The 57,671-nt window shown below is 57.3% G+C and carries 50 protein-coding genes (1 of these 50 running past the window's edge); 25 read left to right on the top strand and 25 right to left on the bottom strand.

Annotated features, from left to right (window positions below):
* Positions 1-832, top strand: the 3' portion of a protein-coding gene (locus KI787_14825; GenBank protein ID MBV6631228.1) for a Fic family protein. It extends 350 nt beyond the left edge of the window; the window shows 832 of its 1,182 coding nt (coding positions 351-1,182); the start codon falls outside the window, past its left edge; its stop codon occupies positions 830-832.
* A gap of 44 nt (positions 833-876) precedes the next feature.
* Here the strand turns inward: KI787_14825 and KI787_14820 are convergent, their stop codons facing one another.
* Entirely contained in the window at positions 877-1,281 is a 405-nt protein-coding gene (locus KI787_14820) for a DUF779 domain-containing protein (protein MBV6631227.1), read from the bottom strand.
* Positions 1,282-1,443: 162 nt separating this feature from the next.
* Positions 1,444-2,964 (bottom strand): aldehyde dehydrogenase family protein, encoded by a 1,521-nt coding sequence (locus tag KI787_14815; protein MBV6631226.1) that lies wholly within the window; start codon positions 2,962-2,964, stop codon positions 1,444-1,446.
* A gap of 638 nt (positions 2,965-3,602) precedes the next feature.
* On the opposite strand from KI787_14815, the gene KI787_14810 reads away from it, so the two are divergent.
* Genes KI787_14810 through KI787_14785 form a run of 6 tightly spaced genes read left to right on the top strand, consistent with a single transcriptional unit; the run spans position 3,603 to position 7,473 of the window.
* On the top strand, positions 3,603-3,824 hold the full coding sequence (locus KI787_14810; protein MBV6631225.1) for a hypothetical protein: 222 nt from the start codon (positions 3,603-3,605) through the stop codon (positions 3,822-3,824).
* On the top strand, positions 3,824-5,083 hold the full coding sequence (locus KI787_14805) for an FAD-dependent oxidoreductase (protein ID MBV6631224.1): 1,260 nt from the start codon (positions 3,824-3,826) through the stop codon (positions 5,081-5,083). The genes KI787_14810 and KI787_14805 overlap by 1 nt, the downstream gene beginning before the upstream one ends.
* Positions 5,080-5,655, top strand: a complete 576-nt coding sequence (locus tag KI787_14800; GenBank protein MBV6631223.1) for a MotA/TolQ/ExbB proton channel family protein — start codon at positions 5,080-5,082, stop codon at positions 5,653-5,655. Before KI787_14805 ends, KI787_14800 begins: the two co-directional genes overlap by 4 nt.
* Positions 5,652-6,257, top strand: a complete 606-nt coding sequence (locus KI787_14795) for a hypothetical protein (GenBank protein ID MBV6631222.1) — start codon at positions 5,652-5,654, stop codon at positions 6,255-6,257. Before KI787_14800 ends, KI787_14795 begins: the two co-directional genes overlap by 4 nt.
* Positions 6,254-6,760, top strand: a complete 507-nt coding sequence (locus tag KI787_14790; protein ID MBV6631221.1) for a hypothetical protein — start codon at positions 6,254-6,256, stop codon at positions 6,758-6,760. The genes KI787_14795 and KI787_14790 overlap by 4 nt, the downstream gene beginning before the upstream one ends.
* Positions 6,757-7,473 carry a hypothetical protein gene (locus KI787_14785; GenBank protein MBV6631220.1) on the top strand — a complete coding sequence of 239 codons (717 nt, stop codon included), beginning with the start codon at positions 6,757-6,759 and terminating at the stop codon, positions 7,471-7,473. The genes KI787_14790 and KI787_14785 overlap by 4 nt, the downstream gene beginning before the upstream one ends.
* A gap of 29 nt (positions 7,474-7,502) precedes the next feature.
* Here KI787_14785 and KI787_14780 read toward each other — a convergent pair whose 3' ends face one another.
* From KI787_14780 to KI787_14745, 8 genes are all read right to left on the bottom strand, one after another.
* A complete protein-coding gene (locus tag KI787_14780; GenBank protein ID MBV6631219.1) occupies positions 7,503-8,471 on the bottom strand; it encodes a quinoprotein relay system zinc metallohydrolase 1 in 969 nt (322 codons plus the stop codon).
* Positions 8,471-9,229 carry a quinoprotein dehydrogenase-associated SoxYZ-like carrier gene (locus tag KI787_14775; GenBank protein ID MBV6631218.1) on the bottom strand — a complete coding sequence of 253 codons (759 nt, stop codon included), beginning with the start codon at positions 9,227-9,229 and terminating at the stop codon, positions 8,471-8,473. The genes KI787_14780 and KI787_14775 overlap by 1 nt, the downstream gene beginning before the upstream one ends.
* A 35-nt stretch (positions 9,230-9,264) precedes the next feature.
* Entirely contained in the window at positions 9,265-10,191 is a 927-nt protein-coding gene (locus KI787_14770) for an amino acid ABC transporter substrate-binding protein (GenBank protein ID MBV6631217.1), read from the bottom strand.
* Positions 10,175-10,624: a cytochrome c-550 PedF gene (pedF, locus tag KI787_14765; GenBank protein ID MBV6631216.1), complete on the bottom strand. Its 450-nt coding sequence runs from the start codon at positions 10,622-10,624 to the stop codon at positions 10,175-10,177. The genes KI787_14770 and pedF overlap by 17 nt, the downstream gene beginning before the upstream one ends.
* A gap of 79 nt (positions 10,625-10,703) precedes the next feature.
* On the bottom strand, positions 10,704-12,473 hold the full coding sequence (locus KI787_14760; protein ID MBV6631215.1) for a PQQ-dependent methanol/ethanol family dehydrogenase: 1,770 nt from the start codon (positions 12,471-12,473) through the stop codon (positions 10,704-10,706).
* Positions 12,474-12,861: 388 nt separating this feature from the next.
* Positions 12,862-14,088 carry a porin gene (locus KI787_14755; GenBank protein MBV6631214.1) on the bottom strand — a complete coding sequence of 409 codons (1,227 nt, stop codon included), beginning with the start codon at positions 14,086-14,088 and terminating at the stop codon, positions 12,862-12,864.
* A gap of 459 nt (positions 14,089-14,547) precedes the next feature.
* Positions 14,548-15,849 carry a hypothetical protein gene (locus tag KI787_14750; GenBank protein MBV6631213.1) on the bottom strand — a complete coding sequence of 434 codons (1,302 nt, stop codon included), beginning with the start codon at positions 15,847-15,849 and terminating at the stop codon, positions 14,548-14,550.
* Positions 15,850-15,852: 3 nt separating this feature from the next.
* On the bottom strand, positions 15,853-16,506 hold the full coding sequence (locus tag KI787_14745; protein MBV6631212.1) for a response regulator transcription factor: 654 nt from the start codon (positions 16,504-16,506) through the stop codon (positions 15,853-15,855).
* A 456-nt stretch (positions 16,507-16,962) separates the two neighbouring features.
* On the opposite strand from KI787_14745, the gene KI787_14740 reads away from it, so the two are divergent.
* From KI787_14740 to KI787_14705, 8 genes are all read left to right on the top strand, one after another.
* Positions 16,963-19,014, top strand: coding sequence for a sigma-54-dependent Fis family transcriptional regulator (locus KI787_14740; protein ID MBV6631211.1), 2,052 nt, complete (start codon positions 16,963-16,965; stop codon positions 19,012-19,014).
* A 204-nt stretch (positions 19,015-19,218) separates the two neighbouring features.
* Positions 19,219-19,290, top strand: coding sequence for a pyrroloquinoline quinone precursor peptide PqqA (gene pqqA, locus KI787_14735; protein MBV6631210.1), 72 nt, complete (start codon positions 19,219-19,221; stop codon positions 19,288-19,290).
* Between the two features lie 211 nt (positions 19,291-19,501).
* Positions 19,502-20,422 carry a pyrroloquinoline quinone biosynthesis protein PqqB gene (gene pqqB, locus KI787_14730; GenBank protein ID MBV6631209.1) on the top strand — a complete coding sequence of 307 codons (921 nt, stop codon included), beginning with the start codon at positions 19,502-19,504 and terminating at the stop codon, positions 20,420-20,422.
* Positions 20,416-21,156 (top strand): pyrroloquinoline-quinone synthase PqqC, encoded by a 741-nt coding sequence (gene pqqC, locus KI787_14725; GenBank protein MBV6631208.1) that lies wholly within the window; start codon positions 20,416-20,418, stop codon positions 21,154-21,156. Before pqqB ends, pqqC begins: the two co-directional genes overlap by 7 nt.
* Positions 21,153-21,443 (top strand): pyrroloquinoline quinone biosynthesis peptide chaperone PqqD, encoded by a 291-nt coding sequence (gene pqqD / locus KI787_14720; protein MBV6631207.1) that lies wholly within the window; start codon positions 21,153-21,155, stop codon positions 21,441-21,443. The genes pqqC and pqqD overlap by 4 nt, the downstream gene beginning before the upstream one ends.
* A complete protein-coding gene (pqqE, locus tag KI787_14715) occupies positions 21,388-22,554 on the top strand; it encodes a pyrroloquinoline quinone biosynthesis protein PqqE (GenBank protein MBV6631206.1) in 1,167 nt (388 codons plus the stop codon). Before pqqD ends, pqqE begins: the two co-directional genes overlap by 56 nt.
* Positions 22,555-22,744: 190 nt before the next feature.
* Complete coding sequence (locus tag KI787_14710) at positions 22,745-23,077, top strand: hypothetical protein (GenBank protein ID MBV6631205.1); 333 nt, start codon at positions 22,745-22,747, stop codon at positions 23,075-23,077.
* Positions 23,078-23,268: 191 nt separating this feature from the next.
* Positions 23,269-23,493 (top strand): cupin domain-containing protein, encoded by a 225-nt coding sequence (locus KI787_14705; GenBank protein ID MBV6631204.1) that lies wholly within the window; start codon positions 23,269-23,271, stop codon positions 23,491-23,493.
* Positions 23,494-23,523: 30 nt separating this feature from the next.
* Here the strand turns inward: KI787_14705 and KI787_14700 are convergent, their stop codons facing one another.
* From KI787_14700 to KI787_14655, 10 genes are all read right to left on the bottom strand, one after another.
* Complete coding sequence (locus KI787_14700) at positions 23,524-24,330, bottom strand: ABC transporter permease (GenBank protein ID MBV6631203.1); 807 nt, start codon at positions 24,328-24,330, stop codon at positions 23,524-23,526.
* A complete protein-coding gene (locus tag KI787_14695; protein MBV6631202.1) occupies positions 24,327-25,481 on the bottom strand; it encodes a hypothetical protein in 1,155 nt (384 codons plus the stop codon). The genes KI787_14700 and KI787_14695 overlap by 4 nt, the downstream gene beginning before the upstream one ends.
* Positions 25,482-25,537: 56 nt before the next feature.
* Complete coding sequence (locus KI787_14690) at positions 25,538-26,503, bottom strand: PQQ-dependent catabolism-associated beta-propeller protein (GenBank protein MBV6631201.1); 966 nt, start codon at positions 26,501-26,503, stop codon at positions 25,538-25,540.
* Positions 26,491-27,231 carry an ATP-binding cassette domain-containing protein gene (locus KI787_14685; protein ID MBV6631200.1) on the bottom strand — a complete coding sequence of 247 codons (741 nt, stop codon included), beginning with the start codon at positions 27,229-27,231 and terminating at the stop codon, positions 26,491-26,493. The genes KI787_14690 and KI787_14685 overlap by 13 nt, the downstream gene beginning before the upstream one ends.
* The gene (locus KI787_14680) at positions 27,228-27,965 is read right to left on the bottom strand and encodes an ABC transporter ATP-binding protein (protein MBV6631199.1); all 738 of its coding nucleotides are present in this window, start codon (positions 27,963-27,965) and stop codon (positions 27,228-27,230) included. The genes KI787_14685 and KI787_14680 overlap by 4 nt, the downstream gene beginning before the upstream one ends.
* A complete protein-coding gene (locus KI787_14675; protein MBV6631198.1) occupies positions 27,962-28,645 on the bottom strand; it encodes an ABC transporter permease in 684 nt (227 codons plus the stop codon). Before KI787_14675 ends, KI787_14680 begins: the two co-directional genes overlap by 4 nt.
* A gap of 77 nt (positions 28,646-28,722) precedes the next feature.
* Positions 28,723-29,733: an ABC transporter substrate-binding protein gene (locus KI787_14670; protein ID MBV6631197.1), complete on the bottom strand. Its 1,011-nt coding sequence runs from the start codon at positions 29,731-29,733 to the stop codon at positions 28,723-28,725.
* Positions 29,734-29,856: 123 nt separating this feature from the next.
* Positions 29,857-30,966, bottom strand: a complete 1,110-nt coding sequence (locus tag KI787_14665; GenBank protein ID MBV6631196.1) for a M48 family metalloprotease — start codon at positions 30,964-30,966, stop codon at positions 29,857-29,859.
* 237 nt (positions 30,967-31,203) lie between these two features.
* Positions 31,204-33,471 carry a TonB-dependent receptor gene (locus KI787_14660; GenBank protein ID MBV6631195.1) on the bottom strand — a complete coding sequence of 756 codons (2,268 nt, stop codon included), beginning with the start codon at positions 33,469-33,471 and terminating at the stop codon, positions 31,204-31,206.
* A gap of 190 nt (positions 33,472-33,661) precedes the next feature.
* Positions 33,662-33,967: a PqqD family peptide modification chaperone gene (locus KI787_14655; GenBank protein ID MBV6631194.1), complete on the bottom strand. Its 306-nt coding sequence runs from the start codon at positions 33,965-33,967 to the stop codon at positions 33,662-33,664.
* 346 nt (positions 33,968-34,313) lie between these two features.
* Here KI787_14655 and KI787_14650 point away from each other — a divergent pair, with 346 nt between their 5' ends.
* Complete coding sequence (locus tag KI787_14650; GenBank protein ID MBV6631193.1) at positions 34,314-34,943, top strand: SOS response-associated peptidase; 630 nt, start codon at positions 34,314-34,316, stop codon at positions 34,941-34,943.
* A gap of 23 nt (positions 34,944-34,966) precedes the next feature.
* Here the strand turns inward: KI787_14650 and KI787_14645 are convergent, their stop codons facing one another.
* Positions 34,967-37,288 (bottom strand): response regulator, encoded by a 2,322-nt coding sequence (locus tag KI787_14645; GenBank protein MBV6631192.1) that lies wholly within the window; start codon positions 37,286-37,288, stop codon positions 34,967-34,969.
* Positions 37,285-38,769, bottom strand: a complete 1,485-nt coding sequence (locus KI787_14640) for a sigma-54-dependent Fis family transcriptional regulator (GenBank protein MBV6631191.1) — start codon at positions 38,767-38,769, stop codon at positions 37,285-37,287. The genes KI787_14645 and KI787_14640 overlap by 4 nt, the downstream gene beginning before the upstream one ends.
* A 54-nt stretch (positions 38,770-38,823) precedes the next feature.
* Between KI787_14640 and KI787_14635 the strand changes: the two genes are divergently transcribed.
* From KI787_14635 to KI787_14625, 3 genes are all read left to right on the top strand, one after another.
* The gene (locus tag KI787_14635) at positions 38,824-39,045 is read left to right on the top strand and encodes a hypothetical protein (GenBank protein ID MBV6631190.1); all 222 of its coding nucleotides are present in this window, start codon (positions 38,824-38,826) and stop codon (positions 39,043-39,045) included.
* A gap of 343 nt (positions 39,046-39,388) precedes the next feature.
* A complete protein-coding gene (locus KI787_14630; protein ID MBV6631189.1) occupies positions 39,389-40,363 on the top strand; it encodes a HAMP domain-containing histidine kinase in 975 nt (324 codons plus the stop codon).
* Positions 40,360-41,460 (top strand): HDOD domain-containing protein, encoded by a 1,101-nt coding sequence (locus KI787_14625; protein ID MBV6631188.1) that lies wholly within the window; start codon positions 40,360-40,362, stop codon positions 41,458-41,460. The genes KI787_14630 and KI787_14625 overlap by 4 nt, the downstream gene beginning before the upstream one ends.
* A 364-nt stretch (positions 41,461-41,824) precedes the next feature.
* On the opposite strand, the gene KI787_14620 is transcribed toward KI787_14625, so the two are convergent.
* Positions 41,825-42,919 (bottom strand): hypothetical protein, encoded by a 1,095-nt coding sequence (locus tag KI787_14620; protein MBV6631187.1) that lies wholly within the window; start codon positions 42,917-42,919, stop codon positions 41,825-41,827.
* Positions 42,920-43,597: 678 nt separating this feature from the next.
* Between KI787_14620 and KI787_14615 the strand changes: the two genes are divergently transcribed.
* The 6 genes from KI787_14615 to KI787_14590 all read left to right on the top strand — a co-directional run bounded on the left by KI787_14615 (position 43,598) and on the right by KI787_14590 (position 55,134).
* Positions 43,598-47,224 (top strand): ricin-type beta-trefoil lectin domain protein, encoded by a 3,627-nt coding sequence (locus tag KI787_14615; GenBank protein ID MBV6631186.1) that lies wholly within the window; start codon positions 43,598-43,600, stop codon positions 47,222-47,224.
* 102 nt (positions 47,225-47,326) lie between these two features.
* Complete coding sequence (locus tag KI787_14610; protein MBV6631185.1) at positions 47,327-50,200, top strand: AAA family ATPase; 2,874 nt, start codon at positions 47,327-47,329, stop codon at positions 50,198-50,200.
* Complete coding sequence (locus tag KI787_14605) at positions 50,190-50,897, top strand: Crp/Fnr family transcriptional regulator (GenBank protein ID MBV6631184.1); 708 nt, start codon at positions 50,190-50,192, stop codon at positions 50,895-50,897. Before KI787_14610 ends, KI787_14605 begins: the two co-directional genes overlap by 11 nt.
* A 472-nt stretch (positions 50,898-51,369) precedes the next feature.
* On the top strand, positions 51,370-51,894 hold the full coding sequence (locus KI787_14600) for a purine-binding chemotaxis protein CheW (protein MBV6631183.1): 525 nt from the start codon (positions 51,370-51,372) through the stop codon (positions 51,892-51,894).
* 276 nt (positions 51,895-52,170) lie between these two features.
* Positions 52,171-53,892, top strand: a complete 1,722-nt coding sequence (locus KI787_14595) for a chemotaxis protein (protein ID MBV6631182.1) — start codon at positions 52,171-52,173, stop codon at positions 53,890-53,892.
* Between the two features lie 99 nt (positions 53,893-53,991).
* Positions 53,992-55,134: a PAS domain S-box protein gene (locus KI787_14590; protein MBV6631181.1), complete on the top strand. Its 1,143-nt coding sequence runs from the start codon at positions 53,992-53,994 to the stop codon at positions 55,132-55,134.
* 47 nt (positions 55,135-55,181) lie between these two features.
* Here KI787_14590 and KI787_14585 read toward each other — a convergent pair whose 3' ends face one another.
* Positions 55,182-56,093, bottom strand: coding sequence for an alpha/beta hydrolase (locus tag KI787_14585; GenBank protein MBV6631180.1), 912 nt, complete (start codon positions 56,091-56,093; stop codon positions 55,182-55,184).
* Positions 56,093-57,301 (bottom strand): kynureninase, encoded by a 1,209-nt coding sequence (gene kynU, locus KI787_14580; GenBank protein ID MBV6631179.1) that lies wholly within the window; start codon positions 57,299-57,301, stop codon positions 56,093-56,095. Before kynU ends, KI787_14585 begins: the two co-directional genes overlap by 1 nt.
* Positions 57,302-57,671: the final 370 nt, after the last annotated feature.

Genomic DNA, 57,671 nt, shown 5'->3' with positions numbered 1-57,671 from the left:
TTCTGCGATGAATTACGGGCTGGAACGTCTTGCAAGCTTGCCTGTGTCGACCAGGCTCATACGCGAAATTCACGAACGCCTGTTGTCCGGTGTCCGAGGTCATCACCTTACGCCCGGCGAAACACGCACGACTCAGAATTGGATTGGGCCGGGCGGTTGTACCCTGAGTGAAGCGGGGTTTGTCCCTCCACCGCCGCACGAAGTCCCCGCGTTGCTGAGCGATTTGGAAAAATTTATCCATACCGATACTTCATTACCGTTACTCATTCGGGTTGGACTGGTGCACGCTCAGTTTGAGACCATCCACCCTTTCCTTGATGGCAATGGGCGTGTGGGACGCCTACTCATAACATTCTTGCTCTGCGAAAAGAAGGTATTGCTTAAGCCGGTGCTTTACCTATCGCATTTCTTCAAACGAAATCGCAGTTCGTATTACGAGCACTTGCAGGCAGTCAGGGACCATGGTGCATGGGAGGCATGGCTCCGCTTCTTCTTGCGCGGCGTGCTGGAAGTGAGCAAGGAAGCAACGGATACCGCACGGGTCATCTTGGCGCTGCGTGAACAGCATCGTCAGCTCATTACTGACCATTTCGGGAGAGCGGCCGCCAATGGACATCGTGTACTTGAATATCTGTACCAGCGTCCGATCGTGTCAGTTGCCGAGATTCAGACGCTCATTGGCACCAGCTACCCTGCTGCGAACAACCTCGTCAATCTGTTCGATCAGCACAGTATCCTGCGTGAGGTGACCGGTCAGAAGCGGAATCGAAAGTTTCTTTACCAAAGCTATTTCCGGTTATTTCAGGATGGACCAACGCAGGAACAAACCTAATAAGCGGGTTGTATTCGGTGATGTGCTCTAAGCGTCCCGATTCGCTACAGAGCCTTTTCGCCTGCTATGTCAGAGCACTTGGTGCTCGGGATATGCGGCACGGGCGTTTCGTCTTCCGCATAGAGCCTGGAGCGTGTCAGGAACCGCTTGCCGCTTCCGTTCTCCAAGGAGAACATGCCGCCTTGGCCTGGCACCACGTCGATGATGAGTTGGGTGTGTTGCCAATATTCGAACTGGGGGCCGGAAATGTAGAAGGGCACATCATTCAGTGAGCCCAGGTACACATCGCCTTGGCTCACTTTGAACTCGGATGCGGGAAAGCACATGGGGGCGGAACCGTCACAACAGCCGCCAGATTGGTGAAACAGAATGTCACCATGTTTTTGGCGTAGCTCCTGGATGAGCTGCAAAGCCACGGTAGTAGCCTTTACGCGGGGAACTTCGTTCATGGGTCAGGATCCTGGCTGAGAAAAAAATGGCCAGCCATCCGCTGTGGATGGCCGGCCAACCGTCTTCTTGAGGACAACGGTATGAGACTCGGTCGGCGGTTAGCGCCCGCCCTACTGCACGGGCGCTAACCAAGCTGCCACATCAATGCGTCAGCGTCGGCCTTAGAAAAAGCCCAGGGCGTTGGGGCTGTAGCTCACCAGCATGTTTTTGGTTTGCTGGTAGTGGTCCAGCATCATGCGGTGGGTTTCGCGGCCAATGCCTGACTGTTTGTATCCACCGAAGGCCGCATGTGCGGGGTACAGGTGGTAACAGTTGGTCCAGACCCGACCGGCTTGGATGCCGCGGCCGAACTTGAAGCAGCGGTTGGCGTCGCGGCTCCATACCCCGGCACCGAGGCCATAGAGCGTGTCATTGGCAATAGACAGTGCTTCGTCTTCGTCTTTGAATGTGGTCACCGAGACCACCGGGCCAAAGATTTCCTCTTGGAAGACGCGCATTTTGTTGTGGCCTTCGAAGACGGTGGGCTGCACGTAGTAGCCGCCCTCCATATCGCCACCAAAGCTGGCCCGATCACCGCCTGTGAGCACCTTGGCACCTTCTTGGCGACCAATGTCCATATAGGAGAGGATTTTCTCCAGTTGTTCGCTGGAGGCTTGAGCACCGATCATGGTGTTCATATCCCGCGGGTCGCCCTGCTTGATCTTGTTCACCCGGTCGATGGCCCGCTCCATGAACTGGTCATAAATGGATTCGGCGATCAATGCCCGGCTGGGGCAGGTGCACACTTCACCCTGGTTCAGGGCGAACATGGCGAAACCTTCCAGACATTTGTCGAAATAGGCATCGTCTTCGTTCATGACATCGGCGAAGAAGATATTGGGTGACTTGCCGCCCAGTTCCAGCGTGACCGGGATAATGTTTTCCGCGGCGTATTGCATGATCAGACGCCCGGTCGAGGTCTCGCCGGTGAAGGCGACTTTGGCAATGCGCTTGCTTTGGGCCAAGGGCTTGCCGGCTTCCAAACCAAAGCCGTTGACAATGTTCAGCACGCCTTCGGGCAGTAGATCACCAATGAGTTCAGCCCAGAGTAGGATGGTAGCCGGGGTTTGCTCGGCTGGCTTGAGCACTACGCAGTTGCCGGCAGCCAGGGCGGGGGCCAGCTTCCAGGCGGCCATCAACAGTGGGAAGTTCCAAGGAATGATCTGCCCGACCACGCCCAAAGGCTCGTGGAAGTGGTAGGCCATGGTGTCGGCATCGACTTCGCCAATAGTGCCTTCTTGGGCGCGGATGCAGCCAGCGAAATAGCGGAAATGATCAATGGCCAGCGGCACGTCGGCGGCCGTGGTTTCGCGCAGCGGTTTGCCGTTGTCCCAGGTTTCCGCCAGCGCGATCAAATCCAGATTGGCCTCCATGCGGTCGGCAATCTTGTTCAGAATATTGGCACGTTCGGTGGTGCTGGTCCGGGCCCACTGTTCCCGCACCGCATGGGCGGCGTCCAGGGCACGCTCTACATCATCGGCATTCGAGCGAGCGACTTTGCAGATGGGCTTGCCGGTAATAGGGGAAATGTTGTCGAAGTACTGGCCGCTGGCGGGCTCTTGGAAGCGGCCGCCAATAAAGTTGCCGTACTGAGACTTAAAAGGGGACTGGGCAGCAGCCCCGACGGTAGCAGGTTGGTTCAAGGGATATCTCCTCGGATTGAGTGGCTAGTCCCCTAAAGCAGTGGCCATGCCAACCCGTGCCATCCACTGGTAGGGCTTATAAGCTCATGAATAAAATAAGAAAAATATTATTCCTGCGCTGAAGTATAGATGGTGCTTAAGGCGCAGTCGGTCCCATCTCCGAGGCAGTGTTGTCACCTTGTTTCAGCTCTGACACAACTACGGCTGATAGCCAAAGAGGAGCGCCGCACGATTCTGAATGAACTAGCGAAAACCACCACTACCGCCAGCTGTTATGCGACCAAAGTGGCAATGATGAAAGGCAGGGAAGCGGGCACTGGGTTGCGCTTGAACCATCTGCTCTGGGTCATGCCTGATGTCGCTGAGGGAGGTGTGCCGGCTGCGGGCCGATGTGTGTCAGCCTCGGTACAGAGGCCGCCGAGGTTGAGCCTTCACAATGGCGTGTGGCCGGCTCATCTAACTGGCAACTCCTTGGGCCTAGGGCATTCCTGAACTAAGCGCGATGGGCCGCAGAAGATCGGTGCGGTTTTTGCTGTGCCAGAGCTATGGATAGGAGACATACGCTGTGGAGCCTGCTGCTCGGCAGCTTCATTCCCTGCGCGGTACTGGCGTCGCCATGTGCGCCGGTGGACCGCCACATGACAGCGCTAGCCTTGAGCTGCGAGGGTTGCCATGGTCGTGGAGGGCATAGTATTGGCCCCATCCCCAGTCTTGCCGGACAACCGGTGGAAGAGCTAGAACACGCCCTGCTCGCCTTCCAGGATGCGCCCGCACCGCAGGATTTGATGCCAAGGCTGCTGCAAAACGTGCCGCCGGCCACCTTACGCCTCTGGGCCTGCTACTTCAGTCAGCAACAGTGATGCGGCGGCGCAATCTCCTCGCGGCACTGGGCGTTACTGCCCTGAGTCACCCCTTAGCAGCCGCGCTTCGTCCAGCTGCTGAGCGCGTGGTCATCGTAGGAGCGGGTTTTGGCGGGGCCAATTGCGCGCGAGTCTTACGTCAGCTTGCGCCGACGTTAAATATCACATTGATTGACGCGCGCTCTCAGTTTTATACCGGCCCCTTCACCAATCTCGCCATCGCCGGTCATTGGGCATTGCAGCGTATTCGTTTTTCCACAGCGCAGATTGCGCAGGCTCATGGCGTACGCTGGCGGCCGGGTGAGGTGCTCGACATCGACCCCGTGCGCCGCCGAGTGCGCATGGCGGACGGGGAGACGATAGAGGCGGAACGGATCGTGCTCGCACCCGGTGTGCGTATGCGCTACGCCGATGTTGAAGGTCTGAATACACGCAATAGTGCGCAGGTGCCGCATGCTTGGTTAGGCGATGCTCAGTTGCCAGCCTTGCGGCGACGCTTGGCTGCTTTGAAGGACGGAGCCACAGTCGCGATTAGCGCACCGGCGGGCCGATACCGGTGCCCGCCTGGCCCCTATGAGCGCGCTGGGTTGGTGGCCTGGGCACTTCAGCAACGGGGCCGTCGCTCTAAAGTTCTCATCCTGGATGCCAAGGATGACTTCACCAAACGTGGCCCTATACAGGCGGCTTGGTCCTCGTTGTATCCGGGCATGGTCGAATGGGTGCCGCGTCAAGCTGGCGGCGCTGTGAGTGGTGTGGATACTTCCCAGCAGCAGTTGCATCTGAAGGGCGGCGAGTCTGTACGCGCTGATCTGATTAGCCTCATACCACCCCAAGAGGCTGCAGCAATAGCGCATCAAGCGGACCTTGTGGATGCGAGTGGTTGGTGTCCAGTAGAGCCTGTGGGCTTCGAGTCTCGGCGCTACGCCGGTGTCCATGTCATTGGCGATGCAGCGGATGTGCAGCCCATGCCCAAATCGGCATATGCCGCTGGTGCCCAAGGCAAGCTTTGCGCTCTGGCCATTGTGGCGGATTTGCAGGGTTTGGCCCGCCCCCAAGGGCTGCTGACCAACACCTGCTATAGCCTGCTAGCACCGGATTCTGGTGTGTCGATCAGTGCGAGTTATGCCGTTGTTGAGGGGCGTTTGAATAGTCTGTCCTCCGGCCAGAGCGCCAGCTTTGCAGCGCCTTCGGTGCGCAAACTCGAGGCCGACAATGCCTATGCCTGGTATGCCAACGTGACCAAGGATAGTTTTCAATGATGGGTCAACCACGGCCGTGGAGCCTGAGCTGGTCTCCACCTCCAGGCCTGCTTTGGCAGCAATGGCTGTTGTGGACGGTGATCAGCGGTCTGGGGGTGTATATCGCGCTTCGGCTTGGCGTGCTGAGCAGTGTCTTCGCCGCGGACGGGACAGGTATTTGCATTGGCTTGACCTTGTTGTACGCACTCGCCAGTGCCTATGCCGGGCGGCGCAGTCTGTGGCTGTCCCAGCAGTCGGCTGCAGTCCTGGCGCAATGCTCAGAGGCGCGTTGCCAGGAACGTTTGCGCGGTCCCCATGAGGCTTTATGGTTTGCCAGCGCTATGGCTCTGCGCTTGGGTTTGTTGGGGACTGTCATCGGTTTTATTGCCATGCTGGCGTCGCTGCAAAGTCTGCCGGAGTCCATCGCTGCAATGGCTCCGCAGCTCATCGAGGAGATGGGGCAGGGCATGGCCATTGCCTTAAGCACCACCTTAATCGGCTTGCTGGCGAGTTTGGGCCTGGCTGCGCAGACCTTGCTGCTGGACCGGGCTGCAGAAGAGTTGCTTGCGCGGGCCGCGGAGCTACGCGCATGAGCAGCGGAGGCTTTCGCCGGGACGGGCTGGACCCTTTTACCGATTTGCTCTTTAACGCCTTGCTGGGGATTACGGTGCTGTTTGTCATCGCGCTGCTGGCCATGCAGCCCCCTGCGAAAACGGGTGATGTGCCGGCCAAGGCCGAGCTCATCATTTCCGCCAGCTGGGAGGATGGACGCAGTGAAGACATCGACCTGTGGGTGGCCGGGCCGAATAACACCTTGGTGTGGTTTCGCCAGCCCCAGGCTGGCCTGCTGGCTTTGGACCGCGATGACCGAGGCGAAGAGGGCGATGTTGTCGTTGTTGGCGGCCAGGAGGTGCGCAATCCACTCAATCGTGAGGTGGTGACCCTGCGCGGGCTCGTTCCTGGGGAGTACATCGTGAATGTGCAGTACTACAAGAGTTCCACTGAATTACCCGTGGATGTACGCGTCACCTTAACTAAGGTGAACCCCAGGCTGCAGGTGCTGTTTCATCAAACCCTCGTGTTACAGCAGCCCGGCGATGAGCTCACGGCTGTGCGTTTTGAGCTGGGCGCAAATGGGGATGTGCGCGGCCTTAACCGTATGCAAACGTCTTTAGCGATCGGAGGGCGATCATGACGCTGGCGGTGTTATTACTAAGCCTGAGTTGGATACTGGGGTTGGCCTTGTTGGTGTTACTGGGGGTATTCGGGCCTTGGCCCGCTTGGCTAAAAACTCTCAGTATCGTGACTTTTGCCGGCTTGGGCTTGGCTCAGTTTGAGGGCTGGAGCGCGGTGCGTGGCTGGGCCGTAGATGCTCCTCTGCCACCCCGGTTCATCTTTCATTCGGCGGTGATTCACGAGCCCGGAGCTGGTGCTGAAGGGAGCATATTGCTTTGGCTGAGCGCTTTAGACCTGCGCGGTGAACAGGCTGCGCCAAGGGCCTACAAGCGGCCTTACCGTCGCGCGGACCATCAGGCTCTGGATGCGGCTATTGGACGTATGCGTAATGGGCGCACTCAGTATGGTGAGGCTCTGGCGGAGGCGCAGCTGCTGCAGTTGCCGGACGGGCGCCAACGTGCGCCCACCGCGGCCAGCATACGATTATCCGATCTGCCTCAGCCGGCTCTGCCAGAAAAATGAGCAGGGTTCATCACCTGGGTTTGCTGGGGCTGAGCTTGCTGCTGAGCTGTGCTCAATCGGTGCCGGATGGAGGATCCTATTTCCCTTTGGATGCCGGGCGTCACTGGGAATATCGCAGCACGCTGATAAACCCTTTGCAAACGCAGCAAGGCCTGCTGCGCATAGAGAACATGGGTCTGGTGCCCGATCCGTTTCAGGACGACGCAAAGGCCTACCTGCGACAAACCAGTCAGGGCATGCGCTACTGGCATGTCCGTGATGGGGCCGGCGTGCGCCGCGTGGCCAGCCAAGGCGTAGCCCAGCCTGCGCCGGTGGCCGACAGTGGTCCACGGTGGGTCTTGCCGGCAGAGGCCACAGCACAAGAATGGATGGTGCCCACACGACCATATGCTCTCGAACGTGCTGAGCCTTTTCGGGAGCGCTTCTACGCCGACCCCAGCGCGCAGTTCCCTCTGCATTTTGAAGTGGTCAACCGCAACACCAGCGTGGAGGTCCCTGCGGGCCGCTTTGATCACTGTTGGAAAATCCGCGCTCAGGGAGAACTTGCTGTGCATGCCGACCCCCGTATTGGCGTATCCACGGTGCCGGTCACACAGGAAGAGTGGTACGCACCCGGCGTGGGCCTGGTGAAGCTGGTGCGCCGTGAAGATTTGGACACCACGAATGTGGTGGGCGGGGAGTTTCGCTTAGAGCTTGTGCGTTGGCGGGACTAGCGCAGGCCTAGGCTTGAGTCGCCGTTGGTCTAATGGGGCTGGGCCGGTAATACCGGCAGTACACGCTCCTCCTGCGCCGGGTACAGGTGAGACAGGCTACGGCCAAATTCCTCCTGGAACACCGCCAGGGGACCCAACTGGGTGGGGGCGGGCGTATTGAGGAGTTCGGCCATATCTGCTCCTTGCTCGGCGGATCGTCCCAGTGAGCTTCGCAGCCAGCGAAGATAGTGCGCGGTTTGCCTCTGGGCGCGCTGGTCTGTCACCACCGGTCCATGACCGGGCACCAAGGTTTGGATGGGGAGTTGCTCCAGCTGGGCAAGGCTGCTCAGCCACCGCCGAATATCGGCATTGGGCGTCGTGGGCGTGCGCTCAAAAAACACTAAGTCACCGGCGAACAGTGTCCCGCTGGGTACATCGAAAACGGCCAAGTCACCGTCGGTATGGCCATCCAAGGCGATGAGTTGTATCTCGCGTTCGCCCACCCTGAGACTTTGATTGCCGGCTTCGGTTTGCGGCACCACCGGGTAGGTGCCACGCATCCAGTCTCCCACCATGCGAAAGAGGTTCTCGGTGAGGGTTTCACCCATGGTCGCGATGGTGGTGCGGGTGCTGGCCAGCGCCAGGATAGGCAGGCCGCGGTCTGCCTCACTGAAAGCGGCCGTGCCCAAAAAGTGGTCGGGATGGGCATGGGTGATGATCAGCTGGGCAATGCCGGCCGGGCAGTGCCTCAGAATGTGTGCCCGCATTTGCTGGCCATACAGCTTAGACGGGCCACTATCGATGACCACCGCTCCCTGCGCTGTACAAATGAAGCCGGTGTTTACGATGTTGCCACCGTTGCCGCGGTGGAAGTGTTCTTGTGCCCCGGTGAATACGAAGACTTGATCGGCCACTTCTTGAGCATCAAGCTCGTAGTCCAGCTCTTGCGCGACGGCGACCGCGGTGATTCCCACCAGAGCCGTGAGCAGCAGCATGCGTTGCCAGACGCCGGGCGGCATTAGGGCACCTCCGCGTGGAAACGGTTGCCTTGGGTGTCACGGCCGCTGATATTGATGGCCTGCGCGGTATTGAGATCCAGGGTGAAAATCGGGTCTTCGGAGATAGGCTCGAAGGTTTCCAAGCGGGCCAAAAGCATGCCCTCCTGGGCACTACGGAACTCTGTACGTTCAATAAAAAATGCGGGGATGCCGTCGGCGAGGCCGGTATCCATGGGGTGAATCACCCGGTAGCGCAGCCGCTTTTGGGTTGCTCCGCGCTCCCAGGTCCTCGCAGCCACTTCGGCAAAGCGGTCTTGCCAGCGGCCGCCACCCGTTCCAAAGCTGGGGGCTGTGCAGCCTCCCCCACTCGCCTCCAACCAGGCCCCGCCCACATGCCAGACCCCATCGGCCGTGCGCACGGCAGCGCGTACCGGCGTACCCTGCTGCACCTTGAAGCGAAAACCGATCCTTGGTTCAGCGACCACGGGGTAGTAACGCAGAATGGTGGTAATCGGGTTGAGATCGGCAAACACCAAAATTTCAGTGGGCTCAAGCTCTTGGACCTGAACCATGACTGGTACCTGTAGCGCATCTTCCGCGCTGGCAGGTAGTAGGACCTGAACCCGATTATCGAAACGGACGGTTTGGTCGGCGAAGTAGCGGGCTTGCATCCAACGCCAGCCAGGAGAGTCCAAGGGGTCTACGAGTTCGTTGGCGGCTACCAATCCACTCAGACCCATAGCCACCACCAAGCTCAGCCCCAGTAGCCACATCGGCATGCGGAGCTGCGGCTGGTGACCTGCGCCAGGCGATGTCATTTAGCAGCCTGTAAGGCGTGTTGTGGGCTGCCCCGCTGCAGACCATGATGCGCAAAGATCTGATCTAAGCTGCCGTCGGCGGCCATGTCACTCAAGGCGTCTTGGAGCGCTGAGCGCAGCTCGGGGTTACCGGACTTTATGGCCATGCCTACGTCCCAGGCCGTCCGAAACATACCCACAAACTCTTGTACCGAAAACTCCGCAGCGGCCATGTCATGCATCGCCATGGCGCCTTCGAGTTCGCCCCGCGGGGCCATGACAGCATCTAGCTCTCCGGCCATAAAGGCCTTCACTGCTGCTGCTGTGCTTTCCATACGTTTTGCGCTGGAACGCAGGCGTCCGTTGAAGGCGCCGCTCATGTAGTAGTCACTGATGGAGTCCACCTCCACACCAACTTGGCTCCCCGCCAGGGTCAGGGGTGACTCAGGGACACTGGGATAGCGCTCCGCGTGATAGATCACACCTAGAGTTTCGCGGTGGTAAGCGTTGAATAAATCCACCTTGTCTTGGCGGCGTACATACTCTGGGTCCATGCCGGCATGGAGCATGACATCGGCCACGCCCCCGCCCAAGTAATGCCCCTTCCACACTTGGTTACGCAGGTCGTCGTCCATGTTTTCATCGGCGGTAAAGGGCCGAATGTCCAAGGACAGTTCCATACGCTTGGCCAGCTCTTTGGCAAGGTCCACATCGACGCCGACCAAACGGCGTTTTTGGTTGTGGTAGGAATAGGGTGGGAAGTCGCGGTATACCGCTGCGCGTAGGGTGCCGGTCTCGCGCATCAGCTGCAGCCGATCAGGGCGAGGCTCGTCCTCCTCAGCCGCTGCTACAGGCCAAGTTGTAGCGACCAAGACCATGCCTAGCAGTAGCAGGGCCCAAGCGGACGATAGCCAGAACTCTTGGCGCTTAAAGGTCTTCAACATGGACCGTATCCAGGAAGCTCTTAATGGCCCAGATGGCTTCTTCGCTGAAGGTCTCAGCAAATGGCGGCATATAGGTGACCCCATTGCGCACCACGCCGTTGTTAACCCGCATGTGGAAGTATTCATCGGTTTCTCCGTCCGGTGGTAACAGGCGAAGGTCCGGGGCAATCCCGCCTGAGACGGCTCCAAGGCCGTGGCAGCGAGCGCAGTTTTGGTTATAAGCCGAGGCGCCCACTTCCGCCGCTTTGGCGTGTACGTCCGGGTCACCGCGGTAGGGGTTCTCGTACAGAACTTCGCCGTTTAAGGCGGGGAGGTCCTTGGTATTCACCGATTGCGGCGTGACGTCGCCATGCGCGGATAGAACCCCACTGACTGCGAGCAGGCCGCCCGCCGTGAGGCCTAGCAACCAAGGTGTGAGTGAAGAATGAGACATGTTGTGTGCTCCTACTGCGGTTTTAGCGAAGGAAAGCAGTGACGGCTCGCGCAGTACGAGCCGCCACTGCGGCACCGGGTTAGCGGTGAAGTTTGAACACCCAGAGCATTCCGCCCTGGCTGATGTCTTTGACGGCCTTGGCAACCTCACCGCCCCACAGCGGCACAGCGCCACCCCAACCGGAAACCACGGAGACGTACTGTTCCCCGTCCATTTCCCAGGTGGTGGGTTGACCAACGACGCCGGAGCCGGTTTGGAAGGCCCATAGCTCGTCGCCGGTTTTGGCATCAAAGGCCTTGAGGAAACCCTCCGGAGTTCCGGTGAAGACCAAGTTCCCCGCCGTGCTCATGACGCCACCCCAGAGCGGCGCTGGGTTTTTGTATTCCCAGACGATCTTCCCGGTTTTGGGATCGATGGCCCGTAGCGCGCCGATGTAGTCCTCGTAGAGGGGCTGGATGTTGAAGCCGGCCCCTAAGTAAGCCGCACCTTTCTTATAGGTGATGGGCTCATTCCAAATGTCCATGCCCCACTCGTTGGCCGGTACATAGAAGTAGCCGGTGTCTTGGTTATAGGCCATGGGCATCCAATTCTTTCCACCCAGGAAGCTGGGCGCCGAAAACACCGATTTACCTTTGTCGCCTTCGGTTTCGGCAGGGTTACCAGGGCGGTTGTTCTCGGTTTCGATGGGCCGCCCGGTTTTCAGGTCGACGCCACTGGCCCAGGTTTGGCGAGTGACGAAGGGCGTTGCACTAATCAGTTCGCCATTCGTCCGGTCCAGCACATAGAAGAAGCCATTGCGATCGGCTTTGGCGCCGGCTTTGACTTTGCGCCAGCCTTTGCGCATATCAAACGGAATAAATTCGTTTACGCCGTCGAAGTCCCAATGGTCGTTAGGCGTGGATTGGTAGTGCCAAGCGATTTTCCCGGTTTCAGGATTGATGGCCACCGTGGAGGTGGAATACAAGTTGTCACCAGGACGTAGGTGAGCGTTCCACGGTGCCGGATTACCGGTGCCGCAGTACACCAAATTGACGTCATCGGAGTAGGTACAACCCAACCACGTTGCGGCGCCGCCAAACTTCCACATATCGCCAGGCCAGGTGGCGTTGGTCTCGCCTGTTATTCCGTTTTCTTTGCCATTCAGGTAACCCATATGGCCTTCGACGGTGGGTCGAGTCCAGACCAACTCCCCTGTTTTGGCGTCGCGGGCGTCAACGCGGCCCACGATTCCGAATTCACCACCGGAGACCCCCGTGATGACCATGCCGTTGACGATCAGCGGAGCAGCGGTATAGCTGTAGCCGGCTTTGTAATCACCCAGCCGCTCTTTCCAAACCACCTTGCCGGTATCTTGATGCAGAGCGACGAGTTTGGCGTCTAAAGTGCCGAAGATCACCAGATCGTCGTAGAGGGCAGCGCCCCGGTTAATCACGTCACAGCAAGGCATGATGCCGTCGGGTAGGCGGGCCTCGTAGGCCCAAAGGCGCTCGCCGGTGCGTGCGTCTAGCGCCCACATCCGCGAGTAGGACCCCGTCACAAAGATCTTGCCGTTGTACATCAAGGGCTGCGCTTCTTGGCCGCGCTGTTTCTCGCCACCAAAGGAGAAGCTCCAGACCGGGACTAGGTCACCGACGGTGCTGCTGTTCACCTGCTTGAGCGGGCTGTAACGTTGGCCGTGCTGACCCATACCCACTGTGACGATGGCATCGGTTTGCTGTTGATCGTTGACGATCATGGCGTCGGTCACGCCGGCAACAGCCTGTGTGCTGCAGACTGCCATCGCCCCCAAAGCTGCGGCAGAGATAAGCCCGTACCGCCATTGGCGTGTCGGGTGCGAGTTGTGATTCATTTGGCTGCTCCTCGTGACAATGTCAAGCCAGTTATATGTGGTGCCCGCAAAACCGGGTCACAGCAGCAAGGTCGCAACCGGCATGCCAACTAATTTCCTGGCTATGAAAAACCTGAGACGCGATAAAAAAGTGCGCGATAACAATTGCTTAGGCTCGTTTTTGCGATGGGGCGGGTCGGCGATTAGCTCGGCTTGTCGGCACTGTTTTCCGGTCGTGTTCCAGGCACGTGACACTGCTGCTTCTGGGCTGACACAAAAAAAGCCGGCCATGTAGGCCGGCTTTTGAGTTGCTGGTGTATCGTCCTAGAGAACAGACGACGCAGAGGAGAACACCCGGGAGGTCCCGGTGTGTCCAACCAGCAGCTATGCAGCTACTGGTGAGACCTGGTTAGAAGCCAACAAAGATGCCGGCATTGATGGTGCTGCTATTGTTTTCGGTGCCGTCATGGCCCTCGGCTGTGACATCCGTGAATTCACCCACCAGCATGACGGCTGGCGTGAGTGAGTGGTAAACGCCGAGGGTGAATTTGGAGTTGCTTTCCACCAAGTTCGACACGGCCTCACCATTGGCCAAATCTAAGTTGGATTGGCCATAGTTCAGGCCCAGTTTGGTGTCACCCAGTTTGTAGGTCACCTGAGCCAAGAAGCCATCCGAGTCGCGTTCGTTGCCAGCGCCATCATCACTGTTGAGCAGCAAGGCTGTGGTGCCCACACCTGAGCCCATGTAATAAAAGGCCATCAACTCCAGATCGCCCATGGTGTATTTGCCGCCTAAATCAAATGCTGTGGTGTCGAAGTCCTCAGCATCCGTTGGCCCTTCATTGGTCTGGCTTAAAAAACTGGCCGAGAGGTAGAGATCGCCTTGGGTGTAGGCCAGTTTGCCGTGAAATCCGGGCGTGGCCTCTGGCACTGGCGTGTTGCCATTCAAAGGCTCCAGTGGGTCGAAGATACCCAGAGTCACTTTCAGGCCAGCGAAGTCTGGCGTGGTGTAGTTAATTTGCGAGAGTGTGTCGGTATAGATGTAACCCAAACCGATTGAGCCCAGGGTGGTGTTTGCCGGTGTGCCGCCCGCCGCTGCGCCCGGAGCGCCTACGCCGGGAATGCTCATGTCATTGATAATGGCGTCGAAGCCAAACAGGCCGAAGTTCCGCCCGGCGGAGATGCTGCCCACATATTCATTGCCGACCGTCACAAAGACTTGGCGCACATCCAGCCCGGTGGTGCCCAGCCCAGTATTTGCCAAGCCCGGACCATCTTGTTGCAGGTTGGGACTGCCCCCATCGTTGGTAGAAATACCAGGCCAAAAGCCGAAGGTGGCAGAAATGTCATAGCCGTTTTGGAAGGTGCTGACGCCAAAAATCAGGGCGGCTGGCAGTAGGCCATTGCTCACGGTGGAGGTCGTGTCCTCCCCGGCACTCCCAATACAGGCCAGACCTCCGGCCACAGCCGCTGTGCCTTCATCATCACAGCTGGACATAATCAGGTTGGCATTGATGTGCCCATTTGCGGTGAGTTTCCAATCCCCTGCACTGAGCTCCACGCCCTGAGCCAGTGGGCTCAATAGGCTGAGACCCAGGCCGCCAACGCAAGCCAAGTTGCTGATCGTTTTCTTCATGATTTATTTGCTCCTCGTAAATCGGTAGTCCGGTGACGCAGGTCTGCGTAGGCCGGGCGACGCCCCCAAAAGCTGGATTGATGGGTGTTCGCAACCCAAGCAACCGACGGTCGTCAGCGATCTACAGCGCAAGCTATATGCCAGCTGGGCTACAGGGATAAATGCCCATTAAATCAGTGGGTTGAGGGTGGTATGCAGACCTGGTGGCTGGCTCCTGCAGATGGGACGTGCAGCATGTGACACAGCTTGCGCAGAGCGTGTACCGAGTGGGTGACAGACCTAGGAGCAGTGAGCAGCGGCGTAGAATGTGCCGCCCCAGTGCGCATTCCAAGCTATGCGCCTGCTGAAGAGTTGTGGACCCGGGCCTGCAGCTCATGCGACCCAGCCATGGGGGTGGACCGGAAGGCCGGCCTAGAGCTCCAGCGGACCTCTGCGACAGAGCGAGTGGCTCAACCCGATCTATCGAGGGATGGCAATGCGCAGGCGAGTGCCGCCCGCAGCGCTTCGCGCCCAGCGCAGGTCGGCGTCAATATCTTGGGCGCGTTGACGCATGCTGGCGGTGCCCAGGCCCTGTTGCGCGTCATTCCCCTGGTAGCCAACTCCATCATCTTCAATGGTGAGGCACCAGCCGGCGGACTCCGGTGCCAGTTGCACCTGGACGCAGGTGGCCTGAGCATGCTTGGCCGCATTGCTCAGAGCTTCCTGGGCAATACCATAAAGTTGAACGGCAACCGCTGCGGGTAGGTTGTCGCAGCGATGATCAATGCGCTGCTCCAAAGTCCACCCCGCAGCGCTGGCTTGCCACTGCTGGCATAGCTGTTCCAGGGCCTGGTGTAGAGGAGCGCCAAGGCAGGGCCGATGCAATTGTCGGGATAACTGCCGGGTGTGTTCATGGAGCTGCCGAGTGTGGCTGCGAATTCTCTGCAGACCCTCTCGCCACTGTGGGTTTTGGGCTTGCGGTTGTAGGGCTGCCGTTTCTACTTCAATGGCGGCGATCCATTGGCCGGCTTGGTCATGTAAGTCACGCGCCCAGCGTTCGCGATCGGCTTGATGGTCGTCCAGGCAACGCTGCAGTAAGGCATGGTGGTCTTCGCGGGCAGCATTGAGGCGCTGCTGTAGGGCGTTGATCCCGGCGGCGATAGGCTGTAACTCCGTGGGATAGTTTGCGGGGTTGCCCGCACTGTTGAGGCCGGCATCTGCATTGCGTAGCTGCTGGCTGAGGTGCGCAATGGGGCGCAGGCTACGCTGCACCAAGGCGCTAACCAGCCACACGGTGACGAGGCCAAAGCCGGTCAGGATGAGCAGTAGACCGCGCACCTCGCGCCAGGCTTCCTCTAATTCCGGACCCACCTGCGGCAACAAACGCATTTCAAATCCATTGACGATCGTGTGGTAATCGCCAAGGCCATCATGCAGGCCACGTTGAAACCAACGCGGCACATGCGCGTTGCGGGTTTGGCAGGTGTCTTCGCGTAAGGCGGCGCCCGTAGGCCGCCATTGCCAGCAAACATGCCGGCTGGCCGCGAATGTACGCGTGAGTTGGTGCAAGGCTTGCGGTAGCTGGTCCGGGTTTGTCTCCGCCAACTGGCCGCGCAGAATCTCCTCACCCACCTGCAGCGCGCTACTCACCTCTGTGTGTACGGCCCGGCGCGCCTGTTCCACCACCAAGACGGCTGCCGTGGCGAGGCTCAACCCAAGCAGCAGGGTCAGGCCTAGGGTCAGTCGGGTGCGCAGGCCCAGCCGGGCCCAGAGTCGCCGCATTGTTTAGTGCCGAGGTAGCAGCCCCTGGCGCAGCGCCAGGTGCGCAAGAGCGGCATCAGTGACCACGCCCAGTTTGGAGCGAATACGGCAGCCGTAATTGGCCACCGTTTTGCCAGACAGATTCAGGCTGGCTGCAATTTGCCCTGGGCTGGTACCGGCGGCGAGTTGGCGAAAAATCTCGAACTCGCGCTCGGACAGCATCTCTGCAGGTGTTGTGTCGCTGGACGCCTCCGTGGCCATGAGCGGGTCCATAAAACGCTCTCCGGCTGCGATCGTTTGAATAGCCTCCAGTAACACCTCTGGTGCACTGCGCTTGCAAACATAGCCCATTACTCCGGCCTCCAAGGCCCGCCGAAGGTACTCGGCCTGGTCGTGCATGGAAAAGGCCAAAGTCGAAATTCTGGGGTTGCGCTGCTGCATCCGGCGCAGCACCTCAAGCCCGCTCATATCCGGTAATTGCAGGTCCATCACGACCACATCAAAGCGGTCCTCTAAAAACAGCGCATAAGCTTCGCGTCCGGTGCCGGCTTCGGCGCAAACCTGCAGATGTGGCGTGGTCGCCATTAAGCGCTTGTAGCCTTCGCGAACCACCGCGTGGTCGTCGACCAGTAGTACCCGGATGCAGTAGCGCGCAGATCCCCTTATGGACTTTGTCATTGTTGTTCTACTCCTCAGTCGCCGCACTGCGGGTGCAGCCTTGACAGCAGATATGCGCAAGGGCAATGCCAGCTTGGACTAAGGGGTCATAGGTGGCTGTGCATAGGCCTTGGCTAGTGACATCACCAGGCCAGCCGCGGTGAACACCCTAGTGCTGAAGCATGCGCAAGATGCTGATTAGAAACACGAAAATCCTATGGGGCATCGGCCATGAGATTTGGTGCGAATTTCGCCACGCGCAGCAACACGGCCGCTGAGGTGCCCCCTTTGGTCACAGTTTGGGTGTGTAGGCGGTGTGTCAGGCCTAAGACATATCGTCACGGCTTACATCGAAGGTCGAATTGCATCTGTTGCCACACAGGCGTAGCTTGATGCACTGGTGGAGAGTGTCTGCACCGGGATAGGTGCAGGTGACGCCCGAGGAGACATGCGGCACATGGCCGCATTGAGGTGATTATGAGCGAGTTACCTGCTAACTCGCGGCACGCACGTGCTGTAATGGAAGTGCTGGGAGGGAACCCGCACACAACGACAGACCACGATCTTCCGGTTGTGAAGTCTTGGCAGCGCTGTGCGGCTGAATTTGATCTACGGCCTGATCATCATTCCGACCCCGATATTTTAGAAAGCCATCGCCTGCGCGAGCGCGTGGAGCGGCTGGATGATCTGGTTGCCGTGGGCCGCGCCGAAATGGACTCTCTCTACGAGCAAATCGCGTCCTCGGGCTACGCTCTGTTACTCACCGACCATACCGGCGTCATTCTCAGTCATAAGGGTGATCCCACCTTAGACCGTGAGTTTGCCCATGCAGGTTTGCGGTTGGGCGCCAACTGGAGTGAGGAGTACGAGGGCACCAACGGGATCGGAACCTGCATTTCCGAGCAGCAGCCGGTCACGATTCACCTGGCCGACCATTACATCAGTCGGCACATTGGTTTGACGTGTTCGGCTGCGCCTATCCGCGATACGGATGGCGACCTCCTCGGAGTATTGGATGCCTCCTGTCTGGGTTGTCACGACTCTAAAGCCAGTCGTGCCCATACGGTAGCCCTGCTCAACATGTCGGCACGACTGATTGAAAAAAGCTTGTTTCAGCGCCGCTACAGCGACCACAGCATTGTTCGCTTTCACAGTCGGCCAGAGTTTGTGAACCTGCTGCACGACGGGGCTATTGCCGTCGATGACAGCGGCCGGATTGCGGCGGCCGACAAAATGGCGGCTGCGTTACTGGCCCTGGATAACCCTGATGATTTGATTGGCCGAGATCTGTGCGATGTGCTGGATCTTGGTACCCACCGCAGCGGCGAGTTTTTGGAGGATGCGGGGCGCAAAGCCATATTGCCTTTACGCAGCCTTCGTCACGGCCGTCGCTACTTCGCTTTTGTTCATCCGGCTCAAAAAACTATGTCTCAGTTGTCACAGCCGTCATTGGCGGCTCCATCACAGAAAGTCATTACCATCGAGCCGGCGGCGCAGGACACCGGGCGTTACCAGAGCCTGCAAGAGCTGGCTGGGAATGATCCTGCCATGGCGCGCAATTTGCGCTGTGGCCAGCGTATCGCTCGGTCGCGTGTCTTTGTGCTGATCCAGGGGCCAACGGGCTCGGGCAAGGAGGCCTTTGCGCGCGCGCTTCATTTGGCCAGTGACCGGGCCGATAAGCCCTTTGTTGCCGTCAACTGCGCCGCAATTCCCGAGTCGCTGATTGAGAGCGAGCTCTTTGGCTATAAGGCCGGTGCATTCACTGGAGCTCGTCGTGAGGGCATGCGCGGCCGTATCCAGCAAGCCAGTGGCGGCACCTTGTTCCTAGACGAAATTGGCGACATGCCCATGCTGCTGCAAACCCGTTTGTTGCGGGTGTTGGAAGAACAAGAGGTCACCCCATTGGGCGGGGAGCAAACCATTAATGTGGATCTACGCGTGATTAGTGCCTCACACAGAAATCTGCGCGACATGATCGAGCGTGGGGAGTTTCGCGAAGATCTGTACTACCGCCTCAATGGCATCACCATGCAGCTACCCTCCTTGCACGAACGGGCTGACCTAGAGCGTTTGATTCGCCAAGCCCTGGCCTTGGAAACAGCCGAAGGGCGCCCTGCCGGCATCGAGCTGAGCGCCATGGAGCGGCTCAAGCAATATCACTGGCCCGGTAATATTCGTGAACTACGCAATGTCATCCGCACTGCGCTAGCCATTAGCGAAGGGGGGGTGATCCGCTTAGATGATTTGCCCCAAGACGTGCTTTACAGCCGTGCTTCGGCAGCACCCGCGTCGCCCAGCCTACCCAGCGCCAATCTTCCGCACCATGGCAACGGCATGCCGATAGAAGATGAAACGGCTTTGGAGGCTGCGGAGCGCGAGGCTCTGCTGCGTACCATTGAAGCGAACCGTTGGAACATGACCAATGCGGCTAAGCAGCTACAGATGAGTCGCAACACTCTTTATCGCAAGCTCAAGCGCCACGGCATTTCTCCGGAGTCCCTTCGTGAGGACAGCCTGTACCAGCGCTGAGACAGTCCTGAACGCGAGGCGCGGTGACACCGCAGGGCGGCGTAGGCTGTTGATCCCCAGTAGGGCATATAAAACAGAGGCTTAGCTGTCGCTGTGGCCGTTATTTCGGTTGGCACAGGCCTTGCGACTACAAAGGCGATGCTCCGGCATTGGGGCGCGCAGTCGCTACCGATTTCTTGTTTTCGATTATTGAGGAGATAACCAATGTGGACTAAGCCCAGCTACGTAGATATGCGTTTTGGTATGGAAGTCACCATGTACATTCTCAACCGCTGAGTTGAGCATGGTCGGCGATTGGCGAGGACCCGATCGAGCCCTGAAGGGCTGGGAAGTCGCACAAGCGCGTTAATCGCGATGCCGGCATAAGACTGCGGCGGCTTGGCCGCCGCAATTCCCCCACCCGTTTGCGCCAAAGTAGGCAGGGGCCGGTGTGCCGGCCAAAGCTTCGCTTTGGCTGGTGAAACGAGGAGACCTGATGTCTGCTGCCCTGCGCATCTTGGTTCTGGGTTCCGCGGCTGGCGGCGGCTCGCCGCAGTGGAACTGTCATTGCGCTATGTGCGCGCAACATGATGGCGCCGCGCCTCCCCCCTTTCCCGCCCGTACCCAAAGTTCTATTGCCCTGAACAGTGCCGGGGACGATTGGTTGCTGATCAACGCCTCCCCAGATTTACGTCAGCAGCTCTTGGGCAACCCCGCTATGCGTCCGGCACGCGGTGTGCGAGATTCTGGCGTGCACTCTGTACTGCTGATGGATAGCCAAATCGACCATTGCAGCGGCTTACTGCTGCTGCGGGAGTCGCGCCAACCTATCCGTCTTTATTGCACGCCCCGTGTGCGTGAAGACTTGGAAACCGGTTACCCCGTGCTGCAAATGCTCAAGAGCTATTGCGACGTGGAATTGCGAGAGATTCAGCCGGACGGCCAAGCTTTTGAGGTGGAAGGCTTACCTGACGTACGGCTACGTGCCATTGCCTTGACCAGCAAACCGCCCCCTTATTCACCGCATCGGGCTGCACCAGCGCCTGGCGACAACATTGGTTTACTTGTCACGCATATGCCCACTCTGCGCAGTTTGTTTTACGCGCCTGGACTTGGCGAGATGGAGCCTGTGGTGGCCGACGCCATGGCTCAGGCTGACTGCATGTTGGTCGATGGCACCTGCTGGACCGACGACGAGATGCAGCGTCGCGGCGTGGGCCATAAGTTGGCGCGCGACATGGGGCACCTGCCGCAGTCAGGCCCGGGTGGCATGCGCGAGGTATTGGCGGCCTTCCCTCAAGTTCGCCGAATTCTGATCCACATCAACAACACCAACCCGATTCTCGACCCCTGCTCGGAAGAAGCGCAGTTGCTTCAAGACGAGGGCATCGAAGTGGCAGAGGACGGAATGGAGATCCGCTTATGTTGACGTCCCCCAATGTTTCGGACGCCGGTGGCGATTTGGAAGCACGCCTGCGTGCCCTCGCTCCCCGCTACCATATCAATCATCCCTTCCAGCAAATGATGGCGCGCGGCGAGCTGGATCGCGCGGCGATCCAGGGCTGGGTGCAAAACCGCTATTACTACCAGATTTGCATCCCCCTCAAAGATGCAGCACTGATGGCGAAGTGCCCGGATGTCGCGGTGCGCCGCCAGTGGGTCCAGCGCATTCTGGACCATGATGGGCATGCCGATGACGAAGGGGGTATTGAGTGTTGGACGCGGCTGGGCATGGCCTGTGGCCTCAGCCGCGAGCAAGTGGAGTCACAAGAGGGGGTATTGCCAGGAGTGCGCTTCGCGGTGGACGCTTATGTGAATTTCGTGCGGCAGGCGGACTGGCACGAGGGTGTGGCGTCATCCCTGACCGAGCTCTTCGCCCCGACCATTCACCGCGCCCGGCTGGATGAGTGGCCACGGCATTACCCCTGGATTGAAGCCAGCGGTTTGGATTATTTTCGCAAGCGCTTGAAGGAAGCCCATCGCGATGTGGAGCATGGGCTTGCCCTCACCCTGGATTACTTCCGCAGCCCCCAGGCGCAGGACCGAGTCGTGGAGATCGTGCGCTTTAAGCAAGACGTGCTGTGGAGCATGTTGGACGCCATGTACTTGCGCTACGTGCTCAACGCCCCCTCAGCCGACCGGCAGATGGAGCAAGCCGCATGACTGCTCTTGCCCAACCCTGGGCTGAGGGAACCAAACTACGTTTGGCACCCAGCATGCGCTTGCAGTGGGAGCAAGCCCAGGAGTGCCATGTGCTGCTCTACCCTGAGGGCATGGTGCAACTCAATACCAGTGCCGCCGCCATACTGGAACTGTGTGACGGTACCCGCGATGTGGAGGCCATCGTCGCCGATTTGCATGCGAAATACCCACAAGCTGGTGATTTGAGCCAGGATGTGTGCGAGTTCTTCGAGGTGGCTGCCGCGCAGGGTTGGGTTCGTGCCGCCTAAGGCGGGCCAAGTTGGTCCGCCACTCTGGTTGCTGGCCGAGCTCAGCTATGCCTGCCCGCTGCAATGTCCCTACTGCAGTAATCCTGTGGACTACGCAAGTGCCGGCGCGGAGCTGAGCACCGCCGAGTGGTCCGAAGTCTTCACCCAGGCTCGTGCCTTGGGCGCTTTGCAACTGGGTTTGTCTGGCGGCGAACCTTTGGTGCGTGATGACCTAGACGACCTAGCCGCGAAGGCCCGCGAGCTGGGGTACTACTCCAACCTAATTACTTCCGGCTACAACCTGGATGCCGCCCGTGTTCGTGCTTTGAAACAGGCCGGTGTTGACCATATTCAGCTCAGCTTCCAGGCCCCTGAAGGCCAGCTTAACGATCTCATTGCCGGCACCCGCACCTATGCACATAAGCTGGATATGGGCCGCGCCATTAAATCAGCGGGTTTTCCCATGGTGCTGTGTTTCGTGGTGTATAGAGACAACATTGGCCAAATTCCGCAGATGCTGGAGCTGGCCCAAGAGTTAGAGGCCGATTATGTGGAGCTGGCAACCACCCAATACTACGGCTGGGCCCACTTGAACCGGGATCGCTTGCTCCCCAGCTTGGAGCAAGTTCGTACAGCGGAAGCTGAAGTGGGCGCATGGAGGGCCCGCCACCAAAACGGCATGAAAATTTTCTTTGTGGTCCCCGACTACTATGAGTCTCGCCCCAAGCCCTGCATGAACGGCTGGGGCGCCACATTCTTGACAGTCACCGCAGATGGTATTGCCTTACCCTGTCATGCGGCTCGCCAACTACCTGGTATGCAGTTTCCGGATTTGCGCCGCGATCACGTTGCCTGGGCTTGGCAGGAGTCCTCCGCCTTTAACCGCTTTCGCGGCTTTGACTGGATGCAAGAACCTTGTCGTTCCTGCGACGAGAAGCACAAAGATTTCGGTGGCTGCCGCTGCCAGGCATTTATGTTCACCGGTGACCCCGCGGCAGCTGATCCTGTGTGTAGCAAATCTCCGCATCGGCCTTTGGTGGATAAGGCCATTAGCGACGCGGCCCGGCCTACGGAAAAGCCGCTCATCTTTCGGAATCTGAAAAACTCCAAGACTCTATCCAGCCAGTGTTAAACAGCGATGATTCATGAGGCTCGTCGTGATTTGCCACGAGTTCATGAAGCGATTCATGTTTGCTTCCAGCGATAGGGCTCTGCAATTCATGGAGCTGCCACGGATGCAGACATATCGACAGATCTTGATGAAGCCTTGTTGCCCTTAGGTGCCAATCACCGCTATGTTGCGCGTAGCAGGAGGGGATAGCATGACTCGAAAAGTGATCGCTATGATTTGTTGTGCGCTTGTGCCGTTGAATGCCTTTGCAGCTGGCGCTGCCAAGTCCGCCGGGCGTGCAGTTGGTCAATTTGGTGCTGGCGTTGGTGAAGGCCTGAGCGAAGGACTGTCGAAGGCTCTAAGCTCCACCCAACCGCAATGGATCACCATCAAACCTCGTTCTAGGGATGAATGCCTTGCCGAGGCCAACGGCGAGGTGAACGTGATCTACATGCGCTGTAGGCATGGCCGACAAGAGCTGGTACGAACCGACGACCGGGGTAATAGGGTCGTGCTCAGTGAGCGACCCATTCCATACCGATAAATCAATGTGGCTCACCGTCTAGCTAGTCGCCGAACTCTTTGGCACAGTCGTCATAACCTGCAAAGGACCAACATAAGTCGATGACTGCAACTTCAATAAACCTGGCACAGGCAATAGCTTTGGGTCCGCCACCACCTGGAAATCTCGCCATCCCCGTGTTCGAACATGGGTCTATGGAGGCGGAGCTATACATGCCCGTCGAGCGCGATCGGCAAAGCCCCCATGACCGGGATGAGATCTACGTGGTGGCACGCGGGCGAGGCCGGTTCTACAACGGTGAGGCCACAGTGTCGGTGGAGGCCGGGTCTTTTCTATTTGTTCCGGCCGGGGTGGAGCATCGCTTCGAGCAGTTCTCCGAGGATTTCGCGGTATGGGTGTTTTTTTATGGCCCCCAGGGCGGTGAGGCACAGTCTTAACGCGGGCTTGTGTCGAGGTGTTTGCGCGCCTTAGCTGCCGCGGGCGCGCTTTTTGATCACCCCTCTTTGCGGATCAAAACCCCAGCAAGCGGCCAGGAAAAACACCAAAAAGCAGCCGCTTACCACGCTGAGGCTGGTCGTTTGCAGCTGACCATGCACAGCGAAGCGAATCAGCTCCACGGCATGGGTGAGGGGGTTGATGGAGGCCACCCAATACAGCCATTCCGCCCCAGACTCGCGCAGTTTCCACAAGGGGTACAGCGCGGTGGACAAGAAAAACATGGGGAAGATCACGAAGTTCATGGTGCCGGCAAAGTTTTCCAACTGGCGGATGCTGGTTGCCAGCAGCAGCCCCAGGGCCCCCAACATCATGCCGCTAATCATCAACGCCGGGAGCACCTGGAGGTAACCCAGCCAGGGCAGGCCTACACCGAACAGGGCGCAGAGCAACAAGAAGGCGTAGGCCTGGGCCACAGAGAGCACCACGCCACCAAAAAGCTTGCAGGCCAACAACCACCAGCGCGGTAGTGGCGCGGTGAGCAGCAAGCGCATGGTGCCCATTTCGCGATCGTAGACCATGGCCAGGCTGGATTGCATGCCATTAAACAGCAGCACCATGCCGAGTAGGCCAGGGGCGATGTAAACCTGATAGGTCACAAAGCTGGTGTAGGGCTCAATGACAGCCACGCCAAAGACGTTTTGAAAGCCGGCGGCGAAGACCACTAACCATAATGTCGGCCGGACCAGTGATGACAGCAGACGCGAACGCTGCTGGACGAAGCGCAATAATTCGCGGGTGACGACAGCATGCAGAGCCTGCAGGGCGTGGCCGATCATTGGCAGCCTCCTTCATTGTCTGCGGTACCTAAGGTGTCGAGGTTGTTGCGTGGGTGGGCAAAGCCCTCTAGTGGCGCGCTGCTGATGACCCAGTCCGAGGTGGCCAGCAGCAGGGGTTGGCGTAGCTGCCCACTCCAGGGTCGAAAACCCAGTCGGAAGCCCTTAAACCCATCCAGATAAATCTCCTGGCTGCGCAAGAATTGATCGCGTGCCGCAAAGTCGGGGCTAGGGCTACGTTGACTGGCCTCGAGCACGGCTTTGGTCGCCATCCACGCTGCCCAGTCCACGTCGGTGGCCGGCCGATCCAGGGCCTCATGCAGGCGATTATTAAGTTGCTTAGCACCGTAACGCTCCCAGCGCGGATGCCAGGCGCGGGCGGTGAGGCCGGCACTGCCGGCCACCGGTCGTGGGTGTTGGGTGGCATAGGGGGTACGGCGGGCGAACTCACCGCCCGCATCCCAGACCATCACCACATCATGGTCTTTGCCACTGGTGAGCAGTTCTACATTGTTGAGCTCACGGCGGCGCGGGTCATTGCCATACTCAAACACGCGCGTGGCCACCGTTTTGAGCCCGTAACGTTGGGCCGTCGCCTGCCATTGCTGGAGCAAGGAGTGGTCGGTTTGCGCATGGAGCACCAAGATCTTGCGCCAGCGCCGGCTCAGCAGATGTTGAGCCAGGGCATCGCTGCGTTGGCGCGCGGAGGGAATGACGTGCAGCACAGCCGGTTGACACTGGCTTTGGCGCAGAGCCTGATCCTCTGCGCTGATATTGAGCAGGGTCATCCCAGCCGGTATCTCCAGCTTGTGCAGCCACTCTCCAGGAACATCTACCAGTACAAAGCGCCGATTCTGCTGCCGCCACTGCTCCAATAAGGGGGCAAGGTCTGTGGATTGCTGCAGCCGCTGGTGCTCCAGTTGCGCCCTGAGGTTTTGGGCCTGCAGAGCAAAGCGGGCCTCATCCAGGGCCATTTGAGCAGCCGCCAGGGGGCGCCCCCATGGAGCTTGAGGGTAGCGTTGCTCGGTATGGGAGTCGCGGTAGCGGGGGTCGGCCTGCCAGTCCACATAACCCAGAGCCAACTGCGCAGCATGTGCCCAGGGCGGAAAGAACACTAGGCCTAGCAACAGGCCCAAACACAGTGTGCAAGCCATGGCCCCTGTGCTGCCCGGCCAATTCCGAGCCTGCGCGGCGCCTGGCGGGGCGCCGGTCATGGCAGTACCACGATGCTATGCGGGGTGCGTCCGGCGCTGGCTGCAGTAACCAACTTCCAGCGCTCCAAATCCACCCGCGCGACATCGTCCGACAAACCATTACTCACGTAGAGCCAAGGCTGGGTGGGGTGCAAGGCCAACCCCCAGGCCCGCTGCCCGGTGAGCAAATAGTCTTCTACCTGGCGGCTGCGCACATCCACCCGGGCAATATGATTGCTGCGGCCCAATGCCACGTAGGCGGTTTGCTTATCGGCGCTGAGCACCAACCCCACCGGGCCTAAATCTTCGGGGCGAAAGCCTTTGGGTGCAAAGCGAATCCGCTGGACTTCGCGGGCCTGACTCAGGTCGACCACACTGAGATCACCAGAGAGTTCATTGGTCACCCACAGCTCCTTTTCACCAGCACTGAGCGCCATCCGCCGCGGCCGGTTGCCGACGAGGATATTGGCGACGATGGTGTGCGCCGCGGTATCGACCACATGGATCATGTTGGCCACTTCCGATGCCACATAGGCCCGACTGCCATCGGCATTGAGCACAATGCCCTCCGGTTCGGGGCCGGTATCCACCTCGGCTAATACCTCCCCAGATTGGGCATCCAGCAGGCTTATCTGAGCGTCGTCTTCATTACTCACCCACAGCTGGCTCCCATCGGGTGTGAGGGCGAACATTTCGGGGTCGTCCAGGGGATGTAACCGCCGCTGTCTCTGAAGCGTGGCGACGTCAATCACATCGATGCTATCGCCATCGCCGCAGGCGACATACAGCCATCGGCCATCACTGGAAAGCTGCATATCGCGGGGGCGTTCGCTCACCGCGATTTGGCGCAAGGTCTGCAGGTTGTCTGCCTGAAGTACCTGTAAAACATCGTCGCCTTCACTAGAAACAATGATGCGTTCAGCAGCCAGTACCGATGGACTGCAGAGCCAGAGCCCAAGGCTCAGAAGAGTTAAGCGGGACATGGTGTGGCCTGGGTAAGATGTAAAAACACGGATTCCAAATCCTCCTGCTCATGGTCTTGGCAAAGCACTGAGGGAGTGCCGCTGGCGATGATCTGACCGTGATGAAGAATCACTACGCGATCGGCCGCATGGGCCTCCTCCACCAGATGAGTGGCCCACAAAACGCCCAGGCCATCGCGCTGACAGCGTTCGCGGACATCGGCTAATAGGCGCCGTCGTGAGGCTGGGTCTAGGCCGACGGTTGCCTCATCCATCAGCAGTAAGGCTGGGGCATGCAAGAGCGCCCGCACCATTTCCACCCGGCGGCGCATGCCCCCAGACAGGCTGCGCGCCTTGGCATGCGCATGCTCCTCCAATCCGGCCATATGCATAGCCTGGGCAATGGCTGGACCGGCGCGCTTACCCAGCCCATGCAAACGGGCATGAAAGCTCAAGTTGCCCTGAACGCTGAGGTCTAGGTCTAAAGCTGGCTGCTGGAAGACTACACCGATTCGAGCGAGTGCCCGAATGGGCTGGTGGGCCATATCGTGATTGCAGACTATGACCTTGCCTGCGTCGGCTGTGAACAGCCCGCTGAGAATTTGGAACAAGGTGGACTTACCAGCCCCGTTGGGTCCCAATAAGGCAACGAACTCTCCAGGGTGCAGGTTGAGACTCACACCTCTGAGGGCATGCTTGCTGCCATAACTTTTATGCACCTGAGCAATGCTCAGAACGGGGGCATTCATGCGCTTTTCTCCTCACCGGCCAGCAGGCCGGGATGATCGCTGAGTAAATCGCTGTAAACCTGCGCAATGGCGGCTGAATCGGGGTGTCGAGGGCGAGGCAGGTCAATCTCAATCTCGCGCAGCACCTGACCATGACGCGACAAGAACACAATGCTGTCGGCCAAGCTCAAGGCTTCGCGCAGGTCATGCGTCACCAGCAATATGCCGGCTTCGGTGCGTTGCCATAGGCTGAGCAACACCTGGTGCAGAGCCTGGGCCGCTGGGGCGTCCAGGGAGGCGAAGGGCTCGTCCAAGAGTAGCCAGCTCGGGTTCAAAAGGCAGGCCCTCGCCAAGGCGACACGCCGCTGCATGCCACCGGAAAGCTGGCTGGGGAATTGGTGCTGGCAGCCGCCCAGGCCTACGGCCTCCAGCAGAGTCTGCACGCGATGCTGATCCGGTTGGGGCTGGACCAAGAGTAGGTTCTGGGCCACTGTCAGCCAAGGCATTAAGCGTGGGTCTTGGAACACAAAACCCACATCCTTTGGGCGAGCTTGAGTGTTTCCCCAAAGCAGGCGACCTGCGAAGTCGTTATCCAGGCCCGCCAGAATATGTAACAAGGTGGACTTGCCCACGCCGGACGGACCGACGATCGCGACAAAACGACCGGGCTCCAGGTCTAATTGCAGGTTGGGCAGCAGGCGCGGCCCCTGGGGGCTGTGCTGCTTAGCGTGAATGCGGATTTGCCAATGGTTCATGGTCGCCACCTGTTGAAGCGACGCTCGGCCGGGCGCAGGATCAAAGCTTCCAGGCTGATGACGACCAGGGCGAAGGCGAGGGTATAGGCCAGCACCCCAGCGATATCGAAGTAGTGGAAATAGCTAGACAGCTGGAATCCCACCCCGTTGGGTCGGCCCATTAACTCCACGACCAGCACAATTTTCCAAATTAAGGCCAAGCCAGAGCGTGCTGCCACCAACATGTATGGCACCAACTGCGGTAGCACCACTCGGCCTAATCGTCGCAGCGGCGGGAGCTGGTACACGGCGGCCACTTCGAGCAATTTACGATCAAGCGCTCGTGTTCCCTCGCGCAAGGTCACCACTACGGTAGGAATCTTGTTCAAGGCCACGGCGAGTATGGCAGCCAAGTCGGAGAGTCCAAACCACACATAACACAGGATCATGGTGACCAAAGCCGGCAAGTTCAGGCTCAGTACAAGTAGGCCATCTAAAGCCGCGTTGAGGCGTGCCGAGCGGCCCATGGCCATGCCGAGGGCGCAGCCTAGGCCCATCGCCAGCACAAAGGCGCTGCCCACCCTGGCCAGAGTGGCACCGAGGTGGAAGAGCAGCTCTCCGTGCAGGGTTTCCCGTAGCAACACCTGCAGCACCTGCGCCGGGCCCGGTAATAAGGGGTCTTGCAGTAGCCACGCCGACAATTGCCACGCAGCAACTAGGCCTAGCCAGCCAAGCCAATGCCAGCGCCGCTCGGCAGTGGTACTTAGAGAGCCTGCGCTTAAGGTGTGGTGGGCGGTGTCCAGAAGACCCCCTCGCTGAGTGTGGGGCTGCGTCCAACCAGGGCGGGGCCACCCAGCTTGGCCAAGCGCGCATAAAGAGCAGCGGCTTCGCTGCGATTCACCTGCATGTTGGGCTCTGGGATGCCCTCGCGATAGGCGTCGCGTAGGGCCTCAAAGGTGGCTTGGTCCGGGGCTTTCATCTGCGGGCGTAGCCGCTGCCATTCGGCATCGCTGCTGCGGAGGATGTTTTTAGCGGCTTGAGAGGCCGCTAAAAAACCGCGCAGGGCGGCAGGCTGCTCACGCGCAAAGTCCTCCGCAAAGACCCAGCCTAGGAGTGGCAGGGGTTCATGGACCTCCAGAGCGCTAAGCATTTGCTCCACCCGCAGGACCGGCTGGTGTCCAGCAGCAATGAGGCGGGTGTTGAAGTGCCAGAAGTTGAGCACGGCATCAAGTCGTCCTCGGCTGAGCAACTGATTCAGCGTTGGCGGTGCGGCGAATTCCAGTTCGGTGCTGTCGCGCAGCCTGATGCCATGCTCCTGTTGCGCATAGGCCTGCAGCAGCAGCCAGCTTTTATCGGTGGGGCCTCCGCCGATACCCAGACGCAGTCCTCTTAAGTCGCGAAGGTCTGCAAAATGTCGATCCTTATGCATGACAAGTGCGCCCGTGGCGAGGGTATGCGCGACGAATTGGTAGGCTCGGCCGCTGCCGCGTTGACGCGAGACCCAGAACCAATTGCTCACCACCACATCTGCGGCCCCCCCTTGCAAAGCAATGGTGGACGCGTCGTTATTGGCGACGGGGATATGGACCAACTCGACTCCGTAGCGTTGGGGCAGTTGATGATGCTGCAGAGTGTTGATTTCCCAGGCCACAGTGCCAAAGCTCAGTGTGGCCACGCGCACTTGTGGCAAATCAGCCGCCTGGGCTGTGGGCCAGCAGCTTAGGGCCAATGCCAGTGGCCCCAGAGCGATGCCGAACCAGCGGCAAAGCCGCCTTAAGGGTGGGCTCATGTGTCTCCTCGAACTGCGCCTTCGCGCTAGATACTCCTTCCCAACCGCAAGTTCGGTGCCAAGCAGACTCGGCGTTTCAGCCGCATCAAGGCGGCGTTTTGGGCCTGGGCGTCCAAGGAAGTGTCACGAATGTGTGACAGAGTGTTCGATGGCTTGGAGGCGATCCAGCATGTCTGGGTGGGTGTTCCAAAAGCTGGCGTACAGGGGGTGACTGCGGCCTGGGTCGGGTTGCAGCTTGCGCAGGGCCCGCGCCAGGTCACTAGCACTGCTGTGCTCGCTGGCGAAGGTATCGGCTTCAAACTCAAAGCGGCGTTGCTGGGTTGCTAACAGCGGCGTGGCGAGTAAGCGCATGATGGCCACAATGAGCAAGGTAAGGGGAATGGCGGCGGGGCTTGCGTTAGCGTGGCTGTGCATCAATGGCCATAGCAGTACGGCAGTGCCTGCGCAGAGTAGCCAAACGCCGCACTGCAATGCGAAGCGTTGGGCAAAGTGGCCCAAGCGGATATGGCCGATTTCATGCGCCATGACAGCATCGACTTCCCCACGATCCAATATGTCCAAGAGTTTGGGCCAGAGCCAGACTTTGGGTCGCCGGCTGGGGCCGCCAGCACGGGCATTCACAGTGTAAGGGTCGCTGCCGACAATGCGCACATCCAGGGGGATTCCCCAGCGTTGTCCCCACTCCCGGAAGTGCATGGCGCGGGCCGTATCGGGAAGCTGGCTCGCACCGGGTGGCGTCTGTTGGAGCTGTAACCATAACCACTCTGCGGGCGGGCCAATAATGGCAATAAGCCACCATGCGCGGGCTCCGAAGGTGGTCGTCAGCAGGGGGCCAAGTAGTCCTGCGCAAAGAACTGCAGCCAGGATCACCCATTCACTCTTCAGACTGCGCCAAGCGATTTGTCGCCACTCCATTCCCATCACTTGCCGCATCGGACCCATGCGTAGGGGCAAAAAAATACAGATGTAGCCAAGGACCAAGCAGGCCGAGGCCCAGCTGCTGGGGGCGGACAAGGCCAGGGGCGGGACCCTATGTGGCCAGCCCAGCGCCAGCAATATGCCCAGCACGGTCCCCGGTAAGATGAGCTTGAAACTGCGCCAAAAGCAGCGAGCGCGACCGACGATGGAATATTGCTGCACCCATTCACAGCGGCTGGGATACCAACCCAACAGCAGTGTGATGCTGGTCAAGGCCCAGGCAATGGCATCAAAACTGAAAACGCCGGAGTCCACGGTCGAGGCAGTCGCGTCAGTGAGGAGCAGCCAAGACTACGCCATCGACCGTGAACCCGTCGCACACATTGTGTTGATGTTGATCGTCAATAAAAACGTGAGTGGATGAGATCGCTGCGCAGTTCGCTTAGGGCTATGCTTGGAGGCGCTGTCGCCCAGGAGCAGCTGGGCGCAAGTTCTGCTTGGTGCTTAGCCAAGTGCCCAGCGCAAGGGAGGACTCCAGGCTGGTGCGCAGCATTACTGCAGCTGCGCGGTAAGGCCCACCAACACACTGCGCCGGGCGCCGGGCCGAATGCCGTTTTCCAGGTCGTTGATATAGAGCCGATCCGCTAAATTGCGCCCCGCGATCCACCATTCCACTTGGGTGCCGCCCATCCGCGTGGTGTAGCCCGCGCGGGCTGAGATGACCGTTCTTGAAGGCACGCGCCCGAGCACAACCACCTCACGGATTTCGATTTCGTCGTCAGGGCTTACCGGTTCGCGATCTTCGTCGGCAAGGGTCAGGTCCTGGGTGTTGAGCAGGTCAGAGAAGTAATCACCTAAGTGGGAGGCGGTGATCGAGGCATGCCAGCGGCTGCCATCGCGTAGCCCTAGCGTGAGGGTGCCGGCATGCTCCGACACCCCCGGTACCCGATTGCCGTCAACGGCGCCCTCGGTGAAATTAGCGCGGGCAAAACTGGCTCCCAGATCCACAAAGCCGGTTACCTGACCCCACAGGGGCTGGGTTTCTACGCCTAGCCCCAGGTCCACACCATAGGTCTCCGAATCAGCCGCATTGAGGCGAACGTTATCGTCATCAATGGTGAAGGGAAGTTGCACCACGGTGTCTTCGATTTGACTGTAGAACGCGGCTACATCGATGTACCAGCCGGAGTCTAGAACGGTACGCAGGCCGACTTGGGCGTTGTTGCCGATTTCCGGGTCCAGTGGGAACTCTTCGGCAGTGCGGGCGAAGGCCGGGGTGTAGCCACGTGCGAGGTTGGCGAAGATCTCAGTGTTGTCGATTCCGCGGTAGAGCAATGCCAAGCTGGGCAGGGTGATGGTTTGGGCGTCGCGCTCTTGGCCGCTTCCGGGGTCGTCGCCGCGAAAGCGTTCATCTTTGCTGATTTCATAACGCTCGGCGCGCAGGCCTGCCGTGAGTGCCCAATCGCCCCATTCAATGCGATCAAGCAGGTAGCCACTAACAGCGCTGGACTGATATTTGGTCAAACGCGCAGCGGCGAGGTCATTTTCACCCTCGAACTGGCCGCGGTTGTTCGCATTGAGGATTTCGCCAGCCTCGCCGAATGAACGCTTGTCATCAAATATGCCGCGATGCAGTTGTACGCCCCAGGACAAACGGTGAGCACCGCGTGTCAGCACGAAACGGGTTTCTGCACCCAAATTTTGGTAGTCACGAGTACGGCTTACCATCACGCCGGACTCACCAGGAATAAAGATGTAATCGGGGTCGGTTTGGACCACTTCAGGCAGGGCGGCGACTTCGACTTCATCCGGGTCGACGGTGAAACGCGGCCGGAACAGGCGGCTGGCATACATGCGTGAACTCACCTGCAGGCTGTCGCTCTCCCATTGATGGGTCAGGTCTAATTTGTAGTAGTCCGGAGCGATGGTGTTGTTTTCCTGGGCGAAGCGGTCCCGCTTGCGGTGAGGCGCAATCGCAAACTCTTGTGGGGTCAGGTTGGACTCATCGTAGTTGGAGCGTTCGCGAGCGAAGGTGGCGGACAGGCCGATACTTTGGCGCTCACTCAGTGCCCAATCCAAACTGCCAAAGTAGTCATCGAAGCGGGTACGCTCCACATCGAAGACACCATCACCGGCAAAGCCGGTGTAGGACAGCACCGTGCCCAGCTTGCCATCCGTACGCTGGTGCATCACATGCCGGGTGCTGGTGTTCAAATTCCCCGCTCCCAGTTCAATGGTAGTGCGGGGCGCGGCTGTGGGCTGTTTGTTGCGCAGGTTGACGATGCCGTAGTTGTTAATAGGGCCGTAGATGACGTGGCCGGCGCCCAGCAAGGCATCGACTCCCTCCAGACGCTGTTGCGGCGGGGTGTAGTGCGCGGAGGAATCGAGGTAGGCGGAGGCATTGATGGGCACGCCGTCTTCCAGCAGCAACACCTTACGCGAGCGCCGCGGTTGCGAGCCCCGAACGCCAATGCCCACCCGCCGGCCCATGGCGTCATCGTCTAGCGTGCGCAAGCCTGGAATTTGCTCTAAGGCGTCGTGCAGGCTCAGAGGACGGCGCCGGATGAGCACCTCTTCGTCAATTTGCCGCGCTGCACCAGCGGTCCCAGCACGACTTCCGTCAAAAGTGCTTTCGACGATGATGGGTGGAAAAACCGTGACCTCAGCGTCCTCGGAGAGTTTTTCATCTGCATCATCCGCCTTGTCCTTGGAACTGGCTTCTGCGACCTCAGTGCTGGTCGGCGAGCCTGTGGTCAGGTCTGCATGTCCGAGCGCTGCATACCCACAGCACAGCAATATCATCCAGCGCAAGCTACTCATCGTCTAATCAACCGAAGAAACCGAGGCTTCAGCGTAGATTTAGATAGGGAGATAGAGTGAACATGGCATGAAATTCGGGACAATGTCCCAAAGCTCCCCGAGCCGAGCACCGAGCCTCTAACGAGGGTGCGGGACTACAGCGACATTAGCTTCCGCGACAAGCTGGCAGCTCAGCCTAGCCCAGAGCCAACTAGTTGCAATGCTGGTCCGAGCGAATGAGCAGCCACTCGGCATCGTGTGCCTTGCGCAGGAAATCTAGGGCGCTGCGTTCTGGCTCGGGGGCACAAGGAAAGTGGCTGCGAAACTGACTTAAGACTTGGTCAAGGTTTTGCTGTCCATTGCACTGGGTTAGCAAAAAGGCTGCGTGCTCATTGAGCACCACTTCTTCCGCGGGTCCGCGCAGGCGTACTTCATCGCCTGTGTCGGTTTGCCAAAGCACCCAGTGCGGGTGCAGTTCAAACACGGCATGACCGGAGGTGATCAGCCAGTCTTGCATGAGGTCTCCAAGGCACAATCGCAAGGATTGGCCGGTGCACAAAAACCAGGACTTTCACATTACGCCCGATTCTTCCGCGCAGCAAAAAACGCGAGTAGGTCATTGCCTGGGGGATTATGCAAGCCTCTGAAAAAATGAAGAAAAATCCCTCTTATAGGTATAAGTACCTAGTCCTAAAGCGCGTCCAAAATCCGCGCTCCGTTATCGAAATTTTGCGCTGCAACGGCGGGTAGTAATGCCCGAAAACCGGGTTCAGGCCGAGCTGTGGGCCAGCGTGGTGTAGGGTTGTTTGGCAGGACGATTGGCCGCCTGTGCGGAATGAGGCGGAGCCGGTTTTGGAGGCTGTATGTGCGGACGGTTCGAACAGCATATTGAATGGCAGCAAGGTTGGACCGAGCTGCTCAAAGACTGGCCCTGGTCGCCGCGCCACAACCTCAAGCCCACGCAAGCCGTGGGGACCGTGGATGCTCAAGGCTTTCAGCAGCGGCAATGGTGGCTGGTGCCGCCCTGGGCCTCATCGCCGCAGTCTCGGTATCCCACCTTTAATGCACGGGCGGAAACCCTGGCCGAAAAGCCCAGCTTTCGGCGGGCATGGTCGCAATCGCAGCGCTGCATTGTGCCGGCCTCACGCTACTTCGAGTGGGCTCTGCGCGCCGGAGTCAAGCAATGTCACGCCGTCGAGGCGGCCAATGGAGAACCTTTGTTGTTGGCGGGCTTATGGGAGCGCTGGCGCGGTGACGACAGCGAGATCCATAGCTGCACCATCGTCACCGTACCGGCCTCCAACGACATGGCTGTGCTGCACCCGCGGATGCCCTTAATCCTGAGAACCGCAGCCAATGCCGACGAATGGCTACACGCCGATGTGGACACGGCTGCCAAGCAACTGCAACCCGTTGATGCGTCGTTGCGGGTCAAGACCGTGGATAGCCCAGAGCCAGATGCTTCTCAGTCTGGTCAGCAGCCCTTGTTCTAGGCATTTGTCTGCAAACAAAGTACCTAATTTACAGAGGTATGGACTGATTGAGCAGTCGGGAACGAGGCCGCCATTGGTGTAAGGACTTGCTGCGCCATTTCAAGTGCTTTAACTAACCGCTGCGCCGCATCGATACACGCTTCAAGTTGCCCAGCTTGAGCAAAGCACTCGGCTTGTCCTGCCAACCGAGCAAGGTGGCGTAATCCCATCGTGAGCGCTAGCGACTTCGTGGGATGGGCGCTCTTTTGGATGGCAGGTAAGTATCGGTCTTTGGCAGCTTGACTCACGATGGCACGGCAAAGCGCGAATTCGTTGATCGTCTTATGGATGAGCTCGGGAATCAGGCCAATACCAATCTCTGTCCCGAGTGACTCCAATGCCGCTTTCACGGACTCCGTCTCGGGTTGATCTAGGGTTTCAAGAACGGCAAGTAACGCAGGCCTTTGCATGGGTTTAGTGAGGTAATGATTCATGCCAGCTTGCAGGCAATTATCTAGCTCACTTCTCACAGCATTTGCCGTCAACGCGATGATCGGAGTGTCCGCCCACGGCGCGCCACTGGTACGTATGGCTTTCGTGGCTTCAATACCGTCCATCTCCGGCATACGCAGGTCCATTAATACGCCGTCATAAGCACGCTCAGCAATCTTGTCCAGTGCTTCACGCCCATTATTGGCGACATCGACGTGATGACCCAACTTTTGAATCGTCGCAGCAGCGACCATCTGGTTCGCCGGGCTATCTTCCACTAGCAGAATTTTCAGTGGGCGCGAGTGTTGTGGGGCTTGTTGGTTGGTTGAGGATGATAGGGGTGCTGGCGCTTCAACTCCGGCGATAGCCGCTTTGAGGGCTCGCCAAGATAATGGCTTAGGCAAGCAATGACCGAGCCCGGCAAAGTTGGTTTTGCACTGGTTAGCGCAGCGCCCAATACTGACGATCCGTTGGCGTGCAAGCCCGGCTACATCGGCCGCCTCCATCAACCACTGCAATGGAGCGTCGTAATCGTCCAGGTCTACTATGGCCAGATGGATGCCTTGCAATTCTTTGCCCAACCAATGAGGTTGTCGCAGGTGTACGGGGTGGTACCCCAGTAGAGAGAGCTGCTCGCTGAGCCCACGCACAGTCATTGGATTGTTGCTTAGAACAGCCGCTCGTTTTTGGATATGACTGTGGCTATGGTCATGAGAAGGGGCTGCTTCGATGATCGGTACGTTCAGCTCTAACCAGAAAATGGCTCCTTGCCCAGGTTGACTCTGAACTCCCATATCTCCACCCATATGCAGGCACAGGCTTTTCGCAATGGCTAAGCCGAGACCAACACCATCATGGGAACTGTGGGATGACTCATCAGCCTGAGCAAACTCGCTAAAAATATGGTGGTGCTGCTCTACGGGAATACCAGGGCCGCTATCTTCTACGGAGAATCTGATCCGTGCTTCATTCGCCTCCTCACCGATCAATTCAGAGCGGAGAATCACCCCGCCTTTGTGAGTGAATTTAATGGCATTGTCTAAGAAATTACTCAAAATTTGGCGTAGTCGTTGGCTATCGGCGCGCACCATTTTGGGAAGATGAGGGTCGATGACCGTCAGTACATCAATGCCGCTCTTTGCGGCTTTAGCAAAAGCTGCCGAAGCTTGATCTTGGAGGAAGTTCGCTAGGTACACATCATGCTGGTGGAGCGTCAGCTCGTTGGCTTCGATCTTTGAAAAATCCAACACACCTTCGATGAGGTTTAGAAGAGCGTGGCCGGAGCTGCGAATAGTTTGAGCATATTTTTGCTGCTCCGGCGCCAAAGCCGAGTCAAGCATAAGATCAATCGCTCCCAGCACCGCATTCAATGGAGAACGTAGCTCATGGCTCATATGGGCAACGAATCTGGACTTCGCCTCATTGGCTTTCTCCGCTTCGATTTTGGCTAGTTTCAGTTCGTCTTCGTATGCCTTGCGCTTCGAGATATCGCGAACGAATGCGGTGAAATACGTTGTGCCGCCGATTGCAAAGGGCACAGTGGTAAGCTCGGCCATGAAGCGAGAGCCATCTTTGCGAATCGAAGGAACTTCTACCCGTTGATTGAGTACTGGGCCGTGACCGGTCTCTCGATAGCGCTGCATGCCCTCATCATGCATGGCCCGCATCTCGGGAGGCACAACCAGGGCGGAAACTGGCTGACCGATTGCTTCGCTTCGGGTGTAACCAAACAAAACCTCGGCAGAGGGACCGAATTCCACGATATTGCCGCTGTAGTCAATGGTGATGAGCGCGTCGAGGCTCGAACGAGCTACAGCTGCCATGATGTTTTGAGCTAACTGTTGGCTCTGCTCTTGGAATTGTCCTTCGTTCATGCTGGCTCCCGCGCCATGGAGTCCCAACTCTTTATTTTTCGGTAAATCGTTGATGCACTTATTCCTAAGTGAGCCGCAGCTACTGGGATATTTCCCTTGCAGGCAGCAATGGCCTTCTTGATGCAACGCATCTCGCTTAGCCACAGGGGCTCTATATCGCTCGCGGCATGTCGCGGTGGCGGCGACTGCTCGGCGGCGGAGCGCTGTGACGATTGGCATGGTTGCGAAGTCGCGGAGTTAGGTAGTGTTGCCCCGTCCCTACTGTTGTGCGGGGATGTCGAACTTGCAGACGGACTCGAAGGCGCCAAAGCAGCAAGACTTTCTGCGTCGATGGATTGAGTGCCACCAAGAAGCAGTAGTTGGTGTATTCGATTGTGTAGCTCACGAACATTGCCTGGCCAGGCTTGCTCTAACAACCATGTCTCTGCAGAAGGCTGCAGCTCTGGGCAAGGTTTTGATTCGGTTTGACTGAGGTTCTGGAGAAAATAACGAGCCAGCATCAGGACATCATCGCCACGCTCTCTGAGCGGTGGCAGCTGAATCGGGATGACGTTGAGGCGGTAGTAGAGATCTTCCCGAAAGCAACCATCCTGTACCTGCTTCCAGGGGTCACGGTTAGTCGCACAGACGATACGCACATCAGCCGTGCGACTTCGCTGACTACCGACACGTTGCACTTGGCCACTCTGGATCACCCGAAGCAGCTTTACCTGCTGATCTGGGTCCATCTCTCCAAGCTCGTCTAGGAACAAGGTGCCGCCATGAGCAGCTTCAAAGGCACCTACACGATCTTGGTGAGCACCGCTAAATGCGCCTTTCACGTGCCCAAACATTTCACTCTCAAAAAGGTCTCGAGGAATGGCGCCGCAATTGATTGCTATGAAAGGACCATTGGCACGATCACTTTGGTTGTGAATGGCGCTCGCGCACAGCTCCTTGCCCGTCCCGGATTCGCCGGTAATAAATACAGAGGCTCGGCTAGCCGCGGCGCTTTGAATAGTGCGATACACCGCTTGCATCGCCAATGAGCCGCCAACAAAGCCAGCGAATTCACTGCGCCGACTATCGTCCTCCAGCGCTTGTACCTTGCCTTGTAAGCGGACCCGGTCCAGTAGGTTGTCCACCGTAACCTGTAAACGCTCGGCTGCGAATGGCTTTTCCAAGAAGTCGTCGGCACCGAACTTCATTGCGTCTGCGGCGGGGTTCAAAGCCCCATGTGCGGTCATAGCGATACAGGGGCAACTCACCCCTTTTTCCCGAATGTCCCGCAGAATCTCGAGGCCATGACGATCAGGTAGCTCAAGGTCCAGGAGCAGCAGATCAGGCGGCTGGCTGAGAATCTCATCCAGCGCTGGGTGCCCTTCGTTGAAGCAGCGCACGGTAAAACCCATTCTGCTGAGGTACTGCTCGTAGATCATGTTTAACGCCTCGTTATCTTCAACGAGTACAGCACTGATCGGATTATGTTTTCTAGCCTGCATCGGGCGAGCCTCTTCGAACTGAGAACCACCCTCCCAATTTGCGTTGCAAAATGCATGGCGCGCCGTGAAGAAAATGTTGAGCCTCAGAAGAGCGTCCCAGATGAGCGGGCGCTGACGCCGGCCATGTTTGGCCAAAATGTGGTGGCCACTGCGGAAAGTGCATCGAAGCCGGAGCTGATGATGGCCGAGATGATTTCACCGCAGTGGCTACTGAGTTCTGCAGCCTACGTGCCGCCCAGCAAAATCACAGAAATTCATGCAATCATAAGCGTCTAGAGACGTCGCTACATGCTCTACGCTGCCGAGCACTTTCAAATTGCGATCGTTTTTCGCAGATTGCATTGCAATCCGACACTTCCTCGAGCGCAATGCGAAAGTCCAAGGCCGAGCACCAGCTTGCCGCTGCGAGGAAATGCCATGGCCATTCAACGCCGAGACCAGACCATGCGGTGTTTTGGAAACGGCCGAACGCGATAGCACGCCGTGACTTCAAGCGTTACTCCAACACATACAGCGTAGGGGCATACCTCCTGCAACTCCTGTCCCGAAGAGTAGTCAGCGCTTGTGAGCCCGCACGAATTCTTTGTGTGCCTTGGCTCACCGCGACCGAGGAGTCTTAATGATCGAAACGGAAGGCAATATCCAGGGAAACTCTCCTCCAGCCGTTGCAAGCTGGGATTCGGCGCCACTGAGTGAAGCATGTGATCGCCTCGCTGGCATGCTGAAGAATCTGGGCCTGAGCAGGTCGATGAAAATTCACCCTTCCGAGGCTGCTGCAACACCTCAAGCAATGACCTCGTTTACAAATGAAGTTGTAGATGCTTTGGAATATTGCATCGAAACCTCTGCCCACGCTCACCGTTTGGAATCCATTGGCCAACTAGCGGCTGGCGTGGCTCATGAAATTAATACTCCAATACAATTTATTTCGGACAATACTGCTTTTCTCAAGCGAGCATTCGAAACACTGCTCAACACACAAGAGCTGGACTCGAAAAATAAAAACTTCATGAGTTCGCAAATCCCAGCGGCATTGGATGAGATCATTGAAGGGCTGCAGCGCGTAATCATAATCGTGAGCAGCATGAAGCGCCTTTCAAGGGTTTCGGATCGTTGTTTTGAGCAGGTCTCTTTGAAGGAAATCGTCGATACAGTCTCTTTGATTTCTCGTAGCGAGTGGAAATATTGTGCACAACTCGATGTGAATATAGCGTCGGGTGTGGATAAAATTCAATCGAAATCTCAAGACCTTTACTCGGTTATTCTGAATCTTGTTGTCAACGCTTCGCACGCGATCAAAGAAGAGGTGTCACGAGGCCGTTATGACAAGGGTTCAATCACGATCACCGTAGACTCCATGCCCGATGGCGTATCCATACGAGTGAAAGATAACGGTTGTGGTATTTCTCCTGAAATTCGTAGAAAGATATTTAAGCCTTTTTTCTCGACAAAGCCAGTCGGGCAGGGCACCGGCCAGGGCTTGGCCATCGTTCGTGCAGCTGTCGAAGATGAGCTCAACGGAAGAATAACTCTTAGCTCAAATCCTGGGGTCGGCACCGAATTTGTTATTGAGCTTCCAGGAGACGCACGATGAAAGTGCTATTTATTGATGACGAAGAGCTTGTTATTCAGGGGCTGCGTAGATCCATGCTGTTTGCGCCTGATGACTGGGATATCGACTATGCCCTAGGCGGGCATGAGGCAATGAAGAAAGTTGCTCGGGAAAGCTATGATGCAGTGGTATCGGACCTGCTTATGCCAGGTGTTAACGGGACTGCCATCCTTGAAAGAGTACGAGATTTAATGCCGCATTCACTCAGAGTGATCCTAAGCGGTTACGCAGATGCAGAGTTGTCGGTTAAAGCTCTAGATATTGCACATCACTTTTTAATGAAACCAAGTAGCGCTGATGAGCTGATTGACATCATAAGCTCCCACGCCATTGACCGCAGCAATCGTGAACAAGTCATACTCTCGTCCTTGGTCAGGGAAGTGTCACAGATTCCGTCCTGCCCGCTTTCGCGGGCTGAAATTCAGCGATACTGTTTCCAGGGTGGTTCTCTAGAGGAGCTGGTGGACATCTGTAGTCAGGAACCAGGCTTAATCGCAACTGTACTGCGCGTGGCGAACTCACCGCTCTTTAAACCGGTTGACGAGATCACGGACGTACGGTCTGCAGTGCTGCGCTTGGGTGAAAACACCGTGAAGTCGTTGGTACTTGCAAACGTCGTTTATTCTTCCGACATTTGTACCAAGCCTGGGTTGCTCACGCTTTACCGTAATCAGGCGCTGCATGCTCTGGAGCTTTATAGGGGCCTGCAGGGCGAGGATGTTGACCACTGCGCTGCGATGGCAGTGATGCTGGCGGATGTTGGTAGGCTGGTTCTTTATACCAACCAGATTTATATCGAGGCCCCGGCGGCTACACCTTCTACCGATTATCACGATGAACTCGGTGCCTACCTGCTGCGGCAATGGAACATACCCGAACAAATTGTTGAGTACGTTCGGCTTCATCACCGCCCCCTAGAGGCGTCTGCTGATGACATTAATCTAAGCTGCTTACTTAAAGTGCACCTATCGGTGTGTGCGGCAACAGGGGAGAGCCCAGACCAGGAGTTTATTGACGCTGTGCCAGGTGGTGCGCAGCTCCAGGCGATACTACTGACGTATCAAAATAAAATACACTGAGGCTGTAGTGCGTTCTGCTGCGCAACAAAACCGAATAATCAGTAGGTAAAAACAATCATAGGAGCGCTCAAGAAAATAAGATTGTTATTCTGGCAGTCCGCGTCTTACGGCTAAGTAAGCAAAGCGCCCAATCCTGTGCTACAGATTACAGCATGCTTCACTGCGGCAGATGCGGAAGCATGGCACTACGCTGTGAAGATCCGCATTGCGTGAGATACGATCCTTTCATACCCGACAAAGTGCATGAGCTGATGCGAAACGAAATATTCACCGGACCAAGTCTGGCCGCTCTCATTTCGCATTTAAAGGTGTTTTCCTCACCTGAATCAATCCGGAGAGCTCCTGATAACACTAAGGCCGCCTGTTATTCATTCGTACGTCGATCAAAATCGAACGAGGTGACTGGACGTGGCCTTCTCTCTCTATCGTCAGGAATGAAACTACCATTAGTAATTTTTCCATATATAAAAGAAATACTCTGATTGACATTTGCACCTGACACATCAATATGAAGAGCCGTCAGGAGGGCGGTTTCCATCACCAAACGGTTTCCGATTTGACCATCGACAGATGATGACTGGGTTAGAACAACCGCTTTTTCGTAATGACGACGAGTCCCAAGCCGACACAGGTAGCCAGCGGCATCGTTTGTAAGCTGGCTAAGGCTGATTACCGTATCGTCGAAAAAAGTTTTGTTCGAGACCTTGGCTCCATCTTGCCGCGTAAGTCCCCACGTAACCGTCCCAACCAGCGCTTCTCCCTCCTCGGAGGCGCGGTCGGTGAGGTTGTACGAAGGCGAAAAGTCGCACGATCCACTGTACTGATTATTCCCGACATCAAATGTTGAAGTACTACCGTTCCACGTGAAATCAAGAAGGCTCGTCGAAAATCTAATCCGGACTCTCTGGTGAGGCCCAACAGCCACTCGCCGAACTTCGATGACGGACGCCTCTGTAAGCTCGAAGCTGCCAACATTTGTGGTGTTTATAGGGTTGAGAGTAATTGAAACATTGATGGGGGTGAGATTTACCGCTGCTTCGAGCAAGCCATTCAGAGCAAATGCATCCTCGACCACGACTTCTATGGGTGCAAGAATCGGTTTTCCGGCATTAAAACCAGAGGTGGTCAGCCCTAGACTGGCTGGAACGTTCGCTGTCAGAGAAGCCCGTACAATTGGGATCAGTGTGCCGTCTTCGAGTATCAGCTGGCCGACTGGGTGATTAGGGCCGAAGATGACTGGATCAACAGCCGGGTTGTCGAGGGCCTGGTTAATTTCCTGCGTTTTCCTCGCTAGACTGTTCAGGCCATGCGTAAGGGCGTCGAAGTTTTCATTGACTTGCTGGGCGGAGGCTGGGTCGCCTGAGAAAAAAGTATGAGGGACCGCGACGTCCTCCGCAATGCTCGGGGAGCATGCGATGATGCAAAAGAGGCTTAACGTTATTCGGTTGCTTGTCTTCACAAGAGCTTTTCCTTTGAAGATATATTGCCGTTACAAGTCAATTCCATACCATGCTGTCCCAACGAGTTACATCCCAGAATCCCGGTACATTGTCATTGGGCGGGAGATCTGCAACGGCATCTGGCAACGGGAGTGGCGCCTCCGTTGGAGCAAGATCTCCAGTAGGTTGACCAACGATTGGAATGATGACGATGCCGGCATCGTCGGCTCCGTTGTTCTCACTACAGCCTAGGACAGCAGTGACCACAGCCAAGAGTTGAAGATTTAGTCGTAAACGATTAGTCACTTGCTAATTCGCCCTAGGACGGAAGCGTATTTGCGGCCGTAGAGGCAGCGAATCGCGCACGAGCCAACCTGGACACCGCGCTGCAGTAATCGTTACTCCGACCATTCGTTTGGAGAATACCCGTTCAGAAGTACCAAGGGTGTGTGACTTCTCACAGAAACATCACTTCGGGCTGAACGGCGGGTCGAAGTGGCAGAACGCTCTCATAGGTTTACCCCGCTTGCACCAACGTCTTTAGAGGGTCGCCAAGCAACTGATCATCTTCGGTTGGAGTGGATGGAGCTGTTTCCCCTAGAACACAACACGGCTGGATGAGGCTTGAAAAGTGCGTTTCCACACAGGCCGGGAGTCTGGATGTGGAGATACTTGAACCATATCCAACTCCGAGACCGATGATGAGGCTCTTTCTAATCACTGCACTGGCACTGCTTCAGTCCTGCGAAGTCAACGAAGTGACCAATCAGTTCTTTACTGACAGCCCAGCAAGTGAAGAGCTGGCTCCGATCGAGATTATCGGCGACAGCCCTGGATTCGAGGTTGCGGAAGATCGGCCGCTTGAGCTGCCGGAATTGTTCTTCAACGTGGCAGATGGTGTTGCCCGCAGTAAGGCGGTCGTTGTTGGAGTTGGTGAGATTCGTAGCGCAGCCGACCCGAGCAAGTGCCTCACGGCCTCTTACAAGGGTACCGCTAAACCCAATACCGACTTCTTCCGAATGGGGTTGTACACATCTGGAGAATATTTTGTGACACGTGTAGTCAACGGTGTGTCTTTAAGGACATGTCCGTCAAAACGACTTAATCAACGTGACCGTCCGTTAACGAGGGATACTTCAGGTGTGGTTTCCAGGTCGTTCCGATCTGTAAACGCGGAAAGCATTTTCGAGTACGACGAAGATTGGTCGATAAACCGAGTATTTGTTCCAGAAATTACCCTGGCTACTGAAGAACAATTTGGAGGGGAAGTCCTAGCGCGAAATACGGTAGGCTTTGTAGCCGGGATAGGGGAATTAATACTGCCCGATGCAACTGTTTATTCACGAGGGGCTACTTGGACGCTCACAGACGATGGCGTCGTCACTAGCCGAATTCTGTCTGTTGGAAATGTGCGGGTTCAAGGCCCACGTTTCGCTATCGGCCGTAGAACAATTGGGCCAGACGATTATGTGAACGGCATGCCGATATCAACAACCGAACAAATCGCAAAAAACTTCGAGGACGGCAAAGCCTCATCGATGTGTTTACAGGCCGATGGAACGACGCATGCCTTATGTAACGAGGGTGAAAAGCTACAGCGGTGGGCCTTTACGCGGGAGGGGGAAGTTCGCAAAGCGAATCTAGACGGCAGCGTCACGAACCAATGCTTGACCTCCCAGGGGGCTCAAGTCTTAACCACCCTGTGCGACGGGCGCTCAGAACAACGTTGGCTGCCGCCAATATTGCCTGCCCAACCCATAGTTTCCGGGGCGTTTACAAGCGGGGGGGCGGACGAACGGGGCTGCTTGTTCCTGAACGCAAGAGAGGTCTTGGTAGTAACTCGCTGCAACCCTCAAGATAACAACGCACGGCTGAACTTCCTCTTGGACGGGCAAGGAGGACTGCGCCCTGCAACGGATTTAGGCTCATGTATCCTGCCAGCTGCAAGTGTTTTGGACTTTATAAACGTCAACCCAGATCTGCTAAAGCACAGGTTAACGTTGGCACCATGCCGAGATTCTGAGGGATGGAGAGTGTCGCCCACTGGTCAACTCTTTTATTCACGCTTATCAGAAGATGGCGTTACGCAATGCTTGTCCATTGATCCCCCAACGGACCATGGCTTGGCGACGACCAACTCACCATACCTGGTGAGTATTCGTGACTGCGATGTGACGTTAGACTATCAGCGCTGGAGTATCTCTGATGTGCCCGATGTCAGTCTCGCGAGCTTCGACACCCTAGCTGGGAAAACCGAGCTTGCTGAGACGGTACTGAAAATTGAAGTCGAGGCCGATCTTGCCCGAGAGATTTCCGAACCTGTACAGGCAGCATATCGGCGCTGCGTAAACAACCGCACGGCACAGTCCACGCATTTTTGTTTGGAAAATGGGTCCGATTTTCGCCTGACCACCGAAGGCAAGCTGCAGTCTGAATTGACTGGGCAGTGCCTCTCGGTTCCGCCTGAATACAATTTCCTGAGCGACCCTGATGTTGTGCCAAACCTGCCACAGCTGCGACAAGAGCTGGGGAGTTTACTTGCCGGCGGCGGTAGCGATTACCGCATCCCGCTGGGCATGGGCGATTGCGCACAGGCAAACTCCTGGAAATACACGGGTAAAGCGGAGCTACGCGGTACTGGGTTTTTAAGCGGGTATTGCATAGAGTCTAGACGCGCAAGCATCTTGCTCAACCTGACGCGCTGCGGGAGCCAGCGCCAAGATGCGTCCCAGGTTTTCCACCTCATCCCCTCGACGCCTGCGGATTCTGCTCGTGCACACGGCTACCAAAGGAAAAAAGTTGTAAACATTTGCGGTAATCGTCCCGACAAAACCTGCAGGGTGGCCCCTTCGTTTGCATCCTTTGGCCTTTCTGTTGTCGACCTCATGCCAGATGGAACGATAATGATTGGTAGTGGGGCTGCGCGTGGGCGTTATCTCCTGGCTAACACTAGTCGGATAACGTTTACATCCTCCCTCGAAGACGCGACCAAGTGGGTGATTGGCCTCGACGGTTCAATTCGGTCTTTGGAGGTGGGTAGAGAAGTGAGGAACATCACGAATAGCGCATTCCATGGACCCATGTGCATGAATGCTGCAGAGGATGGAACACTCGAGATGGGCCGATGTGACGGGGTGGCCAATGAATTTGAGTTCGCCTATGTATCGGGGGGCGATTTTGTAGGCCGCTTCCGAAAAGACAATGGAGTTGCACTAGTCCAAGAGCTGCGCGATGGCACCAGGACAGCGTCTACCGACCCGCTAGCGGTGTTGACCTTTGCAAAACATCTTGGCTTGGACCCCTACGCCTCCGGCCTTCTCCAAGGAATGTCTAGTTTGCAAAGACAACAGTTCAATTTATTTTATACGGGCCGCATTACCGATGAACTGCCAACGAAGGAAAACCTCGACAGCGCGCTTGAACGACACAGTCCGCTGAATCCAAACTCGAATAACCCCAACGGTCTGGCGTTTGGTGCGGTTACTCGTTCGTCGACTGAGAGTTTTAACCCCCAGGATCTAGCGAACATCCCTGCTCCTGAGGCACTGTCGGTGACTGAGGAGTTAATCATTGTCGATGGAAGCGCTAGCAGCAGTTTAGGCTTCAAACCACCGAATGGCTTTTTCGGTGCCGCAGAAGCAAACGGAGAACTGAAGGTCAACTTGTTATCGCTTAACAGTCCACTGGGCGAACTCACCGTAGAGTCAGGCGGCGAGGCAAGCGCCGAGGTCAATATCGCTACCTATGACGTGGGCGGAGTTCCGGTTTATGTGCTCGAGGGCACAGTTAAGGCTGAGGCGGCGGTATTAACGGCAACGCTCGAAAAAGAAAACGCTGAATTAAAGGGCGCCATCGCCCAAGCAGAAACTGAAGCAGGAGTCGACCGCGGCTCAGCCGCGGCTGTGGCTGGGGCCTCAGTTGTATCAGGCTCCGCCAAAATTGGCTCTGACACTGGAAACCAAGTCGGTGTTGGCGGCGGTGTAGGGGTCGGCGCCGGAGGCAAAATAGCATTTGGCAAGGATGGCCGCTTTGGCTTTACCGGCGATGTAAAGTTTGTCACCGTTGACTTCTATTTCGACCCTAAGGAAACAATCCGCGACCCAGTTGCTGCAGCAAAAGTGTTTTACCCAAAGATGGCGGTGCTCGAGCTTGCGATTAACGAGTTCGAGTTTACTCGTGCTCTGTATCAGACTTCCCTAGCCTTTACGGAGAACGCCTTGAGCGACGTGAGTGGACCGCTACGGGAGGCAAGCGCTGATCTTCGCGATAAAGCGGAAGATCTCCTTGATGCTATATCTAACTACTCGCTTGGATCGATCTTCTGATCGGCAGCATGCGCAGCTAACCTGACTTACCTCATGAGCGTCCAAAAAAGCGTCGTCTTGCGTAAATTCGCGGGTGTTTTGGCGTGTTTTGGGGCGTAGCCCATGGCTCTGGTCGCTGAGGTCAATGCGAAGCCAAGAAGGTGTGAGCGGCGGCAAGTCGTCATCATGCTGGCGGACATGGTGGGCTCTACAGAGCTTGCAAGCGCGCTTGATGTGGAAGACTTCGAAGCGCTCACATCCCAATATCGCGGATGGGTCACAGAGGTCGTCACGGCGTACGGTGGTAGCATCGCCCAGCACCGCGGAGACGGGGTCATTGCCGTATTTGGTTACCCATTAGCGCGCCATGACATGGCGCTTAGAGCCGTCGCCGCTGCGCTCGCGTTACAGAGCAAAGCCAAAGAGCAAACGACTATTGCTATACGCACTGGTTTAGACCAGGGCGAGGTGCTCATTGCCCAAGGCAGCTCCGCTGAAGGTGATTGGGATATCACGGGTATTCCTGCTCATGTCGCGAGTCGTTTGCAAGTGCACAGCCCTGTTGGTGGTGTTCTTCTGTCGAGCGCTGTACTGCAGGCCGCGGGTGAAGATTTATACGCCGAGGACTTGGGTGAGCGAAGTTTTAAAGGCCTGGAGCAGCCTGTGCGGGTATACCGCGCGAAGGGGCTGCAAAGCCAGCGCCTGGATGTGCAAGATGACATCCCCCTTTTTGGGCGTACAGCAGAGCTAGACGAGCTTGGGGCTGCATGGATGAGCGTCCTCAGCCGCGAGCGTGGTGCAGTAGGCAGCATCCAAGGGGAGGCCGGTGCTGGCAAGTCGAGGCTTATCCGAGAGTGGAGCCGGGACCCGCGTGTGCGTAAGCACATCATCGGTGTGACCTGTCATGCCTTATATCGGCAGCGCTTTATGGGATTGATTCAAGCCCTACTACGCAGCTCACCGATGTTGCGTGTTCAGACGCAGATGGATGCTGAGGACCTTGCAGCTCTCAAGGAGCTATTGAATCCAAGCCACTCGTCCGCGGAGGCGAAGAATGAATCGCCAGAAGCCCTGTATGCCCTCGCAGTGGCCGTGCTGCGTAAGCTGTTGTGCTTGTTGGGCCAACAAGGGCCGTTGTGCCTAGTCATCGATAACCTGCACTGGGCGGACGACGCCAGTGTGCAGCTTCTTGTGAAGGCACTGAATCCGATACCTCCTGGCTTATTGGTGTTACTAGCCTGGAGAACCGATGAGGCTGCTCCATCGAATATGCCCACAACTTTCGATATTGAGTTAAAGGCTTTGCCTCCCTCCGATGCCGAAGCTTTATTTGATGCAGTTCTCCTCTCCACGCAAAGCACAACCACCCAACGCTCTTATGAGGCGATGCTTGCGGCGGGAGCTGGATTACCCTTGCATTTAGAGCAGCTCGCTTTTGCCGTGCCCCAGGCAGCAAGCTTAGCCACTGAGCATGGCTCGGAGCCGAGCATCATTCCGCAAAGCCTAAGCGCAACCTTGCTTCAACGCTTGGATTACCTCGGCTCGGAGAGGCAAGTGGCTCTTACGGCGGCGGTACTGGGCGAGCGTTTTTCCAGAGATGATCTGCAGGCGCTAACCGACTTGAGGCCTGCGCAGTTGCAAGACGCGCTCAACAAGCTTGTTGAGCAGCGCATCATCTCGCGGGTCAGCCGAACGACAACCTATGTTTTTCGCCATGGGCTTTTACAACGCGTCGCTTACGACGTGATTCCCAAGAAGTGTCGGCGGAGTTTGCATGCTCGCATCGCGGCCCGCATGAGCTCAGCCGCTGCAGAACCGGCCGAATATGCTTATCACTTGGCGGCGGCTGGGGACTATAAGCAGGCAGCACGCTACTACAATCAGGCTGGCAATCGAGCAGCACTGGCGTCTTCGCACTCCGATGCCGTCGAGCATTTTCAGCGTGCCATTCGCTGTTATGTCGAAGCCGACGGGTTGACGCCTGAAAAAGAGCTGGAACTCAAGCTCAGTTTGGCTAGCTCTATGCTCGCGGTGAAGTTTTATACCGACCCAGAGCTGAATGCGACCTGGGAACGGGTACAACAACTGGCGCGTACATCGGACAACGTTCATCTGGAGGTCTTCGCGACCTACAACGCAGGGATGTACCGGCAAATGAAAAGTGACTGGCGTGGTTGCTTGTCGCTTATGGATCGGCTGGATGAAATTGCTCAGAGCCAAAAGGCGACATACATCGCGCTAATGGCGAACCTCGGCCGTGTATTAGCTTTGGTGAACCTAGGTGAGTATGCGAGGGCTCACCGGCATGCTCTAGCCGCGAGGAGTCACTATGTGCCGAGTGATCGAGTACTGTTCCTGCGCTATAACGGTAGCGATCTAGGTATAGCCAGTTTGGCTTGGTGCGCGATGACAGCTGCAGCTCAATGTGATGATGCGGTCTGGGAGCGTGCTTTGCGCGAGGCTCAAGAAGAACTTGTTCTACACGATCATCCATTCACAAAAATATATTGCTTGGGCGTGTTGGCGCACTCCTGTTTGCACCGCTTTGAATTTACACGTGGGCATCAGTTCGCTTCAGAGGGTATGGCCCTAGCTAAGCGCATGCACCTACCGGGTATGGATGCTTATCTCAGCATTTTTGCCTACAGCCTCGCTCCTTCCATGAGCCAAGTTAGTGCACAACGCGCGAAGCTGGCTTTGGAACAAATAGAAGCTATTGGTTCGCCTGCTGGTATTGCGGCGTACTGGGCAGTTTTGGCGAGCAAAGCTTGGCGAGCTGGCCATTTTGATACCGATGTGGCTTTAGAGCTACTCGCGCGTGCAGATGCCAACGCGGCAACGCACACTCCTGGCGCGACGCCTTTGGTGGATTACATCGCCGCAAAAGCTGGTTTTTTGGGCGAGCGTCAATCTCAGTTGAGACTTCGTCGAGCATTGTCTAATGCGCAAAAGTACGGCCATGCGTCCATCTTGAGAGAGGCGGCGCGTGGTCGCTAGTTTACCAACCACAACTCCTGTTGAGCTGGTCTTAGAAGCTCTGGAATGTAGTGAGTTGTTTCAGTCACTCGAACAACCTCAGAAATTGGCAATCGCTAGGCAATGCGAGTTTCTTCAGCTTCCACGCAATGCCAATCTTCTTGAGTTTGGGGAGCGCTCTAACAGCCTGCTCCTCATCGTTTCGGGTCGGGTACAGGTCCTAGTCGAGCTTCCCAATGGCCGTCGAGTTGCCTTTAGGGAGGCAGGGCCGGGCGATACGATTGGTGAGTTTTCGGCTATCGACGGCAGGCCGCGGAGCGCCGACGTTCTCAGTCTTGAAGAGGTAAGCATTGCGGTCATGCCTCAACATGAGTTTTCAGCTTTGCGAAGCGTGCACGCCAGCATTGACGAAATACTCATGCGGCAGTTACTTCGGCAAGTTAGAGAACTCACCGCTAGAGTCGTGAGCCTTACACATCTGAGCACCGCCGAGCGTCTAGTACAAGCAGTTCTGCAGAGAGCCACGCCAGACCTGCGAGGCGGTGTGTTATTTCCCCGTTGTAACCAGTCTCAGCTCGCCAGTGAAATTGGGGCACGACGCGAAGAGGTGAACCGGATCATCCAAAAGTGGCGGCGCACAGGTTTGTTTCATCGCGAGGCAGACGGAGACTATATTCCAGACATTGGTCAGCTTCCCCTAGGCAAAGTGCTCAAGTAATCGCGGCGCATTCAATCTGGTCTGTCCGATATGCGTAAGCTTCCCCGTCAAATATCCAGGCTTCACATCTGTACTCGATGCTGTGGCGTGTGCACTTCGGAGGTGGACCACTTTGCCTCCAAGAATGCTTCGCAAAATGCGAATCACGAGGGTGCAGGCTATTGGCGGCGGATATGAGAAGAGACCAGGCGCATCGTAGAAGGCTAATCACAAGCTACCTTCTGCGTTCAGAGCTGCTTCGCAGCTTGCATCACGTGCTGGCTGGATATCACTAAGCACCTGAATAAAAGAGATTTTGTGAGTGCGCATGCATCGCAGAGAAGCGGCGAGTACGACGGACTGCAGAGCCTAAGAGTGGCTATGCAGACAATAGTCTGAGTGTTTGTTTGGGGTCAGGGCTGTGGCCCATGGGCTGCACCTAGGGTTGTGTTCCCACATTTCCGGGAGCGATCAACGAGGGATACCCAACCTAATGACAACAGTAGTAGAGAGAGCGAGTGAAAGGTCTACGCCAACAACCTCACCGCCACAAACTTCGCCCGAAGAGTTAGAGGTTCTAACCTTTTCCATCGACGACCAAAGTTACGGTTTGCCAATTACCTGTATTCAGGAAATCCGCCGCATCGAACAGGTCACTCGATTGCCGGAAACGGCTGCGTATGTACTCGGTGTGATCAATTTACGAGGACGTATTGCACCGGTGCTGGATATGCGTTGCTTGTTAGATGCAGAGCCTGAGCCCGACTCCATGGATGTGACCATCATGGTGGTGCATCAGGAGAGGTTGTTTGGCTTACGGGTAGACGGAGTATCAGACGTTCGCCGGTTGCTCTCCAGTGACCTGCACTCTATCGACACCTTGTCATTAGGCCAAAACGTGACGCAGCTCACTGCTGGAGTGGCCTCTGCTGAGGATGGGCTGGTGATCCTTTTAGATACCAACGCGCTGTGTAGTGGCTTTGTGCCGGTTGAAGGCGCTCAGGCGCAAGCTGCTTGAGGTCAGGAGACAAAAGTAATGATGAATTTTCTATCGTTCTTGGGTGGGGCAGAGCGCCATCAACATCAGGAATTAGTGTCTTATCTAGCCAGCTCGCGTGCTGGCTTTGAGCAGGGAGACTACGAGCTTGGGGAGCAGAGCGCCGCGCTGAGACAGAATTATGGCGTGGTCATTGATGGTGTCCATGCGCTGCTTGAGCCCCTGCTTGCCCGTATAACAGAGCTGGAAGCAGTTGAAGCCTCTGCGGCGACAGCGCTTGACGACATTCAAACCGTGATGTCGGCCGCTCAAGCCGGTGATTTGGATGTACGCGTTGATGTGACCAACAAATCTGGCGTCATGACGGCACTCTGCGAAAGTATCAACGAAATGCTCCAAGGTATCGCGGTGAATTACGATGCTCAGGCGCAGATTGCGGATGAAAACGGGCGTATACGGAACGCTTTGGATAATGTTCAAACAAGCGTACTGATTGCCAACAAAGAGCGCTGCGTTCAGTACGCAAATACGGCCATGACGAATTTGCTGTTCGAGTATCAGCAGCAGTTTAAGAAGCTCATCCCGGCTTTCGACCCCCGCCAGCTCATTGGTATGAGCATCGATGCATTCCATGCAAACCCTGAGCACCAGAATGGAATGCTGACGGGGCTGGCAGATACGCATGTGGCTGATATCAAAGTCGACAACTTACATTTTCGCCTCACAATCAACCCAGTGCGAAATAGCGCAAACGATATTACTGGGTACGTATTGGAATGGTATGACCGTACAGACGAAGCCTCAGTCGAGGCAGAACTTGCGGGCATTCTAAAAGCCGCAACAGCGGGTGACCTCAGCCAAAGACTGGTGGAGGAAGGCAAGCAAGGCTTTCAAAAAATGCTCGCCAGCGGCATGAACAAACTCTTGGAGCTCAATCAGGTCACCTTGGTAGAGCTAAACCGCCTCATGACAGCCCTGGCTGCTGGCGATATGACAGTCGATGTCGATATTCCTGGCGAAGGCCTCTATGCCACCTTGCGCGAAGAGACAGAATCAACGATTGCTTCCTTATCGGATTTAGTAGCACAGATTCGGCGAAGTGCGCTTTCGATTAATGACTCCTCCCGTGAAATAGCGGCGGGCAATACCGACTTATCCTCACGGACCGAAGAGCAGGCCTCGAGTCTGGAAGAAACGGCGTCTTCGATGGAAGAGCTCACCACAACGGTCCGCCAAAACGCTGACAATGCGAAACAGGCCAATCAGTTGGCGGTGGGGGCCTCCGATGTAGCAGAGCGCGGTGGTGAAGTGGTTGGCGAAGTCGTAGTTACTATGGGCGCCATCAACGAATCCGCGAAGAAAATCTCGGACATCACCTCTGTTATTGATGGCATTGCTTTCCAAACAAATATCCTCGCGCTGAATGCGGCCGTGGAAGCGGCGCGGGCTGGCGAGCAAGGGCGTGGGTTTGCCGTGGTTGCGGCCGAAGTCCGTTCTCTGGCCCAGCGGTCAGCTTCTGCGGCCAAGGAAATTAATGCGCTCATTTCCGACTCGGTCGAACGGATCAAATCTGGCTCTGTGCTGGTAGATCGAGCAGGAGAAACCATGGGCGAAGTCGTTGCCAGCGTAAAGCGTGTCACCGACATCATGGGCGACATTACATCTGCCAGCGAAGAGCAGAGCACGGGAATCGCACAGGTTACCCAGGCCATTGCACAGTTAGACGATGTGACCCAACAAAATGCCGCGCTCGTAGAGGAGTCCGCAGCGTCTGCGAAGTCCTTAGAAGATCAAGCTGAAGGTCTGGTAGAGGTGGTGCAAAGGTTCTCCATCAAGAATGAGCCAAGCCTGGCAGCAACACCTGCCAGCTCAACTAAAACAGATAAGTTTGAACTCAAGCCTGCGCCGAGCCGGACACAAAGACCTGCCACGCCAAGTACTCGCTACACCGCTGGATCATCCTCTGTGAAAGGTGGAGTGACTCAATTGGTTGAGGGAGAGGCTTGGAAGTCTTTCTAGCTTTGCAGTTGCCGATGCCCGCAAACGTCGCGGGCATCGGTTCACTTTGCCTGTGGTCAGCAGGATTGCTGCCACTTTTGTCAGGTTTGGAAGACTTTCATGAAGGCTCAGTTAGCTCGTTCAAATGAGTATGACGTATCCTCGTCGCTAGACACTGAGGTTCAAAATGCGGCGACGGCATTGCTTGAAGCATGCCCGGATGCTGTAGTGATTTGTGACTCCCACGGGCGCATCGTGTTGTGGAACGCGGCAAGTGAGTGTTTGTTTGGATACTCCCGCGAAGAGGTGCTGGGGCTCCCCGTTACGGTAATCATTCCAAACGAACATAAGCGCAATCACAACGAGGGTTTGCGGCGCCTCGCGACTACGGGGGAGCATCGTTTAGTTGGATCATTGGTTGAAGTTCCGGCCATGGCTAAGTCCGGCGAAATCATTCCAGTGGAGTTATCGCTAGGCCAGTCCGGTCAAGGTGCTAGCTTGAGGATATGTGCAGTTATTCGTGATGTGCGAGAGCGCCAACGCGTACTGCGAGACCTGGAGACTCAGCGGACCAGACTACAGGCCATGAATGATCGCCTCCACGAGTTGGTGAACGCTACCTGCCACACGCTCACAGAGCCTCTGAGAACAACACAAGGCTTGGTGACGTTTATCGAAGAGTCGTCTCCTGAGGTTTTTCCGCCTAGTCAAGCAAAGGCTTTGGCTCTGATTCGCAAAACATTGCGCAAAGGAGTCGCCGATCTGTCAGTTATTCACCGTATGGGGCAGATCCATACGCCGGAGATCCCACAGCCCGTTGACCTTTTTGGGTTTTTGCACAATCAAGTGCTGCCCGCTTTGACTCAAGCGCCCAAAGGCGTTTTTCTATGTTTTGCTGAGTTGCAGCAACTTTATGTAGCAACAAGGCCACTGTTTGTATTGCTCTTCGAAGTTTTGAAAAATGCTTGTGAACATGCTCGGCCAAATGACGAAGAGCTGAAGGTCTGGGTTGCGATTACCCAAGAGCATGGTCAAACCACACTGGCCATTTGGGACAATGGAGCCAATGTGTGCTGTGAATATGGGCGTCCGGAACTCATTGAAAACGGGTTAGATTTGATGCGCAGGAGTGAAAATTCGGTGGGGCTACCCATTGCAGCTTATGCAGCCAAGCAGCTGGGCGGCGACTTGCGACTGGCCTGCGAACTGCACGGTGGCCTTATCGTGCGTGTGACTTTACCGAACAGCTTGCCCGGCTCCTAGCCAAACACGAGGATTGCCTGAGGCACGCTGTTACCCGATGCACGCCGCTACGGCGATAAGCTCAGGGCCTGCAGCAGGGCGGCCTCGCTGGCCGGAGTTGGCACCCCGGTATCGAAGTGGCCGGCACCGGGCAGGGGCCAGCACTGGCTGTTATCGCCTTGGTCACGCGCGGCCTGACTGTAGCTTTGGCAGCTGGCCAGGCTGACGATGGGGTCGGCATCGCCCTGAATCAAAACCTGCGGTGTGCCCAAAGGCAGCAACTGTCGCGGTGAGCTCTGCGCGTAGCGAGCCGGTACCGATTGCGGGCTGCCGGCGAGCAGTTGGTCCACGCTGGCATGGCAACTGTTCTCCGGGCCGATGCGGTATTGCTCCAAATCGGTGATGGCTGCCAGGCCAATGACATTCTGGGGGAGTAAAGGCTGAGCAACAAAAAGGGCGGAGTCCTGCGGCAGCTGGTCGCGGGCGGCTGCCCAGAGGGCGAGATGACCGCCGGCGCTATGGCCCATGACCGTGAGCTGTTGCAGATCCAGATTATGCTCAGGGGCGAGCGAGGCCAGGAAGTCGATAGCTGTGCCTACATCCACGAAGGTGCCAGGCCAGCCACCGCCAGCATCACCAATGCGCCGATACTCGATATTCCAGCTGGCGTAGCCGCGTTCGCTGAGCCACTGAGCCCAATGCTCAAAATAGTCCAGGTCGTAGGCATTGAGCCAGCAGCCGCCATGAATCAACACCACCACCGGATGCGGCCCGGGGCCGGCGGGAAGTCTCAACCGGCCAAATTGCTCCGGGGCCGGACCATAGGCGATGCGCTGGCCTGCCGGTGGCGAGGGCAGTGCGGTGACTTCGCTCCACTTCAGTGGAGTCGTAGTCTGCGGCCACGGCGGTGGCGGTTCGCTAGGAGCCAGCACAGCGCAGCCCCCAAGCAGGACGCTCAATATCCCCAGCAAATATCGCATCAGGTCACCTTTAGACGGGTTTGAAAGGCGGGGTCGCGCCAGCGTTGCTCCCGCAAAATTCGCAGCAGCAGTGCTGCGGCTTGGTCGACGTCATCAGCTCTGAGGTAAGCCGGTGCCAATCCCAGACGCAATATGCCCGGCTCACGGTAATCGGCGATGACGTCGTCAGCGGCTAACGCGCGGCAAATGGCGTAGGCCTCGGGGTGGTGCAGGCTCAGCTGGCTACCGCGAGCTTCGGGCGCACGCGGGGTGAGCAGTTCACATTCATCAAAAACGGGATCCGCCTCTAAAGCCTGCAGGAGGCGCTCGAACAGAGCGCAAGATTGCTGCCATAGCTGGTGGATAGACTGCGATGCAAACACATCCAGGGCCGCGTCTAAAGCGCTCATGGACAGGATGGGCGGGGTGCCGACCTGCAGACGATTGATATCAGCCGCCGGTTGGTAGTCGGGCTCGAAGGCAAAGGGGCGCGCATGACCGAACCAGCCGCTGAGCAAAGGTTGTAGCTGGGCCTGGTGGCGCTGGGCCACATAGGCAAATGCCGGCGCGCCCGGACCTCCGTTCAAAAATTTGTAGCCACAGCCAACCGCGTAGTCCACGCCCCAGCTGTCCAAATCCAAAGGCACCGCGCCGGCCGAGTGCGCCAGATCCCAGACAATGGGAATGCCCTGGTTTGTGGCCTGGGCTTGGATGCTGGGCAGGTCTAAACGCTCGCCGCTGCGGTAATTGATATGGGAAACCAGCACCGCAGCCACGGAGTCATCCAAAGCGGCAGCGATTTGTGACCCAGGTAAGGGGCGCAGCTCCAAGTCGGGCCGCAACTGGCGCAGGCCCTGCGCCATGTAGTTGTCGGTGGGGAAGGCCTGCTCTTCCAAAAGCAGAACCCGGCGTTGTGGATGCCAACTCAGGGCCGCGTGTAGCAGTTTGAGAATATTGACGGAGGTGGAGTCACAGACCACGACCTGGCCCCGAGCTGCGCCAATGAGCGCCCCAAGTTTGTTGCCCACACGCTGGGGCAGATCGACCCACCCAGCTTGGTTCCAGCCACTCACGATGTGCTGGCCCCACTCTGCATCAATCACCCGGTGGAGGCGTTCGCGGGCCAGCTTGGGCAGGGGGCCAAGGGAGTTGCCATTGAGGTAAATGCGCCCGGCAGGCAGCACAAAATGCTCACGCAAGGGCGCATTCGGGGGAGTTACGGCGGTCACGGCGTTGATTCAAAACCCAGGTTTCAAGGCCCAGTGTGGCAAAAAGCCAGACGCGATGGAAAGCAGCAGGGGTGCATGGCGCAGCCATACTCGCCCTCGGTCCTCGGGTGGCGCGTAGGTAGTGAACCTTAAACCCGCGGTTATCTAGTGTCCTGTCTCCGAAGTTCGTTACATATCAGCGAGTCAGAACGCGGTGTGCCGCTAGGCGCGCTCGCGCAGGAATGGTTGTTCCATTTCAAGCGAGCGCAACCATTCGCCCGGAGCGAATGGACGCGCAGCCCCGCGCAGCGGGGTTCGGCCCATGGACGGGCCGAACAACACCGCGGAACGCCGCGTTCTGGCTCGCCCGCAGGGAGCCCCTCAAATCGCC

The sequence above is a fragment of the Oceanococcus sp. HetDA_MAG_MS8 genome, from assembly GCA_019192445.1.
In the GTDB taxonomy this organism is placed as follows: Bacteria; Pseudomonadota; Gammaproteobacteria; order Nevskiales; family Oceanococcaceae; genus MS8.
The sequence above is the reverse complement of the archived record's forward strand: the minus strand, read 5'-3'. Positions and strand labels throughout refer to the sequence as shown.

Excerpts from the sequence above, each read along its gene's own strand:
- KI787_14820 (MBV6631227.1), bottom strand. The coding sequence starts at position 1,281 with ATGAACGAAGTTCCCCGCGTAAAGGCTACTACCGTGGCTTTGCAGCTC.
- KI787_14810 (MBV6631225.1), top strand. The coding sequence starts at position 3,603 with ATGACAGCGCTAGCCTTGAGCTGCGAGGGTTGCCATGGTCGTGGAGGG.
- KI787_14805 (MBV6631224.1), top strand. The coding sequence starts at position 3,824 with ATGCGGCGGCGCAATCTCCTCGCGGCACTGGGCGTTACTGCCCTGAGT.
- KI787_14800 (MBV6631223.1), top strand. The coding sequence starts at position 5,080 with ATGATGGGTCAACCACGGCCGTGGAGCCTGAGCTGGTCTCCACCTCCA.
- KI787_14795 (MBV6631222.1), top strand. The coding sequence starts at position 5,652 with ATGAGCAGCGGAGGCTTTCGCCGGGACGGGCTGGACCCTTTTACCGAT.
- KI787_14790 (MBV6631221.1), top strand. The coding sequence starts at position 6,254 with ATGACGCTGGCGGTGTTATTACTAAGCCTGAGTTGGATACTGGGGTTG.
- KI787_14785 (MBV6631220.1), top strand. The coding sequence starts at position 6,757 with ATGAGCAGGGTTCATCACCTGGGTTTGCTGGGGCTGAGCTTGCTGCTG.
- KI787_14780 (MBV6631219.1), bottom strand. The coding sequence starts at position 8,471 with ATGCCGCCCGGCGTCTGGCAACGCATGCTGCTGCTCACGGCTCTGGTG.
- KI787_14775 (MBV6631218.1), bottom strand. The coding sequence starts at position 9,229 with ATGCCGATGTGGCTACTGGGGCTGAGCTTGGTGGTGGCTATGGGTCTG.
- KI787_14770 (MBV6631217.1), bottom strand. The coding sequence starts at position 10,191 with ATGTTGAAGACCTTTAAGCGCCAAGAGTTCTGGCTATCGTCCGCTTGG.
- pedF (MBV6631216.1), bottom strand. The coding sequence starts at position 10,624 with ATGTCTCATTCTTCACTCACACCTTGGTTGCTAGGCCTCACGGCGGGC.
- KI787_14760 (MBV6631215.1), bottom strand. The coding sequence starts at position 12,473 with ATGAATCACAACTCGCACCCGACACGCCAATGGCGGTACGGGCTTATC.
- KI787_14755 (MBV6631214.1), bottom strand. The coding sequence starts at position 14,088 with ATGAAGAAAACGATCAGCAACTTGGCTTGCGTTGGCGGCCTGGGTCTC.
- KI787_14750 (MBV6631213.1), bottom strand. The coding sequence starts at position 15,849 with ATGCGGCGACTCTGGGCCCGGCTGGGCCTGCGCACCCGACTGACCCTA.
- KI787_14745 (MBV6631212.1), bottom strand. The coding sequence starts at position 16,506 with ATGACAAAGTCCATAAGGGGATCTGCGCGCTACTGCATCCGGGTACTA.
- KI787_14740 (MBV6631211.1), top strand. The coding sequence starts at position 16,963 with ATGAGCGAGTTACCTGCTAACTCGCGGCACGCACGTGCTGTAATGGAA.
- pqqC (MBV6631208.1), top strand. The coding sequence starts at position 20,416 with ATGTTGACGTCCCCCAATGTTTCGGACGCCGGTGGCGATTTGGAAGCA.
- pqqD (MBV6631207.1), top strand. The coding sequence starts at position 21,153 with ATGACTGCTCTTGCCCAACCCTGGGCTGAGGGAACCAAACTACGTTTG.
- pqqE (MBV6631206.1), top strand. The coding sequence starts at position 21,388 with ATGTGTGCGAGTTCTTCGAGGTGGCTGCCGCGCAGGGTTGGGTTCGTG.
- KI787_14710 (MBV6631205.1), top strand. The coding sequence starts at position 22,745 with ATGACTCGAAAAGTGATCGCTATGATTTGTTGTGCGCTTGTGCCGTTG.
- KI787_14705 (MBV6631204.1), top strand. The coding sequence starts at position 23,269 with ATGCCCGTCGAGCGCGATCGGCAAAGCCCCCATGACCGGGATGAGATC.
- KI787_14700 (MBV6631203.1), bottom strand. The coding sequence starts at position 24,330 with ATGATCGGCCACGCCCTGCAGGCTCTGCATGCTGTCGTCACCCGCGAA.
- KI787_14695 (MBV6631202.1), bottom strand. The coding sequence starts at position 25,481 with ATGGCTTGCACACTGTGTTTGGGCCTGTTGCTAGGCCTAGTGTTCTTT.
- KI787_14690 (MBV6631201.1), bottom strand. The coding sequence starts at position 26,503 with ATGTCCCGCTTAACTCTTCTGAGCCTTGGGCTCTGGCTCTGCAGTCCA.
- KI787_14685 (MBV6631200.1), bottom strand. The coding sequence starts at position 27,231 with ATGAATGCCCCCGTTCTGAGCATTGCTCAGGTGCATAAAAGTTATGGC.
- KI787_14680 (MBV6631199.1), bottom strand. The coding sequence starts at position 27,965 with ATGAACCATTGGCAAATCCGCATTCACGCTAAGCAGCACAGCCCCCAG.
- KI787_14670 (MBV6631197.1), bottom strand. The coding sequence starts at position 29,733 with ATGAGCCCACCCTTAAGGCGGCTTTGCCGCTGGTTCGGCATCGCTCTG.
- KI787_14660 (MBV6631195.1), bottom strand. The coding sequence starts at position 33,471 with ATGAGTAGCTTGCGCTGGATGATATTGCTGTGCTGTGGGTATGCAGCG.
- KI787_14655 (MBV6631194.1), bottom strand. The coding sequence starts at position 33,967 with ATGCAAGACTGGCTGATCACCTCCGGTCATGCCGTGTTTGAACTGCAC.
- KI787_14650 (MBV6631193.1), top strand. The coding sequence starts at position 34,314 with ATGTGCGGACGGTTCGAACAGCATATTGAATGGCAGCAAGGTTGGACC.
- KI787_14645 (MBV6631192.1), bottom strand. The coding sequence starts at position 37,288 with ATGAACGAAGGACAATTCCAAGAGCAGAGCCAACAGTTAGCTCAAAAC.
- KI787_14640 (MBV6631191.1), bottom strand. The coding sequence starts at position 38,769 with ATGCAGGCTAGAAAACATAATCCGATCAGTGCTGTACTCGTTGAAGAT.
- KI787_14635 (MBV6631190.1), top strand. The coding sequence starts at position 38,824 with ATGGCGCGCCGTGAAGAAAATGTTGAGCCTCAGAAGAGCGTCCCAGAT.
- KI787_14630 (MBV6631189.1), top strand. The coding sequence starts at position 39,389 with ATGATCGAAACGGAAGGCAATATCCAGGGAAACTCTCCTCCAGCCGTT.
- KI787_14625 (MBV6631188.1), top strand. The coding sequence starts at position 40,360 with ATGAAAGTGCTATTTATTGATGACGAAGAGCTTGTTATTCAGGGGCTG.
- KI787_14615 (MBV6631186.1), top strand. The coding sequence starts at position 43,598 with ATGATGAGGCTCTTTCTAATCACTGCACTGGCACTGCTTCAGTCCTGC.
- KI787_14610 (MBV6631185.1), top strand. The coding sequence starts at position 47,327 with ATGGCTCTGGTCGCTGAGGTCAATGCGAAGCCAAGAAGGTGTGAGCGG.
- KI787_14600 (MBV6631183.1), top strand. The coding sequence starts at position 51,370 with ATGACAACAGTAGTAGAGAGAGCGAGTGAAAGGTCTACGCCAACAACC.
- KI787_14595 (MBV6631182.1), top strand. The coding sequence starts at position 52,171 with ATGTCGGCCGCTCAAGCCGGTGATTTGGATGTACGCGTTGATGTGACC.
- KI787_14590 (MBV6631181.1), top strand. The coding sequence starts at position 53,992 with ATGAAGGCTCAGTTAGCTCGTTCAAATGAGTATGACGTATCCTCGTCG.
- KI787_14585 (MBV6631180.1), bottom strand. The coding sequence starts at position 56,093 with ATGCGATATTTGCTGGGGATATTGAGCGTCCTGCTTGGGGGCTGCGCT.